We start from the raw sequence: 57,671 nt of genomic DNA, 5'->3' as shown, positions 1-57,671 counted from the left end.
ACCGCCCGCAGCGAGTGGGCCAATCTGGTCACCAGCAAGACCAAAGACCAGCAGGCGCAGCTGGCTCGTTACGCGTTTAATCAGAACTGGTGGGATCTCAGCGTCCAGGCCACCATCGCCGGCAAATTGTGGGATCAGCTGGAAGAGCGTTTCCCGCTGGCCTATAACGACCTCTTTACCCGCTATATCAGCGGTAAAGATATTCCGCAAAGCTACGCAATGGCCATTGCGCGTCAGGAGAGCGCCTGGAACCCGAAAGCCGGTTCACCGGTTGGCGCCCGCGGTCTGATGCAGATTATGCCGGGGACGGCAACGCATACGGTGAGCATGTTCAGTATTCCCGGCTATAGCGGTCCATCGCAGCTGCTCGATCCGGAAATGAACATCAACATTGGTACCAGCTATCTGCAGTATGTTTATCAGCAGTTTGGCAATAACCGTATCTTCGCCTCCGCGGCCTATAACGCCGGTCCCGGGCGGGTGCGTACCTGGCGGGGCAGCAGCGGTGGACGCATTGACGCGGTGGCGTTTATTGAGAGCATTCCTTTCTCTGAAACGCGCGGCTACGTGAAAAACGTTTTGTCCTATGACGCCTACTATCGCTATTTTATGGACCAGAAAGAGACGCTGCTGAGCGATGCGGAGTGGAAGCTGCGCTATTAATATCGCCGTCGTCGGGCAACATCGTATTTCGCGATGTTGCCCGAAATCCGTAGAGTCCGGACAGAAGTATGTTATGCTTTGTACTCGTTAGTGAGTACATTCGACAGGTGGCGTAACATGACCCAACAATCCCCCTATTCAGCGGCGGTGGCCGAACAGCGTCATCAGGAGTGGCTGCGATTTGTTGCCCTCCTGCAGCAGGCGTACGCCGACGATCTCCATCTGCCGCTTTTACAGCTCATGCTGACGCCCGACGAGCGCGAGGCGCTGGGCACGCGGGTGCGTATTATTGAAGAGCTGCTGCGCGGCGAGATGAGCCAGCGCGAGCTGAAAAACGAGCTCGGCGCCGGGATCGCCACCATTACCCGCGGTTCGAACAGCCTGAAGTCAGCCCCGCCGGAGCTGCGTCTGTGGCTGGAGCAGGCGTTGATTAACGTTAACGATAAATAGCGTTATGAAACGGGCTTAGCGCCAGCACGACGGCCTGATGATAAACGCTGCTGCGCGTCAGTTTTCCGGCCGTAAATACGCCGATAGCGCCCTCTTTACGGCCAATTTCATCGATGCCGGTATACTGAGACATCACCGGCCCCAGCGCTTCTCCTGCCTGGACTTTTTCAAGAATGACCTGCGGCAGCGGCAGGGTCGCCGAGCGCGCTTCGCCGCGCAGGCTGCCGTCCTCGATCGTCACCCAGCTAAAGGTGCTGCCCTCATCGATGCCGGCTTCAATAGCGACCCAGAAGTCAGCATTGGGCTGCGCGCGACGCGCGTTAGCCACGCGGTTTCGTGCGCCAGCGCGCGTTTCGTCGCTGCCGAAAGGCTGTTCCGGCACGCCGCTCTCGACGGAGACGGACTCAATGTGGCAGGATCCTTCGCCGAAGATCTCGTTAAAAGCCTGCAGAATTGCCTGAATTTTGGCGGGATTAGTGGTAGCTGAGACAACATGGTGCATAATCAAAACAACTCAGAAATACTAAACATCATCGCAGTATACTCCAAATCATTCTTGTTGCAGGCGGCTATGCTTGTAGCTTAATGGTTAAGAGCTCATAACGGATAATAAAGCATGTTACAGGTATACCTTGTTCGCCACGGTGAAACGCAGTGGAACGCCGAGCGACGTATTCAGGGCCAGTCCGACAGTCCGCTTACCGCCCACGGTGAGCGTCAGGCCTGGCAGGTAGGCGAGCGCGCCAGAACGCTGGGGATTACGCATATTATCGCCAGCGATTTAGGCCGGACGCGGCGTACCGCAGAAATCATCGCTGAAGCCTGCGGATGCAGCGTCATGACCGATTCACGCTTGCGTGAGCTGGATATGGGCGTGCTGGAAAAGCGCCATATCGACTCGCTGAGCGAAGAAGAAGAGGGCTGGCGTCGACAGCTGGTTAACGGTACGCCCGACGGGCGCATCCCGCAGGGAGAGTCAATGCAGGAGCTGAGCGACCGTATGCACGCGGCGCTGACCTCTTGTCTGGAGCTGCCCGCAGGTAGCCGGCCGCTGCTGGTGAGCCACGGCATGGCGCTGGGGTGTCTGGTGAGTACGATTCTTGGCTTGCCCGCCTATGCGGAGCGTCGCCTGCGTCTGCGCAACTGCTCTATCTCTCGCGTTGACTATCAGCAAAGCCCCTGGCTGGCGTCGGGATGGGTCGTGGAAACCGCGGGGGATGTCTCGCATCTTGATGCCCCCGCGATGGATGAGCTACAGCGTTAACGACGAATCGGAATCAGGTATTCGCAGCGCAGCTGAATAGGCGGTTCCTGATTCCGGTTTTCATCTTCCGGGAAGAAGCGTTCGATATCCAGGCCCTTACGACGAGTGAGATTGAGCATCGGCATGCAGGTGCCGTAAACCGTCAGAATAAATTCCTGTAGCCCGGTGCCCAATCCTTCGTAGGTAAACATCACGTATTCGCCGCCTTCCAGCGTCACCGGGTGGGCGTTGTGCAGATGGCCGTTAGCCAGCTCCGGCGTCAGCGCGGTGGTGTAAAACACCTCCTGCTCATCGTCTTTATCGAGGCTCGGACGCGGCTCATGCAGGCCGTACAGCGTCGGAGGAATCGACGGCGTATTGGCGAGGAATTCACGCCAGAACTGCACGCGCATCTGATTACGGAAATCGGAGATCTCTTCCAGCTTGCAGGTATAGCTCTGGGTCACGCCGACCAGCTGAGTGGTGTTCAGCGTGACGAATTCGTACTGCGGCATGGTGAACTCGCCCAGACGCAGCGGAGGACGCATACCGTAAGAGCTCCAGTCGGGGGAGCGTCGGTAAAGGGCTGGCGTCAACGAGAACTGTTTTTTAAATGCGCGAGTAAAAGTCTGCTGCGAGTCAAAGCGATACTGCAGCGCAATATCGAGAATCGGACGCGCGGTCAGGCGTAGGGCAACCGCTGACTTAGATAAGCGACGGGCGCGAATATAGGCACCAATGGCATGGCCGGTCACGTCCTTGAACATTCTTTGCAGATGCCACTTGGAATAGCCCGCCTTCGCTGCCACATTGTCCAGTGAGAGTGGCTGATCCAGGTGACCTTCCAGCCAGCTAAGGAGATCGCGAATAATCCCTGCTTGATCCATAAAATATCCCCATCCTTAAACTCAGGTGCCTGATACTAAAGGTAGCGGATAATAGCATTTTTTGATGTTTTAGCATTCAGTGTTTTTTTTGCTTTTAAATGCGATTCTTCCAGAAGTATCGGTGGTAATTTTGTAAAGCTGTGATCTATAAAACTTTTCTTCTTAATGTGTGATAATCACTCAGCTAAATTTTTAAGAATGGTAACAATATGAAATACAAGAAGTTAGTGGCAGGTATGCTTTTACTGGCGGGGTCTCAGATGGCGCAGGCGGAGCAAATTGGCTCTGTGGATACCGTGTTTAAGTTCCTTGGGCCGGATCATAAAATTGTCGTAGAGGCCTTTGACGACCCGGATGTACAAAACGTGACGTGCTACATCAGCCGGGCGAAAACCGGGGGAATTAAAGGCGGGTTAGGGCTGGCGGAAGATACCTCTGATGCCGCGATCTCCTGTCAGCAGGTGGGGCCGATTGAGCTGACGGATAAAATCAAAAACGGTAAAACGCAGGGCGATGTCGTGTTCCAGAAACGCACCTCGCTGGTATTTAAAAAGCTGCAGGTGGTGCGCTTTTACGATGCCAAACGCAATGCGCTGGTCTATCTGACCTATTCGGATAAAATCGTCGATGGCTCGCCGAAGAACGCGATTAGCGCGGTGCCGATTATGCCATGGAATAAATAACAGGGAACGCCGATGCAACAACCGCGGATCTGGTTGGTGGAAGATGAGATGAGCATCGCCGATACGCTCGTCTACCAGCTGCAGCAGGAAGGATTTATCGTTACGGCGTTCGAGCGCGGGCTGCCGGCGCTCGATGCGGCACATCACCACCAACCCGACCTGGCGATTCTCGACGTCGGGCTGCCGGATATCAGCGGGTTTGAGCTCTGTCGGCGGCTGCTTGCCCGCTACCCGGCGCTGCCGGTGCTGTTCCTGACGGCCCGCAGTGAAGAGGTGGATAAGCTGCTTGGCCTGGAAATCGGCGCTGATGACTATATTGCCAAGCCATTTTCCCCTCGTGAAGTTTGCGCCAGAGTTCGCACCGTTCTGCGGCGGCTGCAGAAGTTCGCCGCCCCTCCACCGCTCTTGCGCGTGGGGGAGTTCACATTGAACGACGCCGCGGCTCGGGTCACCTGGTGCGGTCAGAGCCTGAATCTGACCCGCTATGAGTTTTTATTATTAAAAACGTTACTGCACTCTCCGGGGCGCATTTTTTCCCGCCAGCTGCTGATGGAGCAGGTATGGGGCGATGCGAACGAGAGCTTCGATCGTACCGTGGATACTCATATCAAAACGCTGCGCGCTAAGCTGCGAGAAGTGAACCCTGACATCTCCCCCATCAATACGCACCGCGGCATGGGATACAGCCTTGGAGGCTTCTGATGCGCATCGGTATGCGGCTGCTGATGGGCTACTTTTTGATTGTGGCGATCGCGGCCTGGTTTGTGCTTTCCATCTTCGTTCAGGAGATTAAACCCGGGGTCCGGCGGGCAACCGAAGGGACGCTGATTGATACGGCTACCCTGCTTGCCGAGCTGGCCCGCGAGGATTTACTCTCCGCCGATCCCCAGCACGGGCGCCTGGCCCAGGCTTTTCAAACGCTGCATCGCCAGCCGATCAACGCCAACATTGCCGGCATTAATAAAGTTCGCAATGAATATCACGTCTATATGACCGATGCGCAGGGCAAGGTGGTGTTTGATTCTGCGGGCAGTGCGCTGGGGCAAGACTACTCGCGCTGGAACGATGTCTGGCTCACTTTACGCGGGCAATACGGCGCGCGCAGCACGCGCAGCGATCCGAACGATGATAACAGCTCGGTGATGTATATTGCCGCGCCGGTGACTGACAGCGGCCGAATCATTGGCGTGCTAAGCGTCGGGAAACCCAATCTGGCCATGGCGCCGGTCATTAAACGCAGCGAGCGGCGTATTCTGTGGGCCGGCGGGGCGCTACTGGGGATCGCGCTCCTGATAGGCGCTGCGATGGTATGGTGGATTAACTTTTCCATCGGCAAGCTGGTTCGCTACGCGGACTCCGTGACCGCCGATCGTCCGGTTCCGCTGCCGAATCTGGGCGGCAGTGAACTGCGTAAGCTGGCGCAGGCGCTGGAGAGTATGCGCCTTAAGCTTGAAGGAAAAAACGCCATTGAAAACTATATTTATGCGCTGACCCATGAGCTGAAGAGCCCGCTGGCGGCGATTCGCGGCGCGGCAGAAATTCTCCGTGAGGCTCCTCCGCCTGAGGTCGCCGCCCGTTTTACGCGTAATATTCTGGCGCAGAACGCGCGAATGCAGTCGCTGGTGGAAAATTTGCTTCAGCAGGCCCGGCTGGAGAACCGGCTGGAGATCGCCCGACGTCCCGTCCCCGTCGCTGAGCTATTTCATCGCCTGGCCGAGGAGCGCGAGATCGCGCTGGCGGCGAAAAAAGTGACGCTGCGCTGGCAGGATACGCCTCTGATGGTTGAAGGCGATCGGGAGCTTCTGGCGCAGGCGTTGGGTAATCTCGTTGATAATGCTATCGATTTCACGCCTTCCGCAGGGGAAATCCTGCTTGGTGCGGAAGAGCGTGATGGCGGCGTGCTGTTAACCGTATGCGATACGGGATGCGGCATTCCCGACTACGCCCTGGGGCGTATTTTTGAACGTTTCTATTCCCTGCCTCGTGAAAATGGGCAAAAAAGCAGTGGCCTGGGGCTGGCGTTTGTTCGTGAAGTCGCGCGCCTGCATCAGGGGGATATCCAGCTGGTTAATCGCCCTGAAGGCGGCGCGTGCGCTTTGCTGACACTTCACGCTCACTTCACATAGCTTCAAACTCTCCCCACACGGCCCCTTTAAGGTGAGCGCATCACTAAGGAGAGGGCTATGTTGAAATCACCACTATTCTGGAAAATGAGCACCCTGCTGGGGTGCATTTTACTGTTGTCGATCCCGCTGATGCTGGTCCGGCAGCTGATCGTTGAACGCGCGGACTATCGTAGCGACGTGGTTGACGCGCTGGAGAGCAGCACCAGCGGATCGCAGAAACTGGCCGGACCGCTGATTGCCATTCCGGTGACCGAGACGCTAACGCGGGTTGAGGGAACTAAAACGGTAGAATATCAAACCCAATGGGTACACTACTGGCTGCCGGAGACGCTGGCGGTCACCGGTAATCAGGATGTTGAATCCCGGCGAATCGGTATCTATGAGGGGCAGATCTGGCACAATAATCTCAGCGTCAAAGCGCATTTTGAACCTTCGCGCATCAAGGCGCTCAGGAAGGAAACGATTACGCTGGGCAGACCGTTTCTGGTCGTCAGCGTCAGCGATGCGCGCGGTATTGGCGAGATTAAGTCACCAGAGCTCAATGGCGAGAGGCTACCCATTGAGCCTGGGCCGGGTCTCGACGATAGGGGGGAGGGCATTCATATGCCGATGCCGCTGTTACTCCCTGAACAAAAAGCGCTGGATATTGAATTCACGCTCAATCTGAATGGCAGCGGCAGTTTCTCGGTGGTTCCGCTTGGGCGCAACAGTACCTTACAGCTTGCCGGCAACTGGCCGCACCCGGGTTTCCTTGGCGACTTTTTACCTGCAAAGCGGGAGGTCAGCCCAACAGGCTATAGCGCCCAGTGGCAAAGCACCTGGTTTGCCAACAATATGGCGAAGTTTTTTGTTGAGGGTCGGCAGATTGAGTGGCGTCAGTTGCCCGCTTTCAACGTGAATGTCACCACGCCCGCCGATCAATATCAGCTGACCGATCGGGCGACAAAATATGCCGTTCTGTTGATAACGCTGACGTTTATGGCATTTTTTGTTTTTGAAAGCTTAACGCGGTATCGCATGCACCCCATGCAGTATCTGCTGGTGGGGTTGTCGCTGGTCATGTTCTATCTGGTGCTGCTGGCGCTTTCCGAACATATCGGTTTTACGGCATCGTGGATTGCCGCCAGCCTGCTAGGCGCGCTCATCAACGGGGTGTATCTTCAGGCAGTATTGAAAGGTTGGCGTAACAGTTTACTGTTCGTCTGTGCGCTACTGCTGCTGGACGGCGTCATGTGGATGCTGTTGCGATCGGAAGATAGCGCATTGCTGCTGGGGACCGGCGTATTGCTGCTGGCGTTAAGTGCGCTGATGTTCCTGACCCGCCACGTTGACTGGTACGCGTTATCTCTGCCGAAGGCAAAAGGTGAGCTGCCGGACGCTGGTCAGGATGACGATAAGCTCAGGATCTGGAAATAAAAAAAACGGCGCGAATTGCGCCGTTTTTACGTTATGACAGCAAGAAAAACGGTGTTATTCCTGCAGGTCGCCACAGAAGCGGTACCCCTCGCCATGGATGGTGGCGATAATTTCCGGGGTGTCCGGAGTGGATTCAAAATGCTTACGAATGCGACGGATGGTCACGTCCACGGTACGGTCGTGCGGCTTCAGCTCACGGCCGGTCATTTTCTTCAGCAGTTCCGCACGCGACTGGATTTTGCCCGGATTTTCGCAGAAGTGCAGCATGGCGCGGAATTCACTGCGCGGCAGCTTGTACTGCTCACCATTGGGGCTTACCAGCGAGCGGCTATTGATATCCAGCTCCCAGCCGTTGAACTTATAGCTTTCCACGCTACGGCGCTCTTCGCTCACGGTACCCAGGTTCATGGTACGGGAGAGCAGGTTGCGCGCGCGGATCGTCAGTTCACGTGGGTTGAACGGTTTAGTGATATAATCATCGGCGCCAATTTCGAGGCCAAGGATTTTATCCACTTCGTTATCGCGGCCGGTGAGGAACATCAGCGCGACGTCCGCCTGCTCACGCAGTTCGCGTGCTAGCAGGAGACCATTTTTACCCGGCAGGTTGATATCCATGATCACCAGGTTGATATCATTTTCAGACAGGATCTGATGCATTTCCGCGCCATCGGTCGCTTCGAATACATCATAACCTTCTGCTTCGAAAATACTTTTTAACGTGTTGCGTGTTACCAACTCGTCTTCAACGATAAGAATGTGCGGGGTCTGCATGTTTGCTACCTAAATTGCCAACTAAATCGAAACAGGAAGTACCAAAGTCCCTGACCTGCCTGGTGCATGTCGCAAATTAACATGCCCGGCGTAACATGACTAAAGTACGTAATTGCGTTCTTGATGCACTTTCCATCAACGTCAACAACATCATTAGCTTGGTCGTGGGTACTTTCCCTCTGGACCCGACGGTGTCAAAAACGGCTGTCATCCTAACCATTTTAACAGCAACATAACAGGCTAAGTGAGGCATGACACCCAATAAAACTACGCTTCGTTGACATATATCAAGTTCAATTGTAGCACGTTAACAGTCTTGTGAAATCATTGCATCTAAACGGGATTCATCTTCACAATTCATACTTCGCTCAATTAGTTGCAATGAGAAAATAATAAACGCGGTGAATCCAAAGCCTCAAAACGTACTCGGACGTAAATTTCATTGCCAAACATACGGATAAAGCCGTTCTGTTAACATACTCTGTGTCATGGTGCCTTGGGAATAGTTTAGTTTTTTTTATGGGTGATAAAGCTCAAATTTAGTGATTTTTGTTGCAAATTTGTAAATTCACGGCGCGTAAAATGAGGGGAAAAATCGTTATTCCCACCGCCTAAAAGGTAAAAGAGAAACCGAATGCGTTTATCAATTGTATTAGTGTCCCCGGCTCGGGCGGAAAACGTCGGGGCGGCAGCCAGAGCGATGAAAACCATGGGGTTTAGCGACATGCGTATCGTCGATAGCGAGGCGCATTTGCAGCCCGCCGCGCGCTGGGTCGCGCACGGTTCTGGCGATATCCTCGATAATATCAAAACTTATGCCACGCTGGAGCAGGCGCTGCACGATGTTGATTTTACCGTGGCCACGACCGCCCGCAGCCGGGCGCGTTTCCACTACTATGCGACGCCGCAGCAGCTCCTGCCGCTGCTGGAAGAAAAAGCGCAGTGGATGCATCATGCCGCGCTGGTGTTTGGTCGGGAAGATTCTGGTCTGACGAATGAAGAGCTGGCCCTTGCCGATGTGTTGACCGGTGTGCCGATGGCGGCTGACTATCCTTCGCTAAACCTGGGGCAGTCGGTGATGGTCTATTGCTACCAGCTGACCTCATTGCTGCAGCAGGCCCCGTCAACCTCCGCCGACGCAGATGATAATCAACTGCAGGCGTTACGCCTGCGAACGCGCGATCTGCTTAATCGCCTCGGCGCGGGTGACGATGTAAAACTGTCCGACTGGCTGGAGCAGCGGATAGGACTTTTGCAGCAGCGAGACACCGCCATGCTGCATCGTTTACTGCACGATATTGAAAAAAACCTCCCAGGGTAAAATGCTGTCATATTATTTTCATATGGTCTTATGTGCTAATTATTGGCGTCTGGATGCGTAAATGCGGATGAATTGTCAGGTTGCTATGGCGTATTGGCCAAGTGTGAAAAAAAGGGCTAAAAGTAGAAATTCGTTGACTTAAGTCGACAGATACTTTAACCAATATAGGCACAGGACACAGACAGATAAAAATTACAGAGTACACAACATCCATGAATCGCATCGGCATGATCACCACGATTATCACCACCACTATTACCACAGGTAACGGTGCGGGCTGACGCGTACAGGAAACACAGAAAAAAGCCCGCACCTGAACAGTGCGGGCTTTTTTTTCGATAAAAAATCAAGGGGTCATAACCATGCGTGTGTTGAAGTTCGGCGGTACATCAGTGGCAAATGCAGAACGTTTTCTGCGTGTTGCCGATATTCTGGAGAGTAATGCCAGGCAGGGGCAGGTAGCGACCGTACTGTCTGCCCCGGCGAAGATCACTAACCATCTGGTTGCGATGATCGAAAAAACCATTGGCGGGCAGGATGCGCTGACCAATATCGCTGATGCCGAACGCATTTTCGCCGAACTTCTGCAAGGCCTCGCCGATGCCCAGCCGGGCTTTCCGCACGCTCAGTTGAAAATGTTTGTCGAGCAGGAGTTTGCGCAAATCAAACACGTCCTGCACGGTATTAGCCTGCTCGGACAGTGCCCGGATAGCGTCAATGCGTCTCTGATCTGCCGGGGAGAAAAGCTCTCCATCGCTATTATGGCCGGCTTACTGGAAGCGCGCGGTCATAACGTCACGGTGATTAATCCGGTTGAAAAACTGCTTGCCGTTGGCCATTACCTCGAATCCACCGTGGATATCGCCGAGTCGACCCGCCGCATTGCCGCCAGCCAGATCCCGGCTGACCATATGGTGCTGATGGCGGGCTTTACCGCCGGTAACGAAAAGGGCGAACTGGTGGTGCTGGGCCGTAACGGCTCTGACTACTCCGCGGCGGTGCTGGCCGCCTGCCTGCGCGCCGACTGCTGTGAAATCTGGACCGACGTTGACGGCGTTTATACCTGCGACCCGCGTCAGGTGCCGGATGCGCGTTTGCTGAAGTCGATGTCCTATCAGGAAGCGATGGAGCTCTCCTACTTCGGCGCCAAAGTTTTGCACCCGCGTACTATCGCCCCCATCGCCCAGTTCCAGATCCCCTGTTTAATCAAAAATACCGGCAATCCGCAGGCACCGGGTACGCTTATCGGCGGCAGCAGCGATGAAGACGATCTGCCGGTGAAAGGTATCTCTAATCTCAACAATATGGCGATGTTCAACGTCTCCGGGCCGGGGATGAAGGGGATGGTTGGCATGGCGGCGCGCGTGTTCGCCACTATGTCCCGCGCGGGAATCTCCGTTGTTCTTATCACCCAGTCCTCTTCCGAATACAGCATCAGCTTCTGCGTGCCGCAGAGCGATTGCGCTCGGGCGAAGCGGGTAATGGAAGATGAATTTTATCTGGAGCTGAAAGAGGGGCTGCTTGAGCCGCTGTCGATCATGGAACGCCTGGCGATTATTTCGGTTGTCGGCGATGGTATGCGCACCCTGCGTGGGATTTCCGCTAAATTCTTCGCTGCGCTGGCGCGCGCCAATATCAACATTGTGGCGATTGCCCAGGGTTCTTCCGAGCGCTCTATTTCCGTTGTCGTGAGCAACGATGATGCGACCACCGGCGTTCGCGTGACCCACCAGATGCTGTTCAATACCGATCAGGTGATTGAAGTGTTTGTCATTGGCATCGGCGGCGTCGGCGGCGCGCTGATCGAACAGATCAAGCGCCAGCAGAGCTGGTTGAAGAGTAAACATATCGACCTCCGCGTTTGCGGGGTGGCTAACTCGCGCGCCTTGCTGACCAACGTACACGGCCTGAACCTTGAACACTGGCGCGATGAGCTGGCGGAAGCCAAAGAGGCGTTCAACCTGGGGCGACTTATTCGTCTGGTGAAAGAGTACCATCTGCTGAACCCGGTGATTGTCGACTGTACCTCCAGCCAGGCGGTGGCCGATCAGTACGCCGATTTCCTGCGCGAGGGTTTCCACGTGGTGACGCCGAACAAAAAGGCCAATACCTCATCGCTGGATTACTATCATCAGCTGCGTCATGCCGCGAGCAGCTCACGACGTAAGTTTTTATACGATACCAACGTCGGCGCGGGGCTGCCGGTAATCGAAAACCTGCAAAATCTGCTGAACGCCGGCGATGAGCTGCTGCGCTTCTCCGGTATTCTGTCCGGCTCGCTGTCATTTATCTTCGGTAAGCTGGACGAAGGCGTAAGCTTCTCTGCGGCGACGAAGCTGGCGCGTGAAATGGGCTATACCGAACCGGATCCGCGCGACGATCTTTCCGGCGTGGATGTCGCGCGTAAGCTACTGATCCTCGCGCGTGAAACCGGGCGCGAACTGGAGCTGTCTGACATTATCGTAGAGCCGGCGCTACCGGCGGGTTTTGACGCCAGCGGCGATGTCGACAGCTTTATGGCACGCCTGCCTTCTCTGGATGACGAGTTTGCCTCGCGGGTCTCAAAAGCGCGTGATGAAGGTAAGGTCTTGCGCTATGTCGGTAATATCGAAGAGGATGGCACCTGCCGCGTGAAAATCGCCGCGGTTGATGGCAACGATCCGCTGTTTAAAGTGAAAAACGGCGAGAATGCGCTGGCGTTCTACAGCCACTATTACCAGCCGCTGCCGCTGGTGCTGCGCGGTTATGGTGCGGGTAACGATGTGACGGCAGCTGGCGTTTTCGCTGACCTGCTGCGTACCCTGTCATGGAAGTTAGGAGTTTAAGATGGTCAAAGTATATGCCCCGGCTTCCAGTGCTAATATGAGCGTCGGGTTTGACGTGCTGGGCGCGGCGGTAACGCCGGTTGACGGCACGCTGCTGGGGGACAATGTCTCGGTTGAGGCGGCGACAAGCTTTAGCCTGCAAAACGTGGGTCGCTTCGCCAGTAAACTGCCGACGGCGCCGCAGGAAAATATCGTCTATCAATGCTGGGAGCGTTTTTGCCAGGAGATTGGCAAGAAGGTACCGGTGGCGATGACCCTGGAAAAAAACATGCCGATTGGTTCCGGCCTGGGTTCCAGCGCCTGTTCCGTCGTCGCCGCGCTGGTCGCGATGAACGAGTTCTGCGGCAAGCCGCTCAATGAGAGCCGAATGCTGGCGCTGATGGGCGAGATGGAAGGGCGGATTTCCGGCAGTATCCATTACGATAACGTCGCGCCGTGCTATCTGGGCGGGATACAATTGATGCTTGAGGAAAACGGTATCATCAGCCAGCAGATTCCGGCCTTCGACGAGTGGCTGTGGGTGCTGGCCTATCCGGGTATTAAGGTCTCCACCGCGGAAGCGCGGGCAATTTTGCCGGCGCAGTATCGCCGTCAGGACTGTATTGCCCACGGTCGTCATCTGGCGGGCTTTATTCACGCCTGCTATTCCCGCCAGCCTCAGCTGGCGGCGAAATTGATGAAAGATGTGATTGCCGAACCGTATCGTACCAAACTACTGCCGGGCTTCAGCGAAGCGCGTCAGGCAGCAATGGAAATTGGCGCGCAGGCGTGCGGCATTTCCGGTTCCGGTCCAACGTTGTTTGCACTATGCGATAAACCGGAAACCGCGCAGCGCGTCGCCGACTGGCTGGCTACGCACTATCTGCAAAATCAGGAAGGCTTCGTTCATATTTGCCGGCTGGACACGGCGGGCGCTCGAGTAGTGGGATAACCAATGAAACTCTATAACTTAAAAGATCATAACGAACAGGTCAGCTTTGCGCAGGCCGTCACGCAGGGGCTTGGCAAGCATCAGGGGCTGTTCTTCCCGCACGATCTGCCGGAATTCAGCCTGACTGAAATCGACGAGATGCTGCAGCAGGACTTTGTGTCGCGTAGCGCAAAAATCCTGTCGGCATTTATCGGCGATGAGATCCCGCAGGGCGTTCTGCAAGAGCGCATCGGCAATGCCTTTACCTTCCCGGCGCCGGTCAGCAAAGTGCAGGCCGACGTCGGCTGCCTCGAACTGTTCCACGGCCCGACTCTGGCGTTTAAAGACTTCGGCGGCCGCTTTATGGCGCAGATGCTCACCCATATCGCAGGCGACAAACCGGTCACTATTCTGACGGCCACCTCCGGCGACACCGGCGCGGCGGTTGCGCACGCGTTTTATGGCCTGCCAAACGTCAAAGTGGTCATTCTCTATCCGCGCGGCAAAATCAGCCCGCTGCAGGAAAAGCTGTTCTGCACCCTCGGCGGTAACATTGAAACTGTGGCTATCGACGGCGACTTTGACGCCTGCCAGGCGCTGGTTAAACAGGCCTTTGATGATGAAGAGCTGAAAGCTGCGCTGGGTCTTAACTCGGCTAACTCAATCAATATCAGCCGCCTGCTGGCGCAGATTTGCTATTACTTTGAAGCCGTGGCTCAGCTGCCTCAGGAAGCCCGTAACCAGCTGGTTATCTCGGTACCCAGCGGTAACTTTGGCGATCTGACCGCCGGCCTGCTGGCCAAATCTCTGGGTCTGCCAATCAAACGCTTTATTGCGGCGACTAACGCCAACGACACCGTGCCGCGCTTCCTGCAGGACGGTAACTGGTCGCCGAAAGCAACCCAGGCCACGCTGTCTAACGCCATGGACGTCAGCCAGCCGAACAACTGGCCGCGCGTGGAAGAGCTGTTCCGTCGTAAAATCTGGCGCCTGAATGAGCTGGGCTACGCGGCGGTGGATGATGAAACCACCAAAGAGACCATGCGTGAGCTGAAGGCTATCGGCTATACCTCAGAACCGCATGCGGCGATTGCGTATCGCGCGCTGCGCGACCAGCTGCAGGCGGGTGAGTACGGCCTGTTCCTCGGCACGGCGCATCCGGCGAAGTTTAAAGAGAGCGTGGAAGAGATTCTGCAAGAGACGCTGCCGCTGCCGAAAGAGCTGGCCGATCGCGCCGATCTGCCGCTGCTGTCGCATAATCTGCCGGCCGATTTTGCCGCGCTGCGTAAGCTGATGATGGGCTAAGTCTGAAACAGCGCTTCCCTGCTGCGTGATTTGCGGCAGGGAAGCGGTTTTTTTACTGCTCGTGGCGTTTAAAGACCAGCTCTCCGTTACCCGAAGCATCGGCGTCAAAGAAATAACCTTCGCTATCAAAGCGGGTCAGCTGCTCCGGCTTCGTTAAGCGATTCTCAATGATGTAACGACTCATCAAGCCGCGCGCTTTTTTAGCGTAGAAGCTGATCACTTTAAACTTGCCATTTTTCTCATCAAGGAATACGGGCTTAATCAGCTGGCCCTCAAGCCGTTTGGGTTTCACCGACCTGAAGTACTCATCAGAGGCCAGATTTACCACAATATCGTCGCCCTGGGCTTTCAACGCCTGATTCAGCTTATCGGTAATAACGTCTCCCCAATACTGATACAGATCTTTGCCTTTCGCGTTCTCAAGCTTAATCCCCATCTCCAGACGATAGGGTTGCATCAGATCCAGCGGGCGCAGAACGCCGTACAGGCCGGAAAGCATCCGCAGATGCTGCTGGGCAAAATCGAAATCGGCTTCGCTAAAGGTCTCTGCCCGCAGGCCGGTATAGACATCACCCTTAAACGCCAGGATCGCCTGACGGGCGTTGTCCGGGGTGAAGTCTGGCTGCCAGTCGTGAAAGCGGGTCGCGTTCAGGTCAGCCAGCTTGTCGCTGATGCCCATCAGTTTACCAATCTGCGGTGCCGACAGCTGACGGGCAATGCCGATAAGCTCCTGAGAGTGTTCCAGTAGCTCTGGCTGGGTATAACGCGTCGTTGCCAGCGGGCTTTGATAATCGAGCGTTTTTGCAGGTGAAATCAGAATGAGCATATCCAGTCCTTACAGGAAATTTTTGACGACTTTAGCAAAAAAACGTCATGAGAGGATCGATAGCTGCGATTGCCGCGCTATTCGCGCGGCAGGTTGTCCCATGTTCCCGGTACCAGCTGCTGATGAATTTCAGGGTAGCGGGTGACGTCAAATTCCGGCCGCTGGCCCAGCTTCCGCTGTCGCAGATAATCGCTGGCAATGATCCGCACCGTCGGCGACAGCAGCAGGATAGCCGTCAGGTTAGCTATCGCCATCAGCGCCATGATGATATCCGCCATCTGCCAGACCACCGGTAGGCTGACCATCGCGCCGGTGACGACCATACACAGCGTGAGCAGACGCAGCAGCCAGATGTTACGCAGGCTATCCATGCGGAGAAAAATGAGATTATTTTCGGCATAGATATAGTTTGCGACGATCGAACTGAAGGCGAACAGCAGCACGATAAAAGCGACAAAGCCGGAACCCCAGTCGCCGACGAGGTTGTTCATCGCGTGCTGGATGGCCTGAATGCCGCTTGCCGCTTCTTCGTTGCCGTCTCGCGGCGCCAGCATGATGATCACGGCGCTGGCGGTACAGATCACGATGGTATCAATAAAGACGCCAATCATCTGTACGATCCCCTGCGCCGCGGGATGAGGGGGCCAGGAGGCGGCAGCGGCGGCGGAATTTGGCGTCGAGCCCATACCCGCTTCATTGGAAAACATCCCGCGCTGAAAGCCGCTGGTGAGCGCCTGGCTGATGGTGTAGCCTACCGCGCCGGCAGCGGCCTCTTGCCAGCCGAAAGCGCAGCGGAAAATGATTTCAAAAATCGTCGGCAGGGCGGTGATATGCCACAGGCCGATAATCAGGCTGGTCAGCACCCACAGTAAAGCCATAAGCGGCACGAGCCACTGCATCAGCCGCGCTACGCCGCGAATCCCGCGAACGATGACCAGCAGGGCCAGCGCCGCCAGCACGCCGCCGGTGATAACATCGGGTAAACGAAACGCATACTCCATGGCATGGGCAACGGAGTTGGCTTGTACGGTATTAAATATGACGCCGTAGGCTAGCAGGAGAAGAATGGAAAACATCACGCCCATCCAGCGCATGCCGAGTCCCCGGGCCATATACCAGGCCGGGCCACCGCGAAAGTGCCCGCGGGAGTCGCGCTCTTTATAAAGCTGCGCGAGAGAACATTCGGCGAAACTGCTCGCCATGCCGAGCAGCGCCGAGACCCACATCCAGAAAACGGCGCCGGGACCACCTGCGGCAATGGCCAGCGCCACGCCTGCCATATTGCCGCTGCCCACGCGCGCCGCCAGGCTCATACAGAGCGCCTGAAAAGAGGTTAACCCGCCGGGCTGCGGCTGAAGGCTCTTTTTCAGACTTCTGCTAAACTGGCGGATATAACGGAACTGTATAAATTTTGTTCGCCAGGTAAACCAAACGCCAGCGCCCAGTAACAGATAAATCATTACCGAGCCCCAGAGTATTTCATTGATAAACGACAGAAAATCAGGCATCAAGCATCCTCTTGCCCATATCGGTGCGCGAGTGTAAGCGCTACCAATCCAGTGACAATCCTTTAGTGTTCAGGGAATTAATTGGCCCAGTTTATCACACTCTGCGCTCATGCATTGTAGGCGGTTGCGCTGCCCCGGCAGCGTGTTATCATCTTGGCAGACCGGTTACATCCCCTTAACTGCTGTTTAAGAGAAACACTATCATGACGGATAAATTGACTTCTCTGCGTCAGTACACCACTGTCGTAGCTGATACCGGAGATATCGCGGCAATGAAGCTGTATCAGCCTCAGGACGCCACGACTAACCCTTCTTTGATTCTCGGCGCGGCTCAGATCCCTGAGTACCGTAAGCTGATTGATGACGCCGTTGCCTGGGCTCGCGGCCAGAGCAGCGACCGCGCGCAGCAGATTATCGATGCTTCCGATAAGCTGGCGGTGAACATTGGTCTCGAAATTCTTAAGCTGATCCCTGGCCGTATTTCCACCGAAGTTGATGCTCGCCTGTCCTATGACACCGAGGCTTCTATCGCCAAAGCTAAGCGCCTCATCAAACTGTACAACGATGCTGGCATCGGCAACGATCGCATTCTGATTAAACTGGCTTCTACCTGGCAGGGCATTCGCGCCGCTGAGCAGCTGGAAAAAGAAGGCATCAACTGTAACCTGACGCTGCTGTTCTCCTTCGCTCAGGCGCGTGCCTGTGCGGAAGCGGGCGTATTCCTGATTTCTCCGTTCGTTGGTCGTATCCTCGACTGGTACAAAGCCAACACCGATAAGAAAGAGTACGCGCCGGCAGAAGATCCGGGCGTGGTGTCCGTAAGCGAAATCTACGAATACTACAAACAGCACGGTTACGAAACGGTGGTTATGGGCGCAAGCTTCCGTAACCTCGGCGAGATCCTCGAACTGGCCGGCTGTGACCGTCTGACTATCGCTCCTGCGCTGCTGAAAGAGCTGGCGGAAAGCGAAGGCGCCATCGAACGCAAACTGGCCTTCAGCGGCGAAGTTAAAGCGCGTCCGGCGCGTATCACCGAATCTGAATTCCTGTGGCAGCACAACCAGGATCCGATGGCGGTAGATAAACTGGCGGAAGGTATCCGCAAGTTTGCGATCGACCAGGAAAAACTGGAAAAAATGATCGGCGATCTGCTGTAATCCCCCATGTGGCCGGCGTCCGTCGGCCACATTAAACTGTCTGCCTTGCTCCCCTCGGTGTATTATTCTGTCTATTAATACTGTTTGAACGGAATAATCATGAACACCTTACGAATCGGCTTAGTTTCCATTTCCGATCGCGCCTCCAGCGGCGTCTATCAGGATAAAGGCATTCCCGCGCTTGAAGCGTGGCTGGCCCGTGCGCTCTCCACGCCTTTCGAATTGCAAACCCGCTTGATCCCGGATGAACAGGTTATTATCGAGCAAACCCTCTGTGAACTGGTCGATGAAATGGGCTGCCATCTGGTCCTGACGACCGGCGGCACGGGCCCGGCCCGCCGTGATGTCACCCCGGATGCGACGCTGGCGATTGCCGATCGGGTGATGCCCGGCTTTGGTGAGCAAATGCGCCAGGTGAGCCTGCACTTTGTGCCGACGGCCATTCTGTCTCGTCAGGTTGGCGTTATCCGCAAGCAGGCGCTGATCCTTAACCTGCCCGGGCAGCCAAAGGCGATTGAGGAAACGCTGGAAGGTGTGAAAGATGCGGAAGGTAACGTGCTGGTGCACGGCGTTTTCGCGAGTGTACCGTATTGTGTACAGCTGCTTGAGGGGCCTTACGTGGAAACAAACGGCGAAGTAGTAGCAGCTTTCCGTCCTAAAAGCGCCAGGCGTGAAACATTATCCTGAATTTACCGTATTCCTGATATAACCTGCATCACCAGTGGTGTGTTGTTTTATTTACGATATAGTGTTTTTTACTTTACACCGTGCGTAGAATATCTTCATACCTCTGGATGATTGCCCGTTATGTCACACTACACCCGACCTCTGAATCGACAGGATTATAAAACGCTGACGCTGGCCGCCCTCGGCGGCGCGCTGGAGTTTTACGATTTCATTATCTTTGTCTTCTTCGCCGCCGTTGTCGGCGAGCTATTTTTCCCGGCCGATATTCCGGAATGGCTGCGCCAGGTGCAGACCTTCGGCATTTTTGCGGCGGGCTATTTAGCTCGTCCTCTTGGCGGCATCATTATGGCCCATTTTGGCGATCTGGTCGGGCGTAAGAAGATGTTTACCCTAAGTATTTTACTGATGGCGCTGCCTACGCTGGCGATTGGCCTGCTGCCCACCTACGCGTCGGTAGGCATCGTGGCGCCGCTTTTGCTGCTGCTTATGCGCATTCTTCAGGGGGCGGCGATTGGCGGTGAAGTCCCCGGCGCCTGGGTCTTTGTGGCGGAGCATGTACCGGAAAAAAGAATAGGTATCGCCTGCGGTACGCTGACCGCTGGCCTGACGGTGGGGATATTACTGGGGTCGGTCGTCGCGACGCTGATTAATACTCATCTGACTCCTCAGGGTATCCACGATGGCGGCTGGCGTATTCCGTTCCTGTTAGGCGGCGCGTTTGGTCTTGTCGCCATGTATCTGCGCCGTTGGCTCCAGGAGACGCCGATTTTCCTCGAAATGCAGCAGCGTAAAGCGTTAGCGCAGGAGCTGCCGGTTAAAGCCGTCGCGCTGAAGCATCAGAAAGCGGTGGTGGTCTCAATGCTGCTGACCTGGCTTTTATCCGCCGGCGTGGTGGTGGTGATCCTGATGTCGCCGGTCTGGCTGCAAAAGCACTACGGTTTTGCCCCCGCAATCACCCTGCAGGCGAACAGTATTGCCACTATCATGCTGTGTATCGGCTGCCTGCTGGCAGGGCTGGCCGCTGACCGTTTTGGCGCCAGCCGCACGTTTATTGTCGGCAGCGTATTCCTCGCGGCGGCAAGCTGGGCGTTCTATCATCTTTCCGGCGATAGCCCGCAGCGCCTGTTCCTGCTTTACGGTGCGGTGGGGCTGTGCGTCGGCGTGGTCGGGGCGGTTCCGTATGTGATGGTGCGCGCGTTCCCGGCTGAAGTGCGTTTTACCGGTATCTCATTCTCTTATAACGTCTCTTACGCCATCTTTGGCGGTCTGACGCCGATTGCGGTGACCATGCTGATGGGCGTTTCGCCGATGGCGCCCGCGTGGTACGTGCTGGCACTGTCGTTGATGGGATTGGGGCTGGGGATCTGGCTGCGCCAGGGGCTGGAACAACAGGTCGCTGCGCCGAAAGCTGAACTGCAGCGCCTGCCGTAAATCGATAGGGCTCACGTCGCCGCTCGCGAACGGGCGGCGACGTTAATTAATGCTTTTCGCCGATTGGCAGAACGGTGCGGCCAAACTGCTCGTTCAGCACTTCACCCATCGCCAGATAGATGGCGCTAGCGCCACAGACCAGACCGACCCAGCCCGCAATCTTAACGATGCCTTCGTTATCAGCCAGGTGACCAATCGCCAGCAGCGCGAACAGCACGGTCAGACTGAGGAAAACAAACTGCAGCATACGCGCGGCTTTCAGGGTGCCAAAGAACATAAACAGGGTAAAAACGCCCCATAGTCCCAGGTACATACCGAGGAAGTGCGCGTTGGGTGCTTCTGCAAGGCCCATTTTCGGCATCAGAAGAATGGCAACCAGCGTCAGCCAAAAAGCGCCGTAAGACGTAAATGCGGTTAAGCCAAAAGTGTTGCCTTTTTTAAATTCCAGCAGGCCGGCAAAAATCTGCGCAATGCCGCCGTAAAAAATGCCCATCGCCAGGATAGCTACATCAAACGCGAACAGGCCGCTATTTGCCAGGTTAAGCAGAATAGTGGTCATGCCGAAGCCCATAAGGCCCAGCGGTGCCGGATTAGCCAACTTAGTGTTGCCCATAATTCCTCAAAATAATGATTAGAAAGGGAAGCATTCCCCGCCTCTCAGCGACGGGGCGCGGCATAATAATTAGGTGCTGCGAAACTGTCTATGATCTGGCGGGGTATTTTTCACCAATTTCATTTTTCACCTGATGAAGTCTGGTCATTTGCCGCAAACAGGCAATATGCAGTACGGCCGGGATGGTCACGCGATAAGCGCTGCCGCTCACGGCTTTGACGCCATTAAACGCGGCGCCGAGGGGGCCGCCAAGCCCCGCGCCGCGAACCAGACCGTGGCCGATGACGCTAACCGCGGCGTGCGTGCGCAGGATCTTCGCCAGCCGGATTTCCAGAAGGTGGGTGACGCCCTGCGCCAGCTTATTTGTCTGCAGCAGATGGGGAAGTAACGCTTTATGCTCGTTGACCCGGCACTCAACGGCAGTGAAGAAGTCAGCTTTCTGCCGATCGTCCATTTTCTTCCAGCTGTGTTCCAGGAAATGCTCCAGAAGATGCAGTTCTATTTCCGGCGTAGACATGTGTTTCTCTACCTTGATTTTTAGCCGCTTGCAGACATCCAGCAAAATTTCCCGGTAGAACTTTCCGTGACGACGCAGCGTGTTGGCGATGCTGTCGCCGCCAAAGTGCTGGAGCTCGCCGGCAATGAGCTGCCAGTTGCGACGATAGCGTTCGGGATGCCCTGCCATCGCCTGGAAAGTTTGATTACGTAATAGCGTGCTTGAAAGGCGCGGCTTTCCATTCTCATTGTGGGTCAGAATTCGGGTGAATGTTTCCAGATGCTCTTCGCTACAGCGATGAAGAAAAGAGAGGTCTTCATCATCCAGATAATTAATTTTCATAAATACCAGATAAGGTGAACAGTGATATTAATCGTCGCCAATGATTTTTAGCGAGGCCATGTCGGAAGAGTTAATCGTGTGGCCAGAAAAAGCGATTTTTTTTACGCAGCGCTTGTTATCGTTGTCGCTATTAATGTTAATCCAGTCGGTGGTTGCCCCCTGTTTGATGGTTGACGGAACGTTGAGGCTCTGGCTGGCGCTATTGCTGGCTTTAAAGTACACCGTCGCGCCGGAGAGCTGGACGTCGCCGCGATCGGCAGTGAGCTGGATACGCTTAATCACCCGGCATACCGGTAGCTTCAGCGTGAGATCGTTAGTCTCATTTCGCGGCATGGCGACAATCCCTAAAATTTTATGATCGTTAGCGGATGCTGACGTTATTAAGGCGGCGCTTAAAAATAACCCTGCTGATATATGAATCAGTGATTTCATGAGGATTTCCTGAATATTGGATGTGTCATAGCGGGGGCGTATTTTATCACCGGAGATTTATTGTCTTTAGCACGTAATCATTGCGGATTATGTCAATTGTTTTATGAATATATTTAACTTTAATTATTATTGTTAATTATGTTTTGTGCGTTTTTAGGCCCGCTTTCCGGACCGCTTATGAGGCCTGCTCGCCACCCGACGGCGCGGGCAGGGCAAAAATTTTTTTGTATCCCCCCTTGATGCCGCGGTGGGCGACCCCATCTTGTAGTCAACCGCAGTGAATGAACCTGAAAAAAAATGATGTCTGGGTAGTTGAAACCGCACGTTTCGCCCTTATTACAGGTTCACAACCACATGTTGACTGAATTTTTAGTGGAGACGTTTAGATGGGTAAAATTATTGGTATCGACCTGGGTACTACCAACTCTTGTGTAGCGATTATGGATGGCACTACTGCACGCGTGCTGGAGAACGCCGAAGGCGATCGCACCACGCCTTCTATCATTGCCTATACCCAGGATGGTGAAACTCTGGTTGGTCAGCCGGCTAAACGTCAGGCAGTGACAAACCCGCAAAATACCCTGTTTGCGATTAAACGCCTGATTGGCCGCCGCTTCCAGGACGAAGAAGTCCAGCGTGACGTTTCTATCATGCCGTACAAAATCGTTGCCGCAGACAATGGCGACGCATGGCTTGATGTGAAAGGCACCAAAACCGCACCGCCGCAGATCTCTGCCGAAGTGCTGAAGAAAATGAAGAAAACGGCTGAAGATTACCTGGGTGAACCGGTAACTGAAGCGGTTATCACCGTACCTGCTTACTTTAACGATGCTCAGCGTCAGGCAACCAAAGACGCCGGCCGTATTGCAGGTCTGGAAGTCAAACGTATCATCAACGAACCGACTGCCGCTGCGCTGGCTTACGGTCTGGATAAAGAAGTCGGCAACCGCACTATCGCGGTGTACGACCTCGGTGGTGGTACCTTCGATATCTCCATTATCGAAATCGACGAAGTTGACGGCGAAAAAACCTTCGAAGTTCTGGCGACCAACGGTGATACCCACCTGGGCGGTGAAGACTTCGATACCCGTCTGATCAACTACCTCGTTGACGAGTTTAAGAAAGATCAGGGCATTGACCTGCGTAACGACCCGCTGGCGATGCAGCGCCTGAAAGAAGCCGCTGAGAAAGCGAAGATTGAACTCTCTTCCGCTCAGCAGACCGACGTGAATCTGCCGTACATCACCGCAGATGCCACCGGTCCGAAACATATGAACATCAAAGTAACCCGTGCGAAACTGGAAAGCCTGGTAGAAGATCTGGTTAACCGTTCCATTGAGCCGCTGAAAGTTGCTCTGCAGGATGCTGGCCTGTCCGTATCCGATATCCAGGACGTTATCCTGGTCGGTGGTCAGACCCGTATGCCGATGGTGCAGAAAAAAGTTGCTGAGTTCTTCGGTAAAGAGCCGCGTAAAGACGTTAACCCGGACGAAGCCGTTGCCATTGGCGCTGCTGTTCAGGGCGGCGTCCTGACGGGTGAAGTGAAAGACGTTCTGCTGCTGGACGTTACCCCGCTGTCTCTGGGTATCGAAACCATGGGCGGCGTGATGACTGCGCTGATCAATAAGAACACCACCATCCCGACCAAGCACAGCCAGGTGTTCTCAACTGCTGAAGACAACCAGTCTGCGGTAACCATCCATGTTATTCAGGGTGAGCGTAAACGCGCATCGGATAACAAATCTCTGGGTCAGTTCAACCTGGATGGTATCAACCCGGCACCGCGCGGTATGCCTCAGATCGAAGTGACTTTCGACATCGATGCTGACGGTATCCTGCATGTGTCCGCGAAAGACAAAAACAGCGGTAAAGAGCAGAAGATCACCATCAAAGCCTCTTCTGGTCTGAACGAAGAAGAAATTCAGAAAATGGTACGCGATGCTGAAGCTAACGCAGAAGCTGACCGTAAGTTTGAAGAACTGGTACAAACCCGTAACCAGGGTGACCACCTGCTGCACAGCACGCGTAAGCAGGTTGAAGAAGCAGGCGATAAACTGCCGGCTGACGATAAAACCGCTATCGAGTCTGCGCTGACCGCGCTGGAAACTTCGCTGAAAGGTGAAGATAAAGCCGATATTGAAGCGAAAATGCAGGCGCTGGCCCAGGCTTCCCAGAAGCTGATGGAAATCGCTCAGCAGCAGCACGCTCAGCAGCAGGCTGGCGGCGCTGACGCTTCCGAGAGCAACGCGAAGGACGACGATGTTGTTGACGCTGAGTTCGAAGAAGTGAAAGACAAAAAATAATCGCCCTTTGAACGGGTAAAACACTGGCACGGGCGAAGAGGTTTCCTCTCCGCCCGTGCACGCATGTTAAGGGGCTGAAAAACACCAATGGCAAAGCAAGACTATTACGAGATTTTAGGCGTTTCCAGAACAGCGGAAGAGCGTGAAATCAAAAAGGCGTATAAGCGCCTGGCCATGAAGTATCACCCGGACCGTAACCAGGGTGATAAAGAGGCTGAAGCTAAATTCAAAGAAATCAAAGAAGCGTATGAAATCCTGACCGATGCCCAGAAGCGTGCAGCCTACGATCAGTACGGTCACGCCGCGTTTGAGCAGGGCGGCATGGGCGGCGGCGGCGGCGGTTTTGGCGGCGGCGCGGATTTCAGCGATATCTTTGGCGATGTTTTCGGCGATATCTTTGGCGGCGGACGCGGTCGCCAGCGCGCAGCGCGCGGCTCGGACCTGCGCTATAACATGGATCTGACGCTCGAAGAAGCCGTTCGCGGCGTAACCAAAGAGATCCGTATCCCGACTCTGGAAGAGTGCGACGTTTGCCACGGCAGCGGAGCTAAAGCGGGTAGCCAGCCGCAGACTTGCCCAACCTGTCACGGTGCGGGCCAGGTCCAGATGCGCCAGGGTTTCTTCGCCGTTCAGCAGACCTGTCCGCATTGCCAGGGGCGCGGTACGCTGATTAAAGATCCGTGCAATAAATGCCACGGTCATGGTCGCGTTGAGAAAACCAAAACGCTGTCGGTTAAAATCCCGGCGGGCGTCGATACCGGCGACCGTATTCGTCTGGCAGGTGAAGGTGAAGCGGGCGAGCATGGCGCACCTGCTGGCGATCTGTATGTACAGGTCCAGGTTAAGCAGCACGCCATTTTCGAGCGCGAAGGAAATAATCTGTACTGCGAAGTCCCGATTAACTTCACCATGGCCGCTCTCGGCGGAGAGATTGAGGTTCCGACGCTGGACGGTCGTGTAAATCTTAAAGTGCCGGGCGAGACGCAGACAGGTAAGCTGTTCAGGATGCGCGGTAAAGGCGTGAAGTCCGTGCGCGGCGGTGCGCAGGGCGATCTGCTGTGCCGCGTGGTGGTTGAAACTCCGGTTGGTCTTAACGATAAACAAAAGCAGCTGCTGAAAGATCTTCAGGAGAGCTTTGGTGGACCAACGGGTGAGAAGAACAGTCCGCGCTCTAAAAGTTTCTTCGATGGCGTGAAGAAGTTTTTCGATGATTTGACGCGCTAATTGCTATTCATTTCCTGACTTTCTCCAAGCCCGGGCCTTCGTGCCCGGGCTTTTTTCTATCCGGCTTCCACACTATTTAAATTAACCTATTATTTATCAGGGCTAACAATTGATTTATTTTGAGTATTATCTATATTGCTTTTTTCATTTTTAGAGGCCTGCAGCGGATGGGATCGAAAGGTGCCAATAAGGATTTTGATTATAATTTAATCAAGACTCTTGACGCTGTTATTTCGGCTGGAAATGCTGCTAAAGCAGCCAAAAAACTTGGAATTACCCCTTCTGCCGTGTCATTGGCGCTCCGCCGTTTACAAGGGTATTATCAGGAAGAGTTGTTTGTTCGTGGTAAAGATGGTTTGTTACCTACCGCGAAGGCGATTGAAATCTATCAAAATTTCCGTCAGGTGATGGAATTGGTAGAGAGCACATTTATTTCCGACAAAAAAGATAACGCTGACGCCAGGATGACTATTTTAGGCGGAGATATCGTTGAGACTTACTACCTCTCTCAGCTATATGCAGACGATATCTTTGAGCACGTGTTACTAAATCATTATTCATCACGAAATCTTTCCCGCGAGGTGCTGGCTGATTTACTACTCACTGCGGAATGCGATCTTCTGATTAGCAGCGAGCCGTTGAATATCCCGGGAATTGATAATCAGCTTATCGACAGCTTCAGGAGCTTTGTTTGCATTTTCGCCAGCAACCATATCCTGAGTACCTTACCTCATATCTCATTACATCATTTCTATTCTTCTCGTCACGCGATGTATCAACTGGGTAGGTATTCTCCGATGATTATAAATGATAAAGGACTTTTTAAAGATAATCTTTATTATAAAGGATCGCGCATTATCGGCTATCGCAGCGATTCACTTAATGGGATGTTAAGTATGATTGAACGCACCTCATTAATCGCATTAATGCCGTTAAAGCTGGCACTTTTTTATAAAAATCAGCGCAAATATGATATTAAGTTTGTTCAGCCGCCACCTGAACTCACGTTCAAATCTATACAGATTTATGCATCATGGGACAAAAATAGTAAAAATATATCCATCATTAACGAAGTTGTCTCCCGGTTACACACGCTGTCATCATTTCGTCGCTGAGGAGTATCTTTTCAAACACTATATCAAATATGGTTTGGTTTGATACTCTTTGATTATTTTAAAATAGTCAACCTACCTACACTCTGGTGGTGCCTTTTTATATGAGTTAATCAAGGAGTGTACTATGTCTATTCCCAACCATCTCGAAACCACGGAAGTCGTTTTGCTGGAAGTCGAAATATTGTTCACAATTATTGCTACCGGCGCCTGGGGGGGATTTGTTAGCTATCTTATCCGCCGTGATAGGCAAGAGGGTGACGATCATTCCCATAAGGGAATCATGCACTGTTTGACCCAAGTGGTGGTTTCCTGTTTTACCAGTTTTTTGCTCAGCGCTGTAGCGATTGAAAAAGAGCTTAGTTTTAATATGGTGCTACTCGCCGCCGGTCTTGGCGGAGTATTTGCAGGGCCGATTTTAAAAATTCTTGGCGAGAAAATTAAAAAAGCGCTGGACGACGCAAAAATACATTAACTACATCTTTAATGTATATCGATCATGATAAAAGGCTCATCCCTGAGTCTTTTATTAGCTATAATTAAATAATCGTGTTATTTGACTCTGGCTTTCATCCAGCCAAAAATGAACTCTTCATTTTGTCTATTTTTTTCAGTGATATCCAGGTAGTAGGCGCCCTGGCTGCAGTTGAGCGCTTTGACTAATACCTCCTCCCCCTGCTTACCCCGTAAGGTCAGAAAATACTTGAGGGCCGCGAGCGTTCGGGGGCCAATCTTGCCATCGGTTTTGATATCCTGGTAGCTTCTTTCTTCCCGATTTAGTGCATTTAGCCAGCGCTGTAGCCACACGCAGGGATAGTGGGGGCCAATATTGACTGCGGCATCGCAGAGTTCAAAGGAAATGGGCCAGGAGAGTGTTGATATCTGCTCGAAGCCAGGTTTAATCCAATAATCTTCTTCGAGAATAGAAAATGCTTCAGTTCGCGTCAGGTTGATCATCTCACCGGTATAACCATGGGCCCGGGCTGTCGCCTCAGTGATTCCCCAGTTGGTTGCACCACCTTTATCTTTCGGGTTCAGGCTGTAACCACCTTCCATCGCCAAAATGCCATCAATGATTGGGTTCATTTTTTCTCTCCTTGAATTAATGAATATGCAAATACATCACTGTACCGAGGGTGACAGAAAAGACCGTGGTTAATGCTGCCAGCGTCTTTCTGAAAACCTGTCGTTTGTTTTCTTTCTTCTTGCTTTCCATTGCTTTAATAGGGATCTCTTTATTAACCTGAATGCCTTGTCTTGGGATGGTGATAAAGAGATCGTTTATTCCAAGCGACTTCAGATCTCGTCTGATCAGGTAGAGTATTTGCGTTAAATTTGCATCATTGACAAAATGGCTACGACTTCCCCATAACTCTGTGGTTATTTTTTGGCGCTCAATAATATCCATATCAGCATTTTCGATGATGAAGCTAAGACACTTCGCCCTCATTGCCGTCATTTTAATGACCTTTGAGTTGGAAGCGGTTCTCAGTTCATACTTTCCTTCATTATAAACGCAATTGTCGTTGATGAGATAAGTTTTCATATTGTCGTCCTTTAGATATGATCCTGTTTGCTTGCGTTAAATATATTGTACGAGAATTGTCTTAATCTATTACTTGTCATCCGTATTATTGTAATGTCATTTGATGGTGAGAGCTTAATCACATAATCTCATGTAAGTTAAATGATATTTAACTAGGTGATTAATGATATTTACTATGCTGCTGATGTTTTAATCCCGTTTTGATGAGATGCGTTTACCTGCTGATGAGCCGGAGATTATTACTATCATTTTAGCCTCATAAATTAGCGTGAAGTCTGTATCGAAAACGTGATGTTTTGTGATTAGCCATCGCCTCGTAAGGATTGGATTATTGGCCCGGCAGAACGAACTGCGACAATTTTCAAACTTAAAAGGAAATTAAAAATGGCTACCAGCAAATTGATTCAAGGCGATACGCTGACCGAAACCAGCAACGCCGCAGACGGCTTTAACCCGGCAACAGAAGTGAGCGCATACAGCTATACCTCCGCTCGCGTCGCTAAACCGGTCTATAACAAATACAAAGCCTCCACCACCAAACCCAAAGTCTTCGGCTACTACACCGACTGGTCACAGTATGATGGTCGTCTGCAGGGCGATGATTCAAAAGATAACCGCGGTCGCGGCTACGACCTGGCCAACGTTTCTCCTACCGCCTACGACAAAATCATCGTCGGTTTCGTCGGCGTGACCGGCTTCCACAAAGTAGACAACCTGTGGCGCGACGTGGTTGCCGAAGGTGCCGATCAGTGCGGAAAAGTGAAGTACGAGCCCACCTTCCTCGACCCGTGGGGCGACTTCCAGTCTTACGTTAACGTTGGCCACACCGTCAGCGGCTGGGATGTCGATCCGAAGACCGTGACCCAGAGTAATACTAAAGGCCTGCTCGGCGGCCTGCGCGATCTGCAGGCCAAAGCGAAGCAGCAGGGCCACGACCTGGTGCTGTCCATGAGCATCGGCGGCTGGAGCATGAGCAACGGTTTCCATGAAACCGCCGCGTCTGACGCCGCGCGTAAGGTCTTTGCCAAAGGCGTGGTAAAACTGTTCAAACAGTTCCCGATGTTCAGCGAAGTGGATATCGACTGGGAATATCCGAACGCCGAAGGCGCGGGCAACCCGTACGGCCCGGAAGACGGCGAGAACTACGCCCTGCTGATTGGCGAACTGCGTAAGCAGCTGGACGCCGCAGGCCTGAGCAACGTCAAAATCTCCATTGCCAGCTCGGCGGTGGTCAAGACGCTCGGCTACTCTAACGTCAATGCGCTGCTGGAAGCGGGCCTGTACGGTATCAACGTGATGACCTATGACTTCTTCGGTACCCCGTGGGCGGAGAGCGTGACCCACCACACCAACCTGAAGGCGCTGGAAGAAGGCGGCTGGGGGGTGGATACCGTTGTCGGCCATCTGCTGTCCGAAGGCTTCCCGGCAGAGCGCATCAACATTGGTTACGCTGCCTACACCCGTAACGGGCGCAACGCGGAGCTGGAATCCCTGTCCCCGCTGAAAGGCACCTATAGCCCGGGCACCGGCACCACCGTCGGCTCCTTCGAATCGGGTACCACCGAATGGTACGACATCATTTATAACTACCTGGATCTGGAAAACCAGAAAGGCCGTAACGGCTTCAACGTCTACACCGACAAGGTTGCCGACGCGGACTACCTCTACAACCCTGACAGCAAACTGTTCATGTCCCTGGATACGCCGCGCACGGTGAAAGCCAAGGGCGAATACGCCGCCAGCCTCGGCCTGGGCGCGCTGTTCACCTGGACAATCGACCAGGACAACGGCGTGCTGGTTAACGCCGCCCGTGAAGGTCTGGGCTATGAAATGGCGTCTGAAGTTATCGATATGGAGCCGTTCTATTTCGAAGGCATCAACGTCGACCCGGCGGATGAACCGGATGAAGAAGATGCGACTACCGACGTGAACCACGCGCCGAAAGCCGCCGTTGAACTGCGCGTCGTCGGCGGCTCTACCGTACAGCTTTCCGGTGAAGGATCCTCTGACGAAGATAAAGACGATATCACCTTCAGCTGGGGTGTTCCGTCTGAAATCACCGTGGCTGACAAAACCGTTCCCGTGATCGAGTTCGTCGTTCCGGACGTTTCCGTTAAAACCAACTTCCAGTTCACCCTGTTTGTCCGGGATGTCTGGGGCGAGCCTTCTACCCAGCAGCGTTTCGTGCTGGTCGCCGTTCCGGCTGCGTCTCAGATTCAACCTGAGCCGGAAGAGGAAGATAGCGTTGTGCCCGTAGAGCCGGAAGAAGATACCACGCCGGCAGAAGATGAGACTTCGGGGGATGACGCGACTACGCCTTATCCGCTGTGGGATGCCGCAACCGTGTACGGTGGGAACTGGGGGTCATTCGAAACGGTAAGCTGGAAAGGCCATAACTACCAGGTGAAATGGTGGTCTCAGGGCGATCAGCCGGACCTGAACTGCGCTGCGGGCCAGGCATGGACTGACCTTGGTGCTTACTAATCCTTTTCATTAAAGGAAAAGGATTGAGTTCAACAATACAAGCCCCGGAAAACCGGGGCTTTTTCCACCAGGGAACGAGGAGTGTTGTCAATGACGGTCTCGATTAAAAACAGCCAGATCGATGTGAATAGCTGGTATCAAAAAATCACGTTAACCATCACCAATGAAAATAACCGTGCCGTGGATATGAATCATGCGGTCATTAGCTTTACCGGGTCCGGCCATCAGGATCCGTGGGGAAATTTTGGCGGTACGCTCAAAGGGGACATGCCTCTTACGTTAAGCGGTAAATCACAGGGGACCGTTGACGTCAATGAAATCATTATTAATAACAGCCGGCAGCTGTTACTGCAGCCGGGCGAAAGCGGTACATTATTCTTCAGTTTTGCCGCCACTCAGGTTCCGGTAAAACTCTCGACCTTCACATTAACGCTGGCCTCTTCGGCACAAGACGAGACAACGGATGACGCTGCAGATGAGGTTGAGCCAGAACCTGAAGTTCCCGCCGATGATGATACTGATAGCCTGAAGCCCGAACCTGAAGACAATATCCCTGCTGATGAGGAAACGGATGAGGTTGCTCCGGAACCTCAAGAGCAGGGTGATGATGCGGTTGAGGAAGAGGAAGGGATGGTTATTGCGGCAAGCCAGCTGAGTACGACCAGCTGGTATCAGCGCGTTACCCTGACGCTGACCAATCTCTATTCCCACTCTATCGATCTTAATCAACTTAAGCTGGAGTTTACCGCCAGCGGGCATCCCGATCCTTATAGCCCGTTCAGCGGTTCTTTGCTCGGCAATAAGCCCGTGACGCTGGGCAGCGACGGCGGTTGGCCCATCGAGAAAAATACGATTACCATTCATCATGATGGCGAGTTCTGGCTGACGGCCGGGGCCAGCGCCGAGCTGCAGTTCTTTCTTTCCGCGACCCAAACTCCGGTCACGATGCGCGGCTTAACCGCAACCCTGGCGCACGATCCTGGCCGTCAGGGGACGATTGAAATTCAGTTTCCACCGTTGGCGGAAAGCACAACCCTCAAGCCGACCATCGATCTGCGCTATCCAGACGCAACATCACAACGCTTTGCCGGCGAGTGGGGACAGGCTTTAGTCATCGGCGATCTTAGCGCCGGCGATTACGCTATCACCGTGCTGGAGCTGTGCAATGATGATATGCGGATTGCGCCCGTTGAATCGACGTATCCGCTTAAGCTTGTTTCCGGTCATGACGCCCAAACCTGCAGGATTGCGTATCAATCGCCAGTACCGTTGGCTTCGGTACGCCTGACTGTCGATGCCCCTGAGTTCATCGGCGCGGAAATGGTGGTTGAGCTGTGGACGGAATCTGGCGTCTGCGAAAGAACCCTGACAATGCCCGTCAATCAAATGCAGCTGGTGACCCGGCTTACCGCGGGGCACCGCTATCAGATGGGTTTGCAACCTGCGGTTATCAATAACCAGATGGTGACGACTCCCGCCCAGCCGACTATTTTTACCCCTGAACAAGGGGTGGCGAAAGAGGTGCTCGTCGGCTTCCGGCAGACGGAGGTTGATAGCCATGATTTTGTTGAGGTTCAGGCCACTATACTGGGCTTGCCTGAGGGCGTTTCGCCCCAGCGCTATCGGTTCTGCTATGGGCAATATCAATATACTCTGATGCTGGAGAGCACTCCCCATCTGCAAACGCTGGCGATGCCTATGGCTCCTGGCCAGTACAGCGTTGAGGCGCCAGAGGTTTATCTCTCCGGGACGCCGTGGCGCTGTGAACCGGACGCGCCGCTGCGGCTGTTGCAAAGCGTCAACCATATCACCCTGGAGTTTGTTCAGGGCGTTCCCTTGCAGGTTAAAGGCTGGCCAAACTATCTCGCCCACGGTGGCGTGACGGTGAATGCGGCGGACACCGTATCGCTATACCGCGACGTCCCCTTCAGCGCCCTGTTTAAATACGATGGTTTTGATGGCGGCGGTGACCCCGTCCCGGCTGCGGAAGTGGATAAAAACGGCGACGGCTTTCTTGATTATGATTCGCTCCCGATTCACAAAACCGTTCCTCTGGTACGTGAGATTGAAAAAGAGGCGGGCCGTTGCGTAATGCCGGTCATGGTGGTGTATACCGCCAATGCCAGCGGCGGCAGCGCGCTCGCCGATCTCCAGGACGCTCAGCGGTTGCGTAACCATTTTGGCAACTTCATCACCAGTGTCTCGCGGCGCAATCCTGGAAGGATGACGAGCATCCGGTTCCCGCCACCTTTGTGCTGAACCCCGATTTTCTTGGCGCGATGCAGCAGGAGCCGTATGGCTACGCTGCGGTGCGTCAAGCGAATAGCATGCAGGTTAATGTCCAACTGGCGGCCGCGATTAACGCTTTGCCTGCGCTTCCGGGATTCAGCGCGCCGGTGTTGCCGACGTTTTCTAACGATCTCTACGGTTATGTCCAGGCGATCAACTACATTGTGCGGCAGTTCGCGCCGGATGTGGCATTCGGCTGGCAGACAAACGTATGGGCGACAGGAACGGCAGATTGGGTACTCAGGCCGAACGCCGATCCGGCCGCGCAGGGGACCGCTATCGCCAACTTTATCAATGAGCTGGGTGTCTATAGCGGTGAGTATGCGCCAGACTTTATCGCCTTTGATAAATTTGAGCGCGATTGCTTTAGCCCTGATGCATTAGCGCACTATGCCTGGAACGCGACCTGCTGGTTTAATTATCTGGGGATGGTAAAACACGCGGCTAAAGCGCTGCGTAAACCGGCAATGCTGTGGCAAATTCCGGGCGGCCATATGCCAACCGTGGATGAAGGCAACAGTAAAATTGCCGCCGCGCATTACGCATCGGGCGGAAGCTTCTTCATGGGCGATGCGCGTATTGGCTGCGATCTCGATACCATCGCGTCAGATCTGCTCAATACGACGGTGAATAGCGCAACTTACGGCGCGGCGACCGTCGGTGACTTTTTACGCCAGGATAAGGGTTACGACTGGGGGCAAATGCAGGCATTGAATCTACCCGACTACCATGTTTTCTCAGTACTGTGGGGCGGCGGCTCGACGGTAAGCATAACCACCATTCACTCTAATGGTGAAGATGGCGGTTGGCTTGCAGATAAAATGGTTGAGTATTATACCGCACCGGCCTATTTCAGTTAATGTCGCATTTACCCCGCCATAGCGCCTGAAAAATGCATCGCTGTTCATAGTGATTCAGAATATTTAATTTCTGAATCACTATTTTTAGTGTATTTTTATTTCGTGAGAGATAGTTTCAGCAGTTATTTTATTGTTATGTTAATTTTTTGTTTTGCGATTTATTTGTGGTTGTTGAAGTTTATATTAAGAATTTGCGCTTTGTGCTAAGTATTGCGTTTTCGTGCTTGCGGCTAAAAATATACTTCCGGGAGGATGTTTATAATGAATTGAAGATAACCTCCGTTAAGTATATCTTGGGGTAATCTATGATTATGGTAATAATGAAAAATGAAATTAGACGTTGCTGAAAATGATAATGGGAATACCCTGCATTCCTATCTTTTTTCCCAACAGGCTAAACCGCATGCAGCGCTTGATGCACTCTTCGCCTCGCTATGGCCCTTCGGTAAACCTTTTAATTTGGCTCCCGGAGATGAGTTTTTACTGAATTCAGACGGGGAAAATAAAATTGTGCTGCTGGAGTCCGGTATATTTTCGTTTTGCCGCTGTGGCAGCGGACTTCATGTTAATTCCTCTTTTGCTCCCGCCATTATCGGATTAGTCGATAGTTATGGGGTGACTTACAATGTTCCGACCCGGCCAGAACACTTTCTGATAGCGGAAACGAAGTGCAGCGGGCGCGCAGTATCTCTGCCCGACTTTATCAAGACTGTTGATGAGTGCGATCTGTGGCACGATGTCGCACGAATACTTGCCTATCGTCTGATGGTTATGAGCGTACGCGATCGTGAACTGGTCGGTGTGGACTCTTATCTGAAGGTGAGATCGTTATTAATCGAGCTTTGGGCTTATGCCAGCGAATATCGACAAAGTATTAATGTGCTTAACTTCATTCAACGCCGAACAGGAATATCCCGTAGCCGTACCATGAAGCTTCTCTCTGAACTGAAAAAAGGCGGCTATATAACTATTGATGGCGGCCGTTTAATAGATATGAAAAAATTACCCACGGCTTTTTAATACTTTTCAGGGCAAAGGTGTTTATTAGATTAGTAGTCACCTTTTAAACTTTCTTGGTACAGCAATCGTCGAGATATTCATATATTGATTATCCTGTCAATCATGCTAATGACGTAAAGAGAGATTTCCCATTGGTATAGTTTTTAAATATCTTATGGGGCATAAAAAGCGTCGACGATCGCGGCAATCGCTCATGCTTCATCCCATTCACGCTAAGCTAATACGCATAACCTTGAAGATGGCGATACGGATTCTTTCCTTATGGTCCGTTGAGGATGGATCTGGCGTACCTCTGACTTCCTGTCCGGACAACGCAGCGCCCCCACTGACGATCGGACGGCCAATCTCTTAACGAGGGTTAATTCGTAAAAATCGAGTCTAATGGCAATTTAAAACTGATTTTTTCGAGGTTTCCGCATATGTATTATACTTTTATCGAGTTGTTTGCGGATAAGGTGAGGTAAAAGTGAAACATCTGCAGCGTTTTTTTCAGAGCGATGCTTCCGGGGGCATTATCTTAATCCTGGCCGCCATCATGGCCATGTTATTAGCCAATACCGGCATGACCAGCGGCCTGTATCGCTCTTTTCTGGAAACGCCCGTCCAGCTGCGCGTAGGTGCGTTAGAGATCAACAAGAACATGCTGTTGTGGATTAACGACGCGCTGATGGCGGTATTTTTCCTGCTTATCGGTCTGGAAGTGAAGCGTGAAATGAATCAGGGGGCATTGGCCAGCCGTCGCCAGGCGGTGTTTCCGGTGGTCGCGGCGTTGGGCGGCATGGTGGTGCCGGCGCTGGTCTACCTGGCGTTTAACGGCCAGGATTCGATTGCCAGAGAAGGGTGGGCAATTCCGGCCGCCACCGATATTGCCTTCGCGCTGGGCGTACTGGCGCTGCTGGGAAATCGGGTGCCCGCCGCGCTGAAGATTTTCCTGATGGCGCTGGCCATTATCGACGATCTGGGCGCCATTATTATTATTGCGCTGTTCTATACGCACGATCTTTCCGTCGTGTCACTGGTTGTCGCTGCCGGAGCCATTGCTGTGCTGGCGGGGTTAAATCTGTGCGGCGTACGGCGTACCGGGATCTATATTCTGGTGGGCGCCATACTCTGGACCGCGGTTCTTAAGTCGGGGGTTCACGCAACGCTGGCCGGGGTCATTGTCGGCTTTATGATCCCGCTAAAAGAGCAGGACGGCAAATCGCCGGCGAAGCAGCTTGAGCACGTGCTGCATCCGTGGGTGGCATTTCTGATCCTGCCCCTGTTCGCCTTCGCTAACGCGGGCGTTTCTTTGCAGGGCGTCACGGTCGAAGGGCTGACCTCACTGCTGCCGTTGGGTATTATTGCCGGGCTGTTTATCGGCAAGCCGTTGGGTATTAGCGTCTTCTGCTGGCTGGCGCTGAAGCTGAAATGGGCTTCGTTACCCGAAGGAACTACCTGTAAGCAAATTATGGCTGTCGGCATCCTGTGTGGGATTGGCTTCACAATGTCGATCTTTATTGCCACCCTGGCCTTCGGTAGCGTCGACCCCGGATTGATCAACTGGGCCAAGCTTGGCATCCTGATTGGATCGATATTATCGGCCGTCACGGGGTACATAATATTGCGTAAGCGCGTAACGGATTCGGGCTACGCGGCTTAACATCTCACGGAGAGCCGCTACGGCTCTCCTGGACATTATCAGGGAGAGAAGCATGTCGCATATCAACTACAACCACCTGTACTACTTCTGGCATGTCTACAAAGAGGGCTCCGTTGTTGGCGCGGCGGAAGCGCTGTTCCTGACGCCGCAGACCATTACCGGGCAAATAAAGGCGCTGGAAGAACGCCTGCAGGGGAAATTGTTCAAGCGCAAAGGAAGGGGGCTGGAGCCTAGCGAATTAGGTGAACTGGTGTTCCGCTATGCGGATCGCATGTTTACGCTGAGCCAGGAGATGCTCGACATCGTTAACTACCGTAAAGAGTCGAACCTGCTGTTTGATGTTGGCGTTGCGGACGCGCTGTCGAAAAGGTTGGTGAGCGGCGTACTGGATGCCGCCGTCGTCGAGAATGAACAGATCCATTTACGCTGCTTCGAGTCGACCCACGAAATGCTGCTGGAGCAGCTAAGCCAGCATAAACTCGATATGATTATCTCCGACTGCCCCATCGATTCCACCCAGCAGGAAGGGCTGTTTTCGGTGAAAATCGGCGAGTGCAGCGTGAGCTTCTGGTGCATGAATCCGCCGCCGGAAAAACCGTTCCCCGGCTGTCTGGAAGAACGTCGACTGCTGATCCCCGGCCGCCGTTCCATGTTAGGGCGCAAGCTGCTGAACTGGTTTAACTCGCAGGGTTTGCAGGTGGAAATTCTGGGCGAGTTTGATGATGCGGCGTTGATGAAGGCCTTCGGCGCGGCGCACAATGCGATATTTGTCGCACCGACGCTCTATGCGCATGATTTCTATAGCGATGAGTCGATAGTCGAGATCGGACGCATGGACAACGTCATGGAGGAGTATCACGCCATCTTTGCCGAACGAATGATCCAGCATCCGGCGGTGCAGCGTATTTGTCATCGCGACTATTCGGCGCTCTTTACGCCGCCTCAGGCATAGGCCAGAACGGTTTCTTGCCGCGCGGGAAAACGCCGCACCAGTTCATGCGGAAGCATGAGCTGGCTGCGATAACCAGAAGGCGAGTCGTGACGTATTACGTGATAAACGACAGGCATAAAAAAACCCGCTTTCGCGGGTTTTTTTACAAAGCGACAACAAGCAGGCGATTAAGCCAGTTTGTTGATCTGCGCGGTCAGGTTTGCTTTATGACGCGCAGCTTTGTTTTTGTGGATCAGACCTTTAGCAGCCTGACGGTCCACGATTGGTTGCATTTCGTTAAATGCTTTCAGTGCAGTAGCTTTGTCGCCAGCTTCAATAGCTGCGTATACTTTCTTGATGAAAGTACGCATCATAGAGCGACGGCTAGCGTTGTGCTTGCGGGCCTTTTCAGACTGAACGGCGCGCTTCTTAGCTGATTTGATATTAGCCAAGGTCCAACTCCCAAATGTGTTCTATATGGACAATTCAAAGGCCGAGGAGAATGCCCGTTTAGCCTTCTTTTGTCAATGGATTTGTGCAAATAAGCGTCGTTTAAACCAACAACGCTTTATTACGTAGTGATGGCGCAAGATTCTACCAGCTTGTTGCAGGCGAATACAGCCTTTCGACCATAAAAATCGACGACCCCGGAGAGATTTTCCCGCAATCTCGCGCTGAGTGAATGAATTCCCGGGATCTTTCGGTGAAGAGGTGCAATCGCTGGTTAACGTCGCCAGTTGTACAAGGTATACTCGGACGATTTTCACTGTTTTGAGCCAGACATGAAGCTGATACGCGGCATACATAATCTCAGTCAGGCCCCGCACGGGTGTGTGCTGACCATTGGAAATTTTGACGGCGTGCATCGCGGGCACCAGGCATTATTGCAGCGTTTGCGCGCAGAAGGTCGCCAGCGTGGCTTACCGGTGGTGGTGATGATTTTTGAACCACAGCCGCTTGAGCTTTTTGCCGCCGATAAAGCGCCCGCGCGTTTAACGCGCCTGCGTGAGAAGCTGAATTATCTGGCCGAAAGCGGCGTCGATTACGTACTGTGCGTGCGCTTCGATCGGCGCTTTGCGGCATTGACCGCCCAGGACTTTATCAGCGAACTGCTGGTGCGCCAGCTGGGCGTCCAGTTCCTCGCCGTTGGCGATGATTTCCGCTTTGGCGCCGGTCGCCAGGGGGATTTCTTGTTACTGCAAAAAGCCGGCGTGGAGTTCGGCTTTGACGTCACCAGCACTCAAACCTTCTGTGAAGGCGGCGTGCGCATCAGCAGCACGGCGGTACGTCAGGCGCTGGCGGACGACGATCTGCCCCTCGCGGAGACGCTGCTGGGGCATCCGTTTACCATCTCCGGTCGCGTCGTGCACGGCGATGAGCTCGGGCGCACAATAGGCTTCCCGACGGCGAATTTACCGCTGCGCCGTCAGGTTTCCCCGGTAAAAGGGGTCTATGCGGTAGAAGTGACAGGGCTTGGCGACAAACCTTTTATGGGCGTCGCCAACATTGGTACTCGTCCAACGGTCTCCGGCGTGCGTCAGCAGCTGGAAGTTCATCTCCTGGATGTTGTAATGGACCTCTACGGTCGCCATATAGATGTAATACTGCGTAAAAAAATACGTAACGAGCAGCGATTTGCGTCGCTTGATGAGCTGAAAACGCAAATCGCACGTGATGAGTTAACGGCCCGCGACTTCTTTGGGCTAACCGGCCAGGCATAACCCTGACGGTGTTTATCAAACCGAAATACGGAACCGAGAATCTGATGAGTGACTATAAATCGACCCTGAATTTGCCGGAAACAGGGTTCCCGATGCGCGGCGACCTCGCCAAGCGTGAACCGGGAATGCTGGCGCGTTGGACCGATGATGACCTGTACGGCATCATTCGTGCAGCCAAAAAAGGCAAAAAAACCTTCATTCTGCATGATGGCCCTCCTTATGCGAATGGCAGCATTCATATTGGTCACTCGGTTAACAAGATTCTGAAAGACATTATCGTTAAGTCCAAAGGGCTGGCGGGCTATGACTCTCCGTACGTACCGGGCTGGGACTGCCACGGTCTGCCGATCGAGCTGAAAGTGGAGCAGGAGTACGGCAAGCCGGGTGAGAAATTCACCGCCGCCGAGTTCCGCGCTAAGTGCCGCGAATACGCCGCCACCCAGGTTGACGGACAGCGTAAAGACTTTATCCGTCTGGGCGTGCTGGGCGACTGGTCGCATCCGTACCTGACCATGGACTTCAAAACCGAAGCCAACATCATCCGCGCGCTGGGTAAAATCATCGGCAACGGCCACCTGCACAAAGGCGCTAAGCCAGTGCACTGGTGCGTAGACTGCCGCTCCGCGCTGGCGGAAGCGGAAGTCGAGTATTACGACAAAACCTCTCCGTCCATCGACGTGGCGTTCCACGCGGCCGATAAAGCGGCGGTGCTGGCGAAATTTGGCGTGGCCGACGTCAACGGTCCGGTTTCTCTGGTTATCTGGACCACCACCCCGTGGACCCTGCCGGCGAACCGCGCCATCTCGCTCTCCCCGGAGTTTGACTATGCGCTGGTGCAGGTTGACGGTCAGGCGCTGATCCTGGCAAAAGACCTGGTCGACAGCGTGATGAAGCGCGCCGGCATTGCTGATTACACCATCCTGGCGGTGGTGAACGGCGCCGAGCTGGAGCTGATGCGCTTTAAGCACCCGTTCCTCGATTTTGACGTCCCGGCGATCCTGGGCGATCACGTCACGCTGGACGCGGGTACCGGTGCGGTGCATACCGCGCCAGGCCACGGTCCGGATGACTATGTCATCGGTCAAAAATATGGCCTGGAAGTGGCGAACCCGGTTGGCCCGGACGGCGCCTATCTGCCGGGAACCTATCCAACGCTGGACGGCGTAAACGTCTTTAAAGCCAACGATGTTGTCGTTGCGCTGCTGTCAGAAAAAGGCGCGCTGCTGCACGTTGAAAAAATGCAGCACAGCTACCCGTGCTGCTGGCGTCACAAAACGCCGATCATCTTCCGCGCCACGCCGCAGTGGTTCGTGAGCATGGATCAAAAAGGTCTGCGCAAACAGTCGCTTTCCGAAATCAAAGGCGTGCAGTGGATCCCAGACTGGGGCCAGGCGCGTATCGAATCGATGGTCGCCAACCGTCCTGACTGGTGTATCTCCCGTCAGCGTACCTGGGGCGTACCGATGTCGCTGTTCGTGCATAAAGAGACGCAGGAGCTGCACCCGCGCACGCTGGAACTGATGGAAGAAGTGGCGAAACGCGTAGAAGTCGACGGCATCCAGGCGTGGTGGGATCTCGATTCCCGCGACATCCTCGGCGCCGACGCGGATAGCTACGAGAAGGTGCCGGATACGCTGGACGTCTGGTTTGACTCCGGCTCGACCCACTCTTCCGTCGTTGACGTGCGTCCTGAATTCGCCGGTCACGCCGCCGATATGTATCTGGAAGGCTCCGACCAGCACCGCGGCTGGTTTATGTCATCCCTGATGATCTCTACCGCGATGAAGGGCAAAGCGCCTTATCGCCAGGTACTGACCCACGGCTTTACCGTTGATGGCCAGGGCCGCAAGATGTCCAAGTCTATCGGCAACACCGTTTCTCCGCAGGACGTGATGAACAAGCTGGGCGCGGATATTCTGCGCCTGTGGGTGGCTTCCACCGACTACACCGGCGAAATGGCGGTCTCTGACGAGATCCTCAAACGCGCCGCTGACAGCTATCGTCGTATCCGTAACACTGCGCGCTTCCTGCTGGCGAACCTCAACGGTTTCGATCCGGCAAAAGATATGGTGAAACCGGAAGAGATGGTCGTGCTGGACCGCTGGGCAGTAGGCTGCGCGCAAGCGGCGCAGGACGATATCGTCAAAGCCTACGAATCCTATGACTTCCACGAAGTGGTGCAGCGCCTGATGCGCTTCTGCTCCATCGAAATGGGCTCGTTCTGGCTCGATATCATTAAAGATCGCCAGTACACCACCAAGGCTGACAGCATCGCGCGTCGTAGCTGCCAGACCGCGCTGTACCATATTGCCGAGGCGCTGGTGCGCTGGATGGCGCCGATCATGTCCTTCACCGCTGACGAAATCTGGGGTTACCTGCCGGGCGACCGCGAGAAATACGTCTTTACCGGCGAATGGTATACCGGCCTGTTTGGCCTGGACGCTGACGAAGCGATGAACGACGGTTTCTGGGACGCGCTGCTGAAGGTGCGTGGCGAAGTCAACAAGGTTATCGAACAGGCTCGTACGGACAAGCAGGTGGGCGGCTCTCTGGAAGCGGCGGTAACGCTGTACGCCGATGCCGATCTCGCGGCGAAGCTGAACGCGCTGGGCGATGAATTGCGATTTGTCCTGTTGACCTCAGGGGCGAACGTTGCCGATTATGCGCAGGCTCCGGCCGACGCCTGGCAGAGTGAACTGCTCAAAGGTCTGAAAGTCGTGCTGAGTAAAGCCGAAGGTGACAAGTGCCCGCGCTGCTGGCATTACACCACGGATATCGGCAAGGTGGCGGAACACGCGGATATCTGCGGACGCTGTGTCAGCAACATCGCCGGTGACGGCGAAAAACGTAAGTTTGCCTGATGAGTAAACCGATTTGTTCAACGGGGCTACGCTGGCTGTGGGTCGTCGTAGCCGTGCTGATTATCGATTTAGGCAGTAAATTCCTGATCCTCCAGAACTTCGCTCTGGGGGATACGGTGTCGCTGTTCCCATCGCTTAATCTGCACTATGCGCGCAACTATGGCGCGGCTTTTAGCTTCCTCGCCGACAGCGGCGGCTGGCAGCGCTGGTTCTTCGCCGGTATCGCTATCGGTATCTGCGTGATCCTTGCGGTGCTGATGTATCGTTCTAAGGCGACGCAAAAGCTGAATAATATTGCCTACGCCCTGATTATTGGCGGCGCGCTGGGGAATTTATTCGACAGGCTGTGGCATGGTTTTGTCGTCGATATGATCGATTTCTACGTCGGGAACTGGCACTTCGCCACCTTCAACCTCGCCGATACCGCTATCTGTATCGGCGCGGCGCTGATTGTGCTGGAAGGCTTTTTACCGAACGCGGCTGCGAAGAAACAGGCGTAACAAACTCGCCCGGCGGCGCTGCCGCCGGGCAAAACAAGTGAGCAACCTGCATGTCTAAATCAGTACAGAGCAACAGTGCGGTGCTGGTGCACTTCACCTTAAAGCTCGACGATGGCTCCACCGCAGAGTCAACCCGCAATAACGGTAAACCCGCGCTCTTTCGCTTGGGCGATACCTCGCTTTCTGAAGGTCTGGAACAGCATCTGCTGGGGCTGAAAGAAGGGGATAAAACCACCTTTTCGCTGGAGCCGGACGCCGCGTTTGGCGTACCGAGCCCGGACCTGATTCAATATTTCTCGCGCCGGGAGTTTATCGACGCGGGCGAGCCGGAAGTCGGCGCGATAATGCTCTTTACCGCAATGGATGGCAGCGAAATGCCCGGCGTGATCCGCGAAGTGAACGGCGATTCGATCACCGTTGATTTCAATCATCCGCTGGCCGGGCGTACCGTTCATTTTGATGTTGAAGTGCTGGAGATCGATCCGGCGCTGGAGGGGTAAGATGCAGATTCTGTTGGCTAACCCGCGCGGCTTCTGCGCAGGCGTTGACCGCGCTATCAGCATTGTTGAAAATGCGCTGACGCTATACGGCGCGCCGATCTACGTGCGTCATGAAGTCGTGCACAACCGCTATGTTGTCGACAGCCTGCGTCAACGCGGCGCTATTTTTATCGAGCAGATTAGCGAAGTGCCGGACGGCGCCATCCTGATTTTCTCCGCCCACGGCGTCTCTCAGGCCGTTCGCAACGAGGCGAAAAGCCGCGATTTGACGGTTTTTGACGCCACCTGCCCGCTGGTGACTAAAGTGCATATGGAAGTCGCCCGCGCCAGCCGCCGCGGCGAAGAGTCCATTCTGATTGGCCACGCCGGTCACCCGGAAGTTGAAGGCACCATGGGGCAGTACAGCAACCCGCAGGGGGGGATGTACCTGGTGGAATCGCCGGACGATGTCTGGACGCTGGACGTGAAAAACGACGCTAAGCTGTCGTTTATGACACAGACGACGCTCTCCGTCGACGATACCTCCGACGTGATTGACGCTCTGCGCGAGCGTTTCCCGAAAATCGTCGGGCCGCGTAAAGATGATATCTGCTACGCCACGACTAACCGCCAGGAAGCCGTCCGCGCGCTGGCCGGGCAGGCCGACGTGGTGCTGGTGGTGGGGTCGAAGAACTCCTCTAACTCTAACCGCCTTGCCGAGCTGGCGCAGCGGATGGGGAAAGCGGCCTATCTGATCGACGACGCGACCGATATCCAGGAAGCCTGGGTCAAAGAAGCGGATTGCGTCGGCGTGACCGCGGGCGCATCGGCGCCGGATATCCTGGTACAGAACGTGATTTCGCGTTTGCAGGAGCTGGGCGGCGGCGAAGCGGTGCCGCTGGAAGGCCGCGAAGAGAACATCGTTTTCGAGGTGCCGAAAGAGCTGCGCGTAGATGTCCGTGAAGTAGAGTAAGTTCTTTTCCGCCGCAGTATGAGAAGATGCCAGACTTAACGTCTGGCATTTTTTATGGAGAAACGATGCGCTTACCTATCATTCTGGATACCGATCCCGGCATTGATGACGCCGCGGCGATTGCCGCCGCGCTGTTCGCCCCCGAGCTTGATCTGCAGCTGATGACTACGGTGGCGGGCAACGTGTCGGTGGAGAAAACGACCCGCAACGCCCTTCAGCTTCTGCATTTCTGGAACGCCGATGTTCCCCTGGCCCAGGGCGCGTCGATGCCGCTGGTTCGCCCTCTGCGCGACGCCGCCTCGGTGCACGGCGAGTCCGGTATGGAAGGCTACGATTTCGTTGAACATCACCGCCAGCCGCTGGCGAAACCGGCGTTTCAGGCGATCCGCGACGCGCTGATGCACGCCCCGGAGCCGATGACGCTGGTGGCGATCGGCCCGTTAACCAACATTGCGCTTCTGCTGACCCAGTATCCCGAATGCCGCTTTAATATCCGTCGCCTGGTTATCATGGGCGGCTCCGCCGGGCGCGGCAACTTTACGCCGAATGCGGAATTTAACATCGCCATCGACCCGGAAGCGGCGGCTAAAGTGTTCAACAGCGGGCTGGATATCGTCATGTGCGGGCTGGACGTCACCAATCAGGCGATGCTGGCGCCGGATTACCTCGCCACTCTGCCAACGTTGAATCAGACCGGGAAAATGCTGCACGCGCTGTTTAGCCACTACCGTAGCGGCAGCATGAGCAGCGGGCTGCGTATGCACGACCTGTGCGCGATTGCGTGGTTGGTTCGCCCGCAGCTCTTTACCCTTGAACCGTGCTTTGTGGCGGTAGAAACCCAGGGCACATGGACCTCAGGCACCACGGTGGTTGATATCGAGGGCAGGCTGGGCCAGCCGGCAAATGCGCGGGTGGCGCTGGGGCTGGACGTAGAAGGATTTCAGCGCTGGGCGGCCGAGGTGATTGCCCTGGCGCCTTAACCGGGGGACGAAGCGGCCGGCGTGGCGCTCAGGTATTGTGAGTGGCATCAACGACGTTGCGCCATAGCGCGCCCGCTTCATCCGTCCACATAAGCAGTAAGAGCGAAGCTAATCGTTCTGCCGCCGCGGAGAGAGGTCTGTTCTTTACGCGGATCATACCAAGCGTCCGCCGGATAACCGGCTCCACGAGCGGAACGCTCACGACGGTGCTATTGCCGCTATGGGGCATTGCCAGACAGGGAAGCGCCGAGACGCCCAGTCCGGCTTCGACAAGGCCGAGCGAGGTCGACAAATGCCTGACTTCATAAAACCAATCCAGTCGCCAGGGCTTATCCGCCAGGCATTTCTCTATTAACTGTCGGTTGCCGCTTGATTTCCTGACGCCGATTAAGGTCTGGCTCACCAGTTCCCGCCATTCGACTAATTTTCGACACGCCAGAGGGTGGTCTTGCCGACAGGCCAGAACAAAAGGTTCATTCACCAGGGGGATAAAATCGATGTCTGGATATGTGATGAAGTTCATGTTTATTCCAAAATCAACTTCGCCTTTTCGTACCGAGTTCATGCACGTTTCTATACCTTGTTCATAAATTCGTACTTTGATGTTGGGGTAGTTTTTATTAAATTGCACGATAGCGCGCGGTAAAAAGTAAAATACGGCGGTCGGAATGCAAGATAGCGTAACGGTATCATGTAATTGAGACGTTGAATCGTTGAGGTTAAATATTGCCGCATCAAGACTGGAAATCAACGCTTTGGCCTTGGGGAGCAGTATTTTTCCGGCCTGGGTAAGCGCAAGTTTTCGCGTGGTTCGTTCGAACAGCGCAATATTCAGATGACTCTCTATTTTTTTTATCTTTTTGGTGAGTGCCGGCTGCGAGAGGCTGAGCTGCTCGGCGGCTTTGCTAAATGAGCCAAGCTCTGCCACCGTGACGAAAGCTTTCATACCGGATAGTTCATTTTTCATTATTGCTCCGTAGGGTTTAATAAGCGTTGTTCTAAGTAGACGACAAGTCATTATTAAGCAGACATGCTTTTTTATTAATACTTAGCAGGAATAACTCTTATGGCAAAATTTTATCAACCAGCGAAATTCTTGCAAGTAGAATGTATTGATAAAATACCTGGCGTGATTTATCTGGCCGTTAATTAAGTAAATAAAAACCTTAAAGAACATAAAACCAATTAAATTCACGCGGCGTTTTATTCAATTCTTCTATTTATTTCTGGCGGATAAGGAACATGCTATGAAGAGCATTCCCTGTGTATTAATGCGTGGAGGGACATCAAAAGGTGCCTTTCTATTAGCAGATGATTTACCCAAGGATATTCAGAAACGTGATGAGTGCTTGTTAACCATAATGGGATCCGGTCACGAGCTGGAGATTGACGGTATTGGCGGAGGGAGCCCGCAAACCAGTAAAGTGGCCATTATTAGCCAATCCCTTAGCGACAAAGCGGATATCGATTATCTGTTTGTTCAGGTCATCGTCAATGAACGGCGGGTGGATACGACGCCAAACTGCGGCAATATGCTGTGCGCGGTTGGCGGCTTTGCCATTGAACATGGGTTGGTTAAGGCGCTGTCGCCGGTTACGCGAGTGCGTATAAGAAATGTGAACACCAATACCTTTGTTGACGCTGACGTTCAAACACCAGATGGAAAGGTTATTTATGAAGGCGATACGCAAATCGATGGCGTTCCAGGCCATGCCGCGCCGGTTGCGCTGACTTTTTTGAATGCCGCGGGCGCAAAATCCGGCCAGCTTTTCCCAACGGGCAATCGTATGGAAGTTTTTGATAATGTGCGAGTGACCTGTATTGATATGGCTATGCCTATGGTGGTGATCCCGGCCCAGAGTCTGGGAAAAACCGGATATGAATCTGCCAGCGAATTAGATCGGGATACAGCCTTACTCAAATCGCTGGAATCTATTCGCCGTCAGGCCGGGAAGGCGATGGGGTTTGGGGATGTGAGCAATATGGTTATCCCTAAACCGGTTCTGATTTCTCCGGCGCTAAGCGGCGGAACGCTAAATGTACGTTATTTTATGCCGCATAACTGTCATAAATCGCTGGCGATTACCGGCGCTATCGGTCTGGCAAGCGCATGTGTTATTCCAGGCACTATTGCGAATGAACTGACGAAGCTATCGGGCGATGGCGTTATTACAGTCGAACATCCCAGCGGGGGGATCGACGTCGATTTAAGTCATACAGCTGAGCGCCCGGAGGATATTCGGGCATCGGTTATACGTACCGCGCGGAAAATCCTTTCAGGAACGGTTTACATCCCCGAATAAATATCCACCCTCCGATTATCTATCAATCCACCGTAGAAGAGGAGAGGGGAGGCATGTGAATACGTTCAACAAGCATCCTCAAATATTGAGTGCAGGTAAGGAATGGAAATGCAAAATAATAAATTATGGAAGCTGCTTGTTATTATAGCAATACCGTTACTCATCAGTTTATGCCCGGCGCCGGAAGGATTATCAACACTTGCCTGGGTATTATCCGGTATCTATCTGGCAGCGATTGTAGGTTTAGTAATTAAACCGTTTTCTGAACCCGTGGTATTGCTGATCGCCGTTGCGGCATCAATGGTGATTGTGGGAAATTTGGGTGACGGTTCGATAAAAGCCGCCAGCGTATTAAGCGGATATTCATCAGGTACCACCTGGTTAGTCTTTTCTGCATTTACCCTGAGCGCGGCATTTGTGATTACCGGATTGGGTAAAAGAATTGCTTATATTCTTATCGGCAGGATTGGCAGCACGACGTTGGGCCTTGGCTATGTTACCGCTTTTCTTGACCTGATTCTGGCGCCCGCCACGCCGTCTAATACGGCCCGCGCCGGCGGCATCGTCTTACCCATAATCAATAGCGTCGCCGTCGCCTTAGGGTCAGAGCCGGAGCGGAGCGCGAAGCGCGTGGGCCACTACCTCATGCTGAACATCTATATGGTCACTAAAACGACCAGCTACATGTTCTTCACCGCCATGGCCGGGAATATTCTCGCGCTGAAAATGATCGAAGATATTTGCCACATAAAATTGAGCTGGGGAGGATGGGCGCTGGCCGCAGGACTACCTGGCATCATTATGTTGCTGCTGACGCCGCTGATTACCTACAAGCTGTATCCGCCAGAATTAAAGCGGGTTGATAATAAAAAGATTGCTCAGACAGGCATAGACGCTTTGGGGCCCATGACGGTGCGGGAAAAGATGCTCTCTTGCCTTTTTGTTCTTGCGCTCGGCGGTTGGGTATTCAGCAGCGCCCTGGGGGTCAATGAGTCTACCGTTGCGATCTGCGTAATGGCGCTGATGCTGGTATTGAAAATCGTCACCTGGGATGACGTGATTAAGAATAAAGGAGGATGGAATACGCTCATCTGGTACGGGGGCATTATTGGTTTAAGCTCATTGCTCTCTAAGGTTGGATTTTTCGTATGGCTAGCAGAGGCGCTTAAAAATAATATTTCCTTTGATGGCCACGGCAATGTCGCTTTTATTGTGATTGTCGCACTGAGCATATTGGTTCGTTATTTCTTCGCGTCAGGGAGTGCTTATATTGTCGCGATGGTACCGGTCTTTGCCATGCTGGCGAATGTTTCTGGCGCACCGATAATGCTCACCGCGCTCGCGCTATTATTCAGCAACTCTTATGGTGGCATGGTAACCCACTACGGCGGTGCGGCAGGGCCAGTTATTTTTGGCGTTGGCTATAATGATATCAAATCATGGTGGATTATTGGTGGGATATTAGCATTGCTGACTTTTATTCTGCAAATCACCCTCGGGGTATGGTGGTGGGAGATGTTAATCGCCTGGGGAGTAATTTAAATAATCTTTAAGGAGATGAAGGTTTGCCCGGGCATCCTCTGATGCCCGGGGGGAAGTCCTCTTATTAAGAAAACATAGCCTTTTAGCAAGGTGAGGTGCGATATATTTATGTCTCCAGTTACGATTACGTTGTCGCTATTGGTTTTTTCTATTGTCATGTTTGTTTGGGAAAAAATACCTTTAGCGGTAACGGCCATGATTGTTTGTATTACTCTGGTGGTGACCGGGGTTTTTGATGTCAAAACGGCTTTTGCCGGTTTTATTAATCAAAATGTGATTTTGTTTGTGGCTATGTTTGTGGTTGGCGGCGCCTTATTCGAAACCGGGGTGACGGATAAAATTGGTAGTATGGTTACACGCTACGCCAGGACAGAAAAGCAGCTGATAGTCGTCATTATGCTGGTCTGCGGAACGCTTTCCGGGCTGCTATCCAATACCGGCACGGCGGCGGTCCTCATTCCTGTAGTGATTGGCGCAGCGATGAAATCAGGATATGCCCGGTCGCGCTTGCTTATGCCGCTGGCTTTTGCCTCGGCGCTGGGGGGAAATTTATCGCTGATCGGCTCACCCGGCAATCTGATCGCGCAGTCGGCGCTGGAGCAGGTTGGTCAACGCTTCGGGTTTTTTGAATATGCTAAGTTAGGCATTCCGATGCTGGCCTGCGGCATACTCTATTTTGTGACGATCGGCTATCGCATATTGCCAAAAACGAATGCGGCCCAGCCTCAAAGTGTTAATAATATTAAAGCGCAGGCATGCCCGAAATATAAGCAGGTGATTGCGCTATCGGTATTAATCCTGACCGTACTGGGCATGATTTTTGAAAAACAGCTGGGTTTGCCGATTGCGATCGTCGGTTCAATTGGCGCATTGTCGTTGATTGTGACCCGGGTCATTACGGAAAAACAGGCTTACCAGGCTATCGACTCGCAGACGATTTTCCTCTTCGGCGGCACTCTGGCATTAGCAAAAGCGCTGGAAACCACCGGCGCTGGCGCCATTATGGCGCGCTCAATTATCGCGTTATTAGGCCAGCAGGCGTCGCCTTTCTTACTTCTGAGCGCCGTATTGATAATCTCCTGCGCGTTAACCAATTTCATGTCGAATACGGCAACCGCCGCTTTATTAATGCCGATTGGCCTGTCTATTGCTCATTCTATGGGCGCCGATCCCCGGGCGGTGTTAATGGCGATTGTTATCGGCTGTTCATGTGCTTACGCAACGCCGGTGGGCACCCCGGCTAATATGATGATTTTTTCCGCGGGTGGGTACAAATTTGTCGATTACGTTAAGGTTGGATTGCCGCTTATTTTGATATCGGTCATTGTCAGCTTTATTTTGCTGCCTGTTTTCTTCCCATTTTATTAATCGCGGTCAGCCATTGTTATCGAATGGCTAATGTCAGGCGTATTTTTTCAACATCTAAGGATATATGTGATGATTAAATTGTATGACCACGGAGTTTATATATCACATCAGCACGGTATTATTGCTGCTGATAAAAGGTCAGTCGCGTTAGACAAGCATGAGGCACGCAAGGGAACGATCTCGTGGTCGATCCTCTCCGCCCATAATACTTCAGGGAATGAACAGCAGTTAAACATTAAATTTGATTCAATGGCCTCCCACGATATTACTTTTGTGGGCATCATCCAGACTGCTAAGGCCTCGGGAATGGAACGTTTTCCATTACCCTATGTTCTGACGAATTGCCATAATTCGCTTTGCGCTGTCGGCGGCACTATCAACAGCGACGATCATATATTTGGTTTGTCCTCAGCGCAAAAATATGGCGGTATTTATGTCCCGCCCCATATCTCAGTTATTCATCAATATATGCGCGAGATGATGGCCGGCGGTGGAAAAATGATCCTGGGCTCCGACAGCCATACGCGCTATGGCGCTTTAGGGACCATGGCGGTTGGCGAGGGGGGCGGCGAGTTGGTTAAGCAACTGCTCGGAGAGACCTGGGATATTGATTATCCTGAGATTGTCGCCGTGTATTTGACAGGAAAACCCTCGCCCGGCGTTGGCCCTCAGGATATTGCCCTGGCGATAATTGGCGCGGTGTTCGAGCGCGGTTATGTGAAAAATAAAGTTATGGAGTTTGTGGGGCCTGGGGTGGCGACAATGTCTACCGACTTCAGGAATAGCGTAGATGTGATGACCACGGAGACCACCTGTTTATCGTCCATCTGGCAAACGGATGAAGAGACAAAAAACTACCTGCGTATTCACGGCAGGGAACAAGACTATTGTCCGCTCTCAGCAAAAGAGATGGCCTACTATGATGGCTGCATAGAAGTGAATTTAAGCACCATCAAGCCGATGATCGCCTTGCCTTTTCACCCTGCCAACGTATATGAAATTGATACGCTTAATGAGAATTTGCAGGATATTTTGCACGAGGTTGAGATTGCGGCGGATAACATTTCCCAGGGACGCGCCAGGCTCTCTCTGCTGGATAAAGTCGAACATGGGAAGCTGCGGATTCAGCAGGGGATCATCGCCGGCTGCGCTGGCGGAAATTATGTTAACGTGGTCGAAGCGGCTCATGCCTTAAAAAATCACGCCTGCGGTGACAACGTTTTCTCTCTCTCGATATATCCCTCATCCCAGCCGGTGCTGATGGATCTGACCAAAAAAGGGATAACGACCGATTTATTAAGCGCCGGCGCAATTATGCGTACCGCATTTTGCGGCCCCTGCTTCGGCGCAGGCGACACGCCCATGCATAATGGACTGAGCATTCGCCACACGACGCGTAATTTTCCCAACCGGGAAGGGTCCAAACCCGGGAATGGGCAAATGTCGGCCGTTGCGCTGATGGATGCCCGCTCCATAGCGGCGACGGCTGCCAATGGGGGCGTGCTGACATCGGCTTCCGCGCTTGATTGCTGGGAAGACATTCCGCAGTATGAATTTGATGCTTCACCTTATCGGAGTCGTGTTTATCAAGGGTTTATTAAAGGAGCGACCCGGCAAGCGCTGATCTACGGCCCCAATATAAAAGACTGGCCGGAGATGAGTGAGCTGACGGACAATATTTTGTTAAACGTGACCTCAAAAATCATGGATCCGGTGACCACTACCGATGAACTGATTCCATCAGGCGAAACCTCATCATTTCGCTCCAATCCGTTAGGGCTGGCTGAGTTTACCCTTTCGCGACGCGACCCGGGCTACGTCGGCCGTAGTAAGAAGATTGCGGCGCTGGAAAAATTACGGATCGAGGGGGACGATCCTTGTCGCCTGGATCCGCAGCTTGAGGCGGTTTTTTCCCGGATCCGCCAACTGCCGGGGCAGGAAAATGTCACGCTTGAGCAGACGGAGATTGGCAGCATGGTTTATGCGGTCAAACCCGGCGATGGTTCCGCACGAGAGCAAGCCGCCAGCTGCCAGAGAGTCCTTGGTGGCCTGGCAAATATTGCCCAGCAGTATGCCACGAAGCGCTATCGTTCGAACGTGATTAACTGGGGAATGCTGCCATTGCAGATGAAGGCGCTGCCGGAGTTTGAGGTCGGCGACTTCATCTATATCCCGGGGATCAGGTCAGCCCTGGAAACCGATCTGCGTCAGATTACCGCGTTCGTGATCGGCCACGATCGCCCCATTAAAGAGATCTCTCTTTACATGGAGGGGCTCACCTCAGCAGAGCGGGAGATAATTAAGGCGGGAAGCCTGATTAATTATAATAAATTACGCTTAACAACCCACCATCAGTAAACGATATTGATCATCAAGATGAATCAACGGGGGTGATATCGCATCCCCGTTTTTATTCATAGCCGAGGTAAAATAACTCACGTTCAAAATTCTTGCTGCTTTATGCTATCGCACGGTGGGTTATTCTGGCGTAATCTCTCCGGTACGCAGCCAATTCTGGATTGGGCTATGAACAGGGAGAGAAAAATGACGAATGGACAAGCGTATTTTAACGGATGGAAAAAGGGCCTCGATTTTAGCGGAGTGGCCAGCAGGCAGGAGTTTTGGTCTTTTTTGCTCATCAACCTGTTGATTCTTGCCCTGCCGCTGGCGACCTGGTTTTTGGCAGTGCAGCATAACTCTGAGTACGGCGTGTTCATTTTTTTCGCTGTGCCGCTCAGCGGTATTCTGTTGCTGCCGATGATTGTCCCGCTGCTGGCCGTTGGCTGCCGCAGGATGCACGATATCGGTCGTTCAGGATGGTGGTTCGCCCTGTGCCTTATTATTCCATGGTTTTTGATCGTCGCGCTATGGCTGTGTTGCCTGAAGCCGGCTTCATCTTCTCGCTAAGATAATCAATCATCGCCCGCATTCTGGCGGGCATATGCTTATTGCCCGACCACAGTAGCCAGAGCTGGCCGGAATAGCGGCTGATAAACTCCCACTCCGGTAAAACCTGCACAATCTCGCCGCGCGCCAGCGCCTCACGGGCGGTAAACAGCGGCAGGCTGCCGATGCCCAGATTCTGCTTCACGGCATCGAGGCGCACGGCGGTATGGTTGGCGGCGTAGCGGCCGTGAGTCTGAATCGTTTCCGTTTTCCCCCCGCGGCGGAACTTCCAGCGCGAATCGGCGGGCGTCTCGCCAAGGCTGATACAGCTATGTTCGCGCAGATCCTGCGGCGTTTGCGGCGTTCCATAGTGCTCCAGATAGCCGGGCGTCGCGCAGATGACGTGGCTGATGGTCATCAAAGGCTTACCGTGCAGCCCCGGCGAGGGGGTAGGGGTGATACGCAGCGCCAGATCGATGCCGTCATCAATAAAATCGAGAACCCGATCCTCAAGCCGCAGACAGACGTCGATCTTCGGGTAGCGGTTAAAAAATTCCAGCATCAGCGGGTGAATGGCAAACCGTCCCACGGCTTTCGGCACGCTGAGCGTGAGCTTGCCCTGCGCCACCGCCTGGGTACTGCTGGCGGAGTCCATGGCCATACGCGCCGATTCCAGCATCTCCAGCGCATGTTCATACACCATTTTCCCGGCATCGCTGAGGCGCAGCTTGCGCGTGGTGCGGTGCAGCAGCTTGCAGCCCATCTCCTGCTCCAGGCGCGAGACGCTGCGGCTGATCGCCGAAGGCGTTGCGCCAGCCTGGCGTGCGACGGCGGAAAAGCTGCCCTGTTCCACAATCTGCACAAACAGGGCGAGGTCGGGCAGTAGGCTCAGATTCATTCGTGCTTCCAGAGCAAAATTGCATTGATGTCAGGCGGGATTATCGCCACCAGTAATATCAATATACTGTCCTGACAGAGAGGAGGACAACCATGACTGAACGCCTTTATTACACCAGCGACGCCACTGAATGCCTGGCGCAAGTCGTCAACTGCCTGAGCGAAGCCGATGGCCGCTATGCCATTGAGTTGGACCGCACGCTGTTTCATCCGCAGGGTGGCGGGCAGCCGGCGGATCGCGGCTGGATTGCCGATCTGGCGGTCGAAGGCGTGGTTTCGCGCGGCGATAGCGTAGCGCATATCGTTTCACAGCCGCTGCCGGCCGGCGAGGTCACGATCCGCATCGCTCCAGAGAGCCGGCGGCTGCATGCGCGTCTGCACTCCGCCGGGCACGCGCTTGCCCAGGCCGGGGAGCTGTCGGGCTGGCAGCCGATCAAAGGACATCACTGGCCGGGAGAAAGCCGTATTATTTTTGCCCCAGGCGCGCATGGCGGGCTGCCCGAGGCCAGCGCGCTGCTGGAAAAAGTTGAGGCCTGGCAGGCAGACAATTTACCGCGTCAGCTTACTTTTGCCGATGGCCTGCGCAAGGTCGGGTTCGGCGACATGCAGAGCTATCCCTGCGGCGGGACGCACGTGGCCAGCCTGTCCGAACTGGGTAAAGTCGTCATTTCCCAGGTGAAGATGAAAAAAGGGCAAATTATTGTCAGCTACACGGTGGAATAAGCGAGTGAAAGGAGATGCACAATCAACAGGGCATCTCCTGGTGCTTAAATATGCGCAGGATGTTTACCGTGATAAATCCGCTCCGGTCTGCCGACTTTGCCATAGCTGATTTCAGCCTCAAGGAAATCGTTTTTAACGCCCTGCTCAAGGTAGCGGCGAGCGGTGGTTTTACTACTGCCGAGAATACGGGCCAGGGTGTCTGCGGTATGGACCGTTTCCGGATCGGCAAAGAGCTGTAATACCCGATTAAAGGTGCTCTCATCAATACCCCGCAGCGAAGAGCCTGCGGCTTCCGCGTGCTCTTTTGCCTGGATATTGAACAGGGCGTCAACATGGGTCTGGCTTGCCTGCTCGCTTGAGCGAAGAGAGCTGCGATAGCGGGCAAAACGCTCAAGCGTATGCTGCAGGCGCTGATAGTGAACGGGTTTAATCAGGTAATCAAAAACGCCCATCCGCAGGGCTTCGCTGATGGTATCCATATGGTTGTCGGCGGTGATGAAAATGATGCGCCCTTTATAATGAGTATTGACGGCGTGGCGGATCAAATCGAGTCCTTTGCCATCGGGTAAGAAGTTATCCAGCAGGGTGAGCTGGGGCTGATAGAGGCGAAGCATCTTTTTTGCGCTTTCCAGTTTATCCGCAATGCCAATGACCTCGAACTGGGGAAATTGCTTGATGGTATCCACCAGAATTTCCGCCAGCATAGGTTCGTCTTCAACGATGAGAGTGGTGATGCTATCCATGGTGTTCATCTCGGGTCAGGGGGATATAAAGGGTAAAAATAGTGCCAAAAGGGATGTTGTCATCGACGACGATATTGCCGCCCGCCTGCTCAACGTAGCTGCGAACCAGCCAGAGTCCGATGCCGTGATCGCCGCTGTCGCTGCTGGTCACGCCGCGCTCAAAAATACGATCGCGCAGCGATTCCTCAATCCCGCAGCCCTGGTCGGCGATCTCGACGATCGCTTCGCCGCCCTCGCTGTTGATCAGGCATTCGATCTGCTTTGAACCTGCCGGCTGACGTAGGGCGGCGTTGTAGGCGTTATCCAGCAAATTGCCGACGATCGAGATCCATTCATTATGCGACAGCGAAGAGGGGAGGGTTTCAACGTGACAGGCGGGATCGAAGACCAGCTCTAATCCGAGCTCTTTGGCGCGGTAATATTTGCCGATCAGCAGCCCGGCAAGGTGGTTCACTTTAAAATTGCGGGCAATAAAATCGAGCACTTTCTGGTGGCTCTCAGACTGCTGCTGAATAAGATCCAGCGCGTTATCGTAGCGTTTTAAAAACAGCAGCCCGGCAATGGTGGAGATCAGATTGCGATGCTCGTGCTGTACGGCGCGCAGGTTATCCGCGTACTGCTGGACCTGGCTGAGCTGCAGGCTCAGAGTGTTGATATCGTCTTTACTGCGAAAGCTAATGACCCAGCCCTGGGGCTCGTTATTAAGCGTGACGGCCATACGGCTGGCGATCACTTTAATCTGATTAAAAGTGACGATTTCGTCTTTTTTATTTGTCTGCGGCGCGTCATAGAAGAATGCCTCCTGAGAGATCACGCTGCTGATGCTTTTGCCAATCAGAATGGTTTCCGGCTGGCTCAGGTTTAATAGCCTCCTTGCGGTTTGATTGATGGCGGTAATTCGGTAGTGGGAGTCAATAGCTATCAGCCCCTCAAAGACCGATTCAAACAGGACGCTCTGCTGGATAAGCAGCTGTGAGAGCTGCTGTGGTTCCATATTCAGCATCTGTTTTTTGATATGCAGCGAGAAGCGCCGGGCGCAGTAGAGCAGCAGAAGCAGCATGATCGCCATCGGGATCATCAGCGATCCGATTTGCAGACTCAGCCAGTTTTCTAACTGTTCGATGGTGTAGCCCACCGATACAATACCGATCACCTTCCCGGTGCTGTCCTGGATCGGCGACTTGCCGCGTAATGACGAACCGAGCGATCCTTTACGCACCGACACGTAGCTTTTGGCGTTATACAGCGCCTCGTCGCTGTCTCCGCCTTCCATCGATTTACCGATTTCCTCTGGATTCACGTGATACAGGCGCCGACCTTTCGCGTCACCGACGGTGATATAGGTGGCGTCGGAAAACGATCGCATCGGGTCGATAAGTTCTTTAATGCGCGGTAAATCGTGCTTTTCTACCGCGTCAACCAGTTCGGGCATGGCGGAGATCTGCATGGCCTGAATCAGCGCGCGCTGTCCCACCTGGTAATGCAGGCGTTCCTCCGTAATGCTGGTGAGATACCATGACATGGCCAGCATCACGATTGTCGAGGTAAACAGGATCAACAGGAAGATGCGGTTCTGAAACGAACGTCGGGCAAACCAGTGCGTGATTTTTCGGGCAAACATTGGGCGAATTGACATCAAAAGGTCATTTTCTCTTTTTTAGGGGCCGACGGCGCTGAATCGGCCCACAGATTTACTGATTTCAGAACTCATCCAGTAGGAATACGACGTTTTACGTACCGCCCGATCGGGCTTTTGCGCCGTAGCCTGGGGTATTTCCCGGAGGCGGCGCGCGGCGCCCGTCCGGGCGGGTAGCCCGGCTAAGCGCAGCGCGAGCCGGGAACAACACGTTTTTACATCGCCAGCACGTACTTGAGCATCACCCCGGCGGCAATCGCCGAGCCAATCACCCCCGCCACGTTCGGGCCCATCGCGTGCATCAGCAGGAAGTTCTGCGCGTCCGACTCCAGACCCACTTTGTTTGACACCCTGGCCGCCATCGGCACCGCCGACACCCCGGCCGAGCCAATCAGCGGGTTGATTTTGTTCCGGCTGCACAGGTTCAGCAGCTTCGCCATCAGCACCCCCGCCGCCGTCCCCACGCAGAACGCAATCACCCCCAGCACCAGTATCCCCAGCGTCTGCGGCTGCAGGAACTTGTCCGCCACCAGCTTGGCCCCCACCGACAGCCCGA

52 protein-coding genes, 1 pseudogene and 1 other annotated feature (1 of these 54 running past the window's edge) are annotated in these 57,671 nt (G+C 53.8%); of the genes and pseudogenes, 37 read left to right on the top strand and 16 right to left on the bottom strand.

Features of this window, described 5'->3' with window-relative positions; translation table 11 throughout:
- Both sltY and trpR read left to right on the top strand, forming a co-directional pair.
- Positions 1-663: the final stretch of a murein transglycosylase gene (sltY, locus tag SIK97_RS09195; protein WP_057173130.1), read on the top strand. The gene continues 1,275 nt to the left of window position 1, outside the view; 663 of the gene's 1,938 nt are visible here — the last part of the coding sequence; its start codon lies off the left edge, out of view; its stop codon occupies positions 661-663.
- A 117-nt stretch (positions 664-780) separates the two neighbouring features.
- Complete coding sequence (gene trpR, locus SIK97_RS09190; RefSeq protein WP_004098417.1) at positions 781-1,113, top strand: trp operon repressor; 333 nt, start codon at positions 781-783, stop codon at positions 1,111-1,113.
- Here the strand turns inward: trpR and yjjX are convergent.
- Positions 1,100-1,615, bottom strand: coding sequence for an inosine/xanthosine triphosphatase (yjjX, locus tag SIK97_RS09185; protein ID WP_014837357.1), 516 nt, complete (start codon positions 1,613-1,615; stop codon positions 1,100-1,102). The genes trpR and yjjX overlap by 14 nt on opposite strands.
- Before the next feature lie 114 nt (positions 1,616-1,729).
- Here yjjX and gpmB point away from each other — a divergent pair, with 114 nt between their 5' ends.
- Positions 1,730-2,377 carry a 2,3-diphosphoglycerate-dependent phosphoglycerate mutase GpmB gene (gpmB, locus tag SIK97_RS09180; protein WP_014227840.1) on the top strand — a complete coding sequence of 216 codons (648 nt, stop codon included), beginning with the start codon at positions 1,730-1,732 and terminating at the stop codon, positions 2,375-2,377.
- Here the strand turns inward: gpmB and robA are convergent.
- The gene (gene robA, locus SIK97_RS09175; RefSeq protein WP_014227841.1) at positions 2,374-3,243 is read right to left on the bottom strand and encodes an MDR efflux pump AcrAB transcriptional activator RobA; all 870 of its coding nucleotides are present in this window, start codon (positions 3,241-3,243) and stop codon (positions 2,374-2,376) included. The two genes, gpmB and robA, sit on opposite strands and share 4 nt — an antisense overlap.
- Before the next feature lie 209 nt (positions 3,244-3,452).
- Here robA and creA point away from each other — a divergent pair, with 209 nt between their 5' ends.
- From creA to creD, 4 genes are read left to right on the top strand one after another with little or no spacing between them, the layout of a single operon-like run.
- Positions 3,453-3,926: a protein CreA gene (gene creA / locus SIK97_RS09170; protein ID WP_004098425.1), complete on the top strand. Its 474-nt coding sequence runs from the start codon at positions 3,453-3,455 to the stop codon at positions 3,924-3,926.
- Positions 3,927-3,938: 12 nt separating this feature from the next.
- Positions 3,939-4,628 (top strand): two-component system response regulator CreB, encoded by a 690-nt coding sequence (gene creB, locus SIK97_RS09165; protein WP_004098427.1) that lies wholly within the window; start codon positions 3,939-3,941, stop codon positions 4,626-4,628.
- Positions 4,628-6,052 (top strand): two-component system sensor histidine kinase CreC, encoded by a 1,425-nt coding sequence (gene creC, locus SIK97_RS09160; RefSeq protein ID WP_025106862.1) that lies wholly within the window; start codon positions 4,628-4,630, stop codon positions 6,050-6,052. The genes creB and creC overlap by 1 nt, the downstream gene beginning before the upstream one ends.
- 57 nt (positions 6,053-6,109) lie before the next feature.
- Complete coding sequence (gene creD / locus SIK97_RS09155; protein WP_057173151.1) at positions 6,110-7,468, top strand: cell envelope integrity protein CreD; 1,359 nt, start codon at positions 6,110-6,112, stop codon at positions 7,466-7,468.
- 54 nt (positions 7,469-7,522) lie between these two features.
- On the opposite strand, the gene arcA is transcribed toward creD, so the two are convergent.
- Entirely contained in the window at positions 7,523-8,239 is a 717-nt protein-coding gene (gene arcA, locus SIK97_RS09150) for a two-component system response regulator ArcA (protein WP_002887843.1), read from the bottom strand.
- 95 nt (positions 8,240-8,334) lie between these two features.
- Here arcA and yjjY point away from each other — a divergent pair, with 95 nt between their 5' ends.
- From yjjY to thrC, 6 genes are all read left to right on the top strand, one after another.
- Positions 8,335-8,475, top strand: coding sequence for a protein YjjY (yjjY, locus tag SIK97_RS09145; RefSeq protein WP_001541509.1), 141 nt, complete (start codon positions 8,335-8,337; stop codon positions 8,473-8,475).
- Positions 8,476-8,873: 398 nt separating this feature from the next.
- The gene (locus SIK97_RS09140) at positions 8,874-9,560 is read left to right on the top strand and encodes a tRNA/rRNA methyltransferase (RefSeq protein ID WP_057173150.1); all 687 of its coding nucleotides are present in this window, start codon (positions 8,874-8,876) and stop codon (positions 9,558-9,560) included.
- A 212-nt stretch (positions 9,561-9,772) separates the two neighbouring features.
- Positions 9,773-9,841, top strand: a complete 69-nt coding sequence (gene thrL, locus SIK97_RS09135) for a thr operon leader peptide (protein ID WP_004222578.1) — start codon at positions 9,773-9,775, stop codon at positions 9,839-9,841.
- Positions 9,780-9,897: a sequence feature (Thr leader region), on the top strand. Its footprint overlaps the gene before it by 62 nt.
- Positions 9,898-9,922: 25 nt before the next feature.
- Positions 9,923-12,385: a bifunctional aspartate kinase/homoserine dehydrogenase I gene (gene thrA, locus SIK97_RS09130; RefSeq protein ID WP_014227847.1), complete on the top strand. Its 2,463-nt coding sequence runs from the start codon at positions 9,923-9,925 to the stop codon at positions 12,383-12,385.
- 1 nt (position 12,386) lies between these two features.
- Positions 12,387-13,316, top strand: coding sequence for a homoserine kinase (gene thrB / locus SIK97_RS09125; RefSeq protein ID WP_004128739.1), 930 nt, complete (start codon positions 12,387-12,389; stop codon positions 13,314-13,316).
- A 3-nt stretch (positions 13,317-13,319) separates the two neighbouring features.
- Positions 13,320-14,600, top strand: coding sequence for a threonine synthase (gene thrC / locus SIK97_RS09120; protein WP_047724551.1), 1,281 nt, complete (start codon positions 13,320-13,322; stop codon positions 14,598-14,600).
- A gap of 52 nt (positions 14,601-14,652) precedes the next feature.
- On the opposite strand, the gene yaaA is transcribed toward thrC, so the two are convergent.
- Positions 14,653-15,426, bottom strand: coding sequence for a peroxide stress protein YaaA (yaaA, locus tag SIK97_RS09115; protein WP_004098454.1), 774 nt, complete (start codon positions 15,424-15,426; stop codon positions 14,653-14,655).
- A 77-nt stretch (positions 15,427-15,503) separates the two neighbouring features.
- Positions 15,504-16,934 (bottom strand): alanine/glycine:cation symporter family protein, encoded by a 1,431-nt coding sequence (locus SIK97_RS09110; RefSeq protein WP_047724549.1) that lies wholly within the window; start codon positions 16,932-16,934, stop codon positions 15,504-15,506.
- Between the two features lie 203 nt (positions 16,935-17,137).
- Between SIK97_RS09110 and tal the strand changes: the two genes are divergently transcribed.
- The 3 genes from tal to SIK97_RS09095 all read left to right on the top strand — a co-directional run bounded on the left by tal (position 17,138) and on the right by SIK97_RS09095 (position 20,209).
- Complete coding sequence (gene tal, locus SIK97_RS09105; RefSeq protein WP_004098458.1) at positions 17,138-18,091, top strand: transaldolase; 954 nt, start codon at positions 17,138-17,140, stop codon at positions 18,089-18,091.
- A gap of 99 nt (positions 18,092-18,190) precedes the next feature.
- A complete protein-coding gene (mog, locus tag SIK97_RS09100) occupies positions 18,191-18,778 on the top strand; it encodes a molybdopterin adenylyltransferase (RefSeq protein ID WP_004098459.1) in 588 nt (195 codons plus the stop codon).
- Positions 18,779-18,898: 120 nt separating this feature from the next.
- Positions 18,899-20,209: an MFS transporter gene (locus SIK97_RS09095; protein ID WP_014227850.1), complete on the top strand. Its 1,311-nt coding sequence runs from the start codon at positions 18,899-18,901 to the stop codon at positions 20,207-20,209.
- 46 nt (positions 20,210-20,255) lie between these two features.
- Here SIK97_RS09095 and satP read toward each other — a convergent pair whose 3' ends face one another.
- The 3 genes from satP to SIK97_RS09080 form a co-directional block, all read right to left on the bottom strand.
- Positions 20,256-20,822, bottom strand: a complete 567-nt coding sequence (satP, locus tag SIK97_RS09090) for an acetate uptake transporter (RefSeq protein WP_014227851.1) — start codon at positions 20,820-20,822, stop codon at positions 20,256-20,258.
- Between the two features lie 88 nt (positions 20,823-20,910).
- The gene (msyB, locus tag SIK97_RS09085; protein ID WP_047724547.1) at positions 20,911-21,660 is read right to left on the bottom strand and encodes an acidic protein MsyB; all 750 of its coding nucleotides are present in this window, start codon (positions 21,658-21,660) and stop codon (positions 20,911-20,913) included.
- 27 nt (positions 21,661-21,687) lie between these two features.
- On the bottom strand, positions 21,688-22,092 hold the full coding sequence (locus SIK97_RS09080; protein WP_014227853.1) for a DUF2541 family protein: 405 nt from the start codon (positions 22,090-22,092) through the stop codon (positions 21,688-21,690).
- A 386-nt stretch (positions 22,093-22,478) separates the two neighbouring features.
- On the opposite strand from SIK97_RS09080, the gene dnaK reads away from it, so the two are divergent.
- The 4 genes from dnaK (at position 22,479) to SIK97_RS09060 (ending at position 27,206) form a co-directional block, all read left to right on the top strand.
- Positions 22,479-24,395 (top strand): molecular chaperone DnaK, encoded by a 1,917-nt coding sequence (gene dnaK, locus SIK97_RS09075; RefSeq protein ID WP_004128758.1) that lies wholly within the window; start codon positions 22,479-22,481, stop codon positions 24,393-24,395.
- An 87-nt stretch (positions 24,396-24,482) separates the two neighbouring features.
- On the top strand, positions 24,483-25,619 hold the full coding sequence (gene dnaJ / locus SIK97_RS09070) for a molecular chaperone DnaJ (RefSeq protein ID WP_014837364.1): 1,137 nt from the start codon (positions 24,483-24,485) through the stop codon (positions 25,617-25,619).
- A gap of 167 nt (positions 25,620-25,786) precedes the next feature.
- Complete coding sequence (locus SIK97_RS09065; protein WP_032750048.1) at positions 25,787-26,734, top strand: LysR family transcriptional regulator; 948 nt, start codon at positions 25,787-25,789, stop codon at positions 26,732-26,734.
- A 124-nt stretch (positions 26,735-26,858) separates the two neighbouring features.
- Positions 26,859-27,206 carry a phage holin family protein gene (locus tag SIK97_RS09060; RefSeq protein WP_014227856.1) on the top strand — a complete coding sequence of 116 codons (348 nt, stop codon included), beginning with the start codon at positions 26,859-26,861 and terminating at the stop codon, positions 27,204-27,206.
- Between the two features lie 77 nt (positions 27,207-27,283).
- On the opposite strand, the gene SIK97_RS09055 is transcribed toward SIK97_RS09060, so the two are convergent.
- Together SIK97_RS09055 and SIK97_RS09050 are read right to left on the bottom strand one after the other, a co-directional pair.
- Entirely contained in the window at positions 27,284-27,817 is a 534-nt protein-coding gene (locus tag SIK97_RS09055) for a glycoside hydrolase family 108 protein (RefSeq protein WP_032747870.1), read from the bottom strand.
- A gap of 16 nt (positions 27,818-27,833) precedes the next feature.
- Positions 27,834-28,277, bottom strand: a complete 444-nt coding sequence (locus SIK97_RS09050) for a winged helix-turn-helix domain-containing protein (protein WP_014227858.1) — start codon at positions 28,275-28,277, stop codon at positions 27,834-27,836.
- Between the two features lie 384 nt (positions 28,278-28,661).
- On the opposite strand from SIK97_RS09050, the gene SIK97_RS09045 reads away from it, so the two are divergent.
- From SIK97_RS09045 to nhaR, 5 genes and pseudogenes are all read left to right on the top strand, one after another.
- Positions 28,662-30,761, top strand: coding sequence for a glycosyl hydrolase family 18 protein (locus SIK97_RS09045; RefSeq protein WP_032747871.1), 2,100 nt, complete (start codon positions 28,662-28,664; stop codon positions 30,759-30,761).
- 90 nt (positions 30,762-30,851) lie between these two features.
- Positions 30,852-33,910, top strand: a pseudogene (locus tag SIK97_RS09040) (chitinase).
- A 327-nt stretch (positions 33,911-34,237) separates the two neighbouring features.
- Positions 34,238-34,930: a winged helix-turn-helix transcriptional regulator gene (locus SIK97_RS09035; RefSeq protein WP_025108496.1), complete on the top strand. Its 693-nt coding sequence runs from the start codon at positions 34,238-34,240 to the stop codon at positions 34,928-34,930.
- Between the two features lie 466 nt (positions 34,931-35,396).
- On the top strand, positions 35,397-36,572 hold the full coding sequence (nhaA, locus tag SIK97_RS09030) for a Na+/H+ antiporter NhaA (protein ID WP_032747878.1): 1,176 nt from the start codon (positions 35,397-35,399) through the stop codon (positions 36,570-36,572).
- Between the two features lie 52 nt (positions 36,573-36,624).
- Positions 36,625-37,524: a transcriptional activator NhaR gene (gene nhaR, locus SIK97_RS09025; RefSeq protein WP_014227863.1), complete on the top strand. Its 900-nt coding sequence runs from the start codon at positions 36,625-36,627 to the stop codon at positions 37,522-37,524.
- Between the two features lie 167 nt (positions 37,525-37,691).
- On the opposite strand, the gene rpsT is transcribed toward nhaR, so the two are convergent.
- Complete coding sequence (gene rpsT / locus SIK97_RS09020) at positions 37,692-37,955, bottom strand: 30S ribosomal protein S20 (RefSeq protein ID WP_003018940.1); 264 nt, start codon at positions 37,953-37,955, stop codon at positions 37,692-37,694.
- 330 nt (positions 37,956-38,285) lie between these two features.
- Here rpsT and ribF point away from each other — a divergent pair, with 330 nt between their 5' ends.
- From ribF to rihC, 6 genes are all read left to right on the top strand, one after another.
- Positions 38,286-39,224 carry a bifunctional riboflavin kinase/FAD synthetase gene (gene ribF / locus SIK97_RS09015; RefSeq protein WP_004098483.1) on the top strand — a complete coding sequence of 313 codons (939 nt, stop codon included), beginning with the start codon at positions 38,286-38,288 and terminating at the stop codon, positions 39,222-39,224.
- Positions 39,225-39,268: 44 nt separating this feature from the next.
- Positions 39,269-42,085: an isoleucine--tRNA ligase gene (ileS, locus tag SIK97_RS09010; RefSeq protein WP_014227864.1), complete on the top strand. Its 2,817-nt coding sequence runs from the start codon at positions 39,269-39,271 to the stop codon at positions 42,083-42,085.
- Positions 42,085-42,585 (top strand): signal peptidase II, encoded by a 501-nt coding sequence (lspA, locus tag SIK97_RS09005; RefSeq protein ID WP_004098485.1) that lies wholly within the window; start codon positions 42,085-42,087, stop codon positions 42,583-42,585. Before ileS ends, lspA begins: the two co-directional genes overlap by 1 nt.
- A gap of 50 nt (positions 42,586-42,635) precedes the next feature.
- Positions 42,636-43,085 carry an FKBP-type peptidyl-prolyl cis-trans isomerase gene (fkpB, locus tag SIK97_RS09000; RefSeq protein ID WP_004098486.1) on the top strand — a complete coding sequence of 150 codons (450 nt, stop codon included), beginning with the start codon at positions 42,636-42,638 and terminating at the stop codon, positions 43,083-43,085.
- A 1-nt stretch (position 43,086) separates the two neighbouring features.
- Entirely contained in the window at positions 43,087-44,037 is a 951-nt protein-coding gene (gene ispH, locus SIK97_RS08995; RefSeq protein WP_014227866.1) for a 4-hydroxy-3-methylbut-2-enyl diphosphate reductase, read from the top strand.
- A 65-nt stretch (positions 44,038-44,102) separates the two neighbouring features.
- The gene (gene rihC / locus SIK97_RS08990) at positions 44,103-45,017 is read left to right on the top strand and encodes a ribonucleoside hydrolase RihC (protein WP_025108499.1); all 915 of its coding nucleotides are present in this window, start codon (positions 44,103-44,105) and stop codon (positions 45,015-45,017) included.
- Between the two features lie 28 nt (positions 45,018-45,045).
- Here the strand turns inward: rihC and SIK97_RS08985 are convergent, their stop codons facing one another.
- Positions 45,046-45,984: a LysR family transcriptional regulator gene (locus tag SIK97_RS08985; protein WP_014227868.1), complete on the bottom strand. Its 939-nt coding sequence runs from the start codon at positions 45,982-45,984 to the stop codon at positions 45,046-45,048.
- A 280-nt stretch (positions 45,985-46,264) separates the two neighbouring features.
- Between SIK97_RS08985 and SIK97_RS08980 the strand changes: the two genes are divergently transcribed.
- The 5 genes from SIK97_RS08980 (at position 46,265) to SIK97_RS08960 (ending at position 53,137) form a co-directional block, all read left to right on the top strand.
- Positions 46,265-47,320 (top strand): 4-oxalomesaconate tautomerase, encoded by a 1,056-nt coding sequence (locus SIK97_RS08980; RefSeq protein ID WP_032747881.1) that lies wholly within the window; start codon positions 46,265-46,267, stop codon positions 47,318-47,320.
- 108 nt (positions 47,321-47,428) lie between these two features.
- Positions 47,429-48,862 carry an anion permease gene (locus tag SIK97_RS08975; RefSeq protein WP_032747882.1) on the top strand — a complete coding sequence of 478 codons (1,434 nt, stop codon included), beginning with the start codon at positions 47,429-47,431 and terminating at the stop codon, positions 48,860-48,862.
- 108 nt (positions 48,863-48,970) lie between these two features.
- Positions 48,971-50,230, top strand: coding sequence for an SLC13 family permease (locus SIK97_RS08970; RefSeq protein WP_032747884.1), 1,260 nt, complete (start codon positions 48,971-48,973; stop codon positions 50,228-50,230).
- Between the two features lie 69 nt (positions 50,231-50,299).
- Entirely contained in the window at positions 50,300-52,588 is a 2,289-nt protein-coding gene (locus tag SIK97_RS08965) for a hydratase (RefSeq protein WP_057173966.1), read from the top strand.
- A 186-nt stretch (positions 52,589-52,774) separates the two neighbouring features.
- Positions 52,775-53,137, top strand: coding sequence for a DUF805 domain-containing protein (locus tag SIK97_RS08960; RefSeq protein WP_032747887.1), 363 nt, complete (start codon positions 52,775-52,777; stop codon positions 53,135-53,137).
- On the opposite strand, the gene SIK97_RS08955 is transcribed toward SIK97_RS08960, so the two are convergent.
- The gene (locus SIK97_RS08955; protein ID WP_032747888.1) at positions 53,070-54,014 is read right to left on the bottom strand and encodes a LysR family transcriptional regulator; all 945 of its coding nucleotides are present in this window, start codon (positions 54,012-54,014) and stop codon (positions 53,070-53,072) included. The genes SIK97_RS08960 and SIK97_RS08955 overlap by 68 nt on opposite strands.
- 92 nt (positions 54,015-54,106) lie before the next feature.
- Here SIK97_RS08955 and SIK97_RS08950 point away from each other — a divergent pair, with 92 nt between their 5' ends.
- Positions 54,107-54,736, top strand: a complete 630-nt coding sequence (locus SIK97_RS08950; RefSeq protein WP_032747890.1) for a serine-tRNA(Ala) deacylase AlaX — start codon at positions 54,107-54,109, stop codon at positions 54,734-54,736.
- A gap of 44 nt (positions 54,737-54,780) precedes the next feature.
- On the opposite strand, the gene SIK97_RS08945 is transcribed toward SIK97_RS08950, so the two are convergent.
- The 3 genes from SIK97_RS08945 to SIK97_RS08935 form a co-directional block, all read right to left on the bottom strand.
- A complete protein-coding gene (locus SIK97_RS08945; protein WP_032747893.1) occupies positions 54,781-55,479 on the bottom strand; it encodes a response regulator in 699 nt (232 codons plus the stop codon).
- On the bottom strand, positions 55,472-57,100 hold the full coding sequence (locus SIK97_RS08940) for a sensor histidine kinase (RefSeq protein ID WP_014227876.1): 1,629 nt from the start codon (positions 57,098-57,100) through the stop codon (positions 55,472-55,474). The genes SIK97_RS08945 and SIK97_RS08940 overlap by 8 nt, the downstream gene beginning before the upstream one ends.
- A 230-nt stretch (positions 57,101-57,330) precedes the next feature.
- Positions 57,331-57,671, bottom strand: a 341-nt coding sequence (locus SIK97_RS08935; protein ID WP_154918367.1) for a sodium ion-translocating decarboxylase subunit beta, incomplete at its 5' end; no start/stop codon positions are given.

Origin of the sequence: Klebsiella sp. JN_Kp126 (assembly GCF_033843325.1) — a bacterium.
Lineage (GTDB): Bacteria > Pseudomonadota > Gammaproteobacteria > Enterobacterales > Enterobacteriaceae > Klebsiella > Klebsiella michiganensis.
Note: the sequence above shows the minus strand (reverse complement) of the source record. Positions and strands in the feature narration are given on the sequence as shown.

Coding starts and splice junctions, on each gene's coding strand:
- trpR (WP_004098417.1), top strand. CDS start 781: ATGACCCAACAATCCCCCTATTCAGCGGCGGTGGCCGAACAGCGTCAT.
- yjjX (WP_014837357.1), bottom strand. CDS start 1,615: ATGCACCATGTTGTCTCAGCTACCACTAATCCCGCCAAAATTCAGGCA.
- gpmB (WP_014227840.1), top strand. CDS start 1,730: ATGTTACAGGTATACCTTGTTCGCCACGGTGAAACGCAGTGGAACGCC.
- robA (WP_014227841.1), bottom strand. CDS start 3,243: ATGGATCAAGCAGGGATTATTCGCGATCTCCTTAGCTGGCTGGAAGGT.
- creA (WP_004098425.1), top strand. CDS start 3,453: ATGAAATACAAGAAGTTAGTGGCAGGTATGCTTTTACTGGCGGGGTCT.
- creB (WP_004098427.1), top strand. CDS start 3,939: ATGCAACAACCGCGGATCTGGTTGGTGGAAGATGAGATGAGCATCGCC.
- creC (WP_025106862.1), top strand. CDS start 4,628: ATGCGCATCGGTATGCGGCTGCTGATGGGCTACTTTTTGATTGTGGCG.
- creD (WP_057173151.1), top strand. CDS start 6,110: ATGTTGAAATCACCACTATTCTGGAAAATGAGCACCCTGCTGGGGTGC.
- arcA (WP_002887843.1), bottom strand. CDS start 8,239: ATGCAGACCCCGCACATTCTTATCGTTGAAGACGAGTTGGTAACACGC.
- yjjY (WP_001541509.1), top strand. CDS start 8,335: ATGACTAAAGTACGTAATTGCGTTCTTGATGCACTTTCCATCAACGTC.
- SIK97_RS09140 (WP_057173150.1), top strand. CDS start 8,874: ATGCGTTTATCAATTGTATTAGTGTCCCCGGCTCGGGCGGAAAACGTC.
- thrA (WP_014227847.1), top strand. CDS start 9,923: ATGCGTGTGTTGAAGTTCGGCGGTACATCAGTGGCAAATGCAGAACGT.
- thrB (WP_004128739.1), top strand. CDS start 12,387: ATGGTCAAAGTATATGCCCCGGCTTCCAGTGCTAATATGAGCGTCGGG.
- thrC (WP_047724551.1), top strand. CDS start 13,320: ATGAAACTCTATAACTTAAAAGATCATAACGAACAGGTCAGCTTTGCG.
- yaaA (WP_004098454.1), bottom strand. CDS start 15,426: ATGCTCATTCTGATTTCACCTGCAAAAACGCTCGATTATCAAAGCCCG.
- SIK97_RS09110 (WP_047724549.1), bottom strand. CDS start 16,934: ATGCCTGATTTTCTGTCGTTTATCAATGAAATACTCTGGGGCTCGGTA.
- tal (WP_004098458.1), top strand. CDS start 17,138: ATGACGGATAAATTGACTTCTCTGCGTCAGTACACCACTGTCGTAGCT.
- mog (WP_004098459.1), top strand. CDS start 18,191: ATGAACACCTTACGAATCGGCTTAGTTTCCATTTCCGATCGCGCCTCC.
- SIK97_RS09095 (WP_014227850.1), top strand. CDS start 18,899: ATGTCACACTACACCCGACCTCTGAATCGACAGGATTATAAAACGCTG.
- satP (WP_014227851.1), bottom strand. CDS start 20,822: ATGGGCAACACTAAGTTGGCTAATCCGGCACCGCTGGGCCTTATGGGC.
- msyB (WP_047724547.1), bottom strand. CDS start 21,660: ATGAAAATTAATTATCTGGATGATGAAGACCTCTCTTTTCTTCATCGC.
- SIK97_RS09080 (WP_014227853.1), bottom strand. CDS start 22,092: ATGAAATCACTGATTCATATATCAGCAGGGTTATTTTTAAGCGCCGCC.
- dnaK (WP_004128758.1), top strand. CDS start 22,479: ATGGGTAAAATTATTGGTATCGACCTGGGTACTACCAACTCTTGTGTA.
- dnaJ (WP_014837364.1), top strand. CDS start 24,483: ATGGCAAAGCAAGACTATTACGAGATTTTAGGCGTTTCCAGAACAGCG.
- SIK97_RS09065 (WP_032750048.1), top strand. CDS start 25,787: ATGGGATCGAAAGGTGCCAATAAGGATTTTGATTATAATTTAATCAAG.
- SIK97_RS09060 (WP_014227856.1), top strand. CDS start 26,859: ATGTCTATTCCCAACCATCTCGAAACCACGGAAGTCGTTTTGCTGGAA.
- SIK97_RS09055 (WP_032747870.1), bottom strand. CDS start 27,817: ATGAACCCAATCATTGATGGCATTTTGGCGATGGAAGGTGGTTACAGC.
- SIK97_RS09050 (WP_014227858.1), bottom strand. CDS start 28,277: ATGAAAACTTATCTCATCAACGACAATTGCGTTTATAATGAAGGAAAG.
- SIK97_RS09045 (WP_032747871.1), top strand. CDS start 28,662: ATGGCTACCAGCAAATTGATTCAAGGCGATACGCTGACCGAAACCAGC.
- SIK97_RS09035 (WP_025108496.1), top strand. CDS start 34,238: ATGAAATTAGACGTTGCTGAAAATGATAATGGGAATACCCTGCATTCC.
- nhaR (WP_014227863.1), top strand. CDS start 36,625: ATGTCGCATATCAACTACAACCACCTGTACTACTTCTGGCATGTCTAC.
- ribF (WP_004098483.1), top strand. CDS start 38,286: ATGAAGCTGATACGCGGCATACATAATCTCAGTCAGGCCCCGCACGGG.
- ileS (WP_014227864.1), top strand. CDS start 39,269: ATGAGTGACTATAAATCGACCCTGAATTTGCCGGAAACAGGGTTCCCG.
- lspA (WP_004098485.1), top strand. CDS start 42,085: ATGAGTAAACCGATTTGTTCAACGGGGCTACGCTGGCTGTGGGTCGTC.
- fkpB (WP_004098486.1), top strand. CDS start 42,636: ATGTCTAAATCAGTACAGAGCAACAGTGCGGTGCTGGTGCACTTCACC.
- ispH (WP_014227866.1), top strand. CDS start 43,087: ATGCAGATTCTGTTGGCTAACCCGCGCGGCTTCTGCGCAGGCGTTGAC.
- rihC (WP_025108499.1), top strand. CDS start 44,103: ATGCGCTTACCTATCATTCTGGATACCGATCCCGGCATTGATGACGCC.
- SIK97_RS08985 (WP_014227868.1), bottom strand. CDS start 45,984: ATGAAAAATGAACTATCCGGTATGAAAGCTTTCGTCACGGTGGCAGAG.
- SIK97_RS08980 (WP_032747881.1), top strand. CDS start 46,265: ATGAAGAGCATTCCCTGTGTATTAATGCGTGGAGGGACATCAAAAGGT.
- SIK97_RS08975 (WP_032747882.1), top strand. CDS start 47,429: ATGCAAAATAATAAATTATGGAAGCTGCTTGTTATTATAGCAATACCG.
- SIK97_RS08970 (WP_032747884.1), top strand. CDS start 48,971: ATGTCTCCAGTTACGATTACGTTGTCGCTATTGGTTTTTTCTATTGTC.
- SIK97_RS08965 (WP_057173966.1), top strand. CDS start 50,300: ATGATTAAATTGTATGACCACGGAGTTTATATATCACATCAGCACGGT.
- SIK97_RS08960 (WP_032747887.1), top strand. CDS start 52,775: ATGACGAATGGACAAGCGTATTTTAACGGATGGAAAAAGGGCCTCGAT.
- SIK97_RS08955 (WP_032747888.1), bottom strand. CDS start 54,014: ATGAATCTGAGCCTACTGCCCGACCTCGCCCTGTTTGTGCAGATTGTG.
- SIK97_RS08950 (WP_032747890.1), top strand. CDS start 54,107: ATGACTGAACGCCTTTATTACACCAGCGACGCCACTGAATGCCTGGCG.
- SIK97_RS08945 (WP_032747893.1), bottom strand. CDS start 55,479: ATGGATAGCATCACCACTCTCATCGTTGAAGACGAACCTATGCTGGCG.
- SIK97_RS08940 (WP_014227876.1), bottom strand. CDS start 57,100: ATGTTTGCCCGAAAAATCACGCACTGGTTTGCCCGACGTTCGTTTCAG.